The sequence below is a fragment of the Blastococcus sp. TF02-09 genome, assembly GCF_003319105.1.
Classification (GTDB): Bacteria; Actinomycetota; Actinomycetes; order Mycobacteriales; family Geodermatophilaceae; genus Blastococcus.
The window spans coordinates 283,982-340,316 of record NZ_QOHH01000002.1; the positions used below are offsets into that span (position 1 = coordinate 283,982).

At 73.3% G+C, this 56,335-nt stretch carries 54 protein-coding genes, 4 tRNA genes and 1 pseudogene (2 of these 59 cut by a window edge); 11 read left to right on the plus strand and 48 right to left on the minus strand.

Annotated elements, in window-relative coordinates:
- From DQ239_RS03835 to DQ239_RS03885, 11 genes are all read right to left on the minus strand, one after another.
- Window positions 1–38: the 5' portion of an MCE family protein gene (locus DQ239_RS03835; RefSeq protein WP_113832927.1), read on the minus strand. The gene continues 1,336 nt to the left of window position 1, outside the view; only the first 38 of its 1,374 coding nucleotides appear in the window; the start codon lies at window positions 36–38; its stop codon lies beyond the left edge, outside the window.
- A gap of 7 nt (window positions 39–45) precedes the next feature.
- Window positions 46–912 (minus strand): ABC transporter permease, encoded by an 867-nt coding sequence (locus DQ239_RS03840; RefSeq protein WP_233488707.1) that lies wholly within the window; start codon window positions 910–912, stop codon window positions 46–48.
- Window positions 912–1,694 (minus strand): ABC transporter permease, encoded by a 783-nt coding sequence (locus DQ239_RS03845; protein ID WP_348519322.1) that lies wholly within the window; start codon window positions 1,692–1,694, stop codon window positions 912–914. Before DQ239_RS03845 ends, DQ239_RS03840 begins: the two co-directional genes overlap by 1 nt.
- Before the next feature lie 29 nt (window positions 1,695–1,723).
- Entirely contained in the window at window positions 1,724–2,845 is a 1,122-nt protein-coding gene (locus tag DQ239_RS03850; protein WP_113832929.1) for an ATP-binding cassette domain-containing protein, read from the minus strand.
- A gap of 361 nt (window positions 2,846–3,206) precedes the next feature.
- The gene (rplL, locus tag DQ239_RS03855) at window positions 3,207–3,599 is read right to left on the minus strand and encodes a 50S ribosomal protein L7/L12 (protein ID WP_113832932.1); all 393 of its coding nucleotides are present in this window, start codon (window positions 3,597–3,599) and stop codon (window positions 3,207–3,209) included.
- A 17-nt stretch (window positions 3,600–3,616) separates the two neighbouring features.
- Window positions 3,617–4,234: a 50S ribosomal protein L10 gene (gene rplJ, locus DQ239_RS03860; protein ID WP_113832934.1), complete on the minus strand. Its 618-nt coding sequence runs from the start codon at window positions 4,232–4,234 to the stop codon at window positions 3,617–3,619.
- Window positions 4,235–4,534: 300 nt separating this feature from the next.
- Window positions 4,535–5,254: a 50S ribosomal protein L1 gene (gene rplA / locus DQ239_RS03865; protein WP_113832936.1), complete on the minus strand. Its 720-nt coding sequence runs from the start codon at window positions 5,252–5,254 to the stop codon at window positions 4,535–4,537.
- Window positions 5,255–5,340: 86 nt separating this feature from the next.
- Complete coding sequence (gene rplK / locus DQ239_RS03870) at window positions 5,341–5,769, minus strand: 50S ribosomal protein L11 (protein ID WP_113832938.1); 429 nt, start codon at window positions 5,767–5,769, stop codon at window positions 5,341–5,343.
- Window positions 5,770–5,813: 44 nt separating this feature from the next.
- Entirely contained in the window at window positions 5,814–6,722 is a 909-nt protein-coding gene (gene nusG, locus DQ239_RS03875; RefSeq protein WP_233488711.1) for a transcription termination/antitermination protein NusG, read from the minus strand.
- Window positions 6,723–6,766: 44 nt separating this feature from the next.
- On the minus strand, window positions 6,767–7,285 hold the full coding sequence (gene secE / locus DQ239_RS03880; protein ID WP_113832940.1) for a preprotein translocase subunit SecE: 519 nt from the start codon (window positions 7,283–7,285) through the stop codon (window positions 6,767–6,769).
- 72 nt (window positions 7,286–7,357) lie between these two features.
- Window positions 7,358–7,433 (minus strand) — tRNA-Trp (locus DQ239_RS03885).
- A gap of 197 nt (window positions 7,434–7,630) precedes the next feature.
- Here DQ239_RS03885 and DQ239_RS03890 point away from each other — a divergent pair.
- Entirely contained in the window at window positions 7,631–8,884 is a 1,254-nt protein-coding gene (locus DQ239_RS03890; protein WP_113832942.1) for a pyridoxal phosphate-dependent aminotransferase, read from the plus strand.
- Here DQ239_RS03890 and DQ239_RS03895 read toward each other — a convergent pair.
- The 9 genes from DQ239_RS03895 to DQ239_RS03935 all read right to left on the minus strand — a co-directional run bounded on the left by DQ239_RS03895 (window position 8,881) and on the right by DQ239_RS03935 (window position 17,167).
- Window positions 8,881–10,299: a M1 family aminopeptidase gene (locus DQ239_RS03895; RefSeq protein WP_113832944.1), complete on the minus strand. Its 1,419-nt coding sequence runs from the start codon at window positions 10,297–10,299 to the stop codon at window positions 8,881–8,883. The two genes, DQ239_RS03890 and DQ239_RS03895, sit on opposite strands and share 4 nt — an antisense overlap.
- Window positions 10,296–10,724, minus strand: coding sequence for a MaoC family dehydratase (locus DQ239_RS03900; protein ID WP_113832946.1), 429 nt, complete (start codon window positions 10,722–10,724; stop codon window positions 10,296–10,298). Before DQ239_RS03900 ends, DQ239_RS03895 begins: the two co-directional genes overlap by 4 nt.
- On the minus strand, window positions 10,721–11,161 hold the full coding sequence (locus tag DQ239_RS03905; RefSeq protein WP_113832948.1) for a MaoC family dehydratase N-terminal domain-containing protein: 441 nt from the start codon (window positions 11,159–11,161) through the stop codon (window positions 10,721–10,723). Before DQ239_RS03905 ends, DQ239_RS03900 begins: the two co-directional genes overlap by 4 nt.
- Window positions 11,162–11,194: 33 nt before the next feature.
- Window positions 11,195–11,359 (minus strand): 50S ribosomal protein L33, encoded by a 165-nt coding sequence (gene rpmG / locus DQ239_RS03910; protein WP_092194908.1) that lies wholly within the window; start codon window positions 11,357–11,359, stop codon window positions 11,195–11,197.
- A gap of 105 nt (window positions 11,360–11,464) precedes the next feature.
- A tRNA-Met gene (locus DQ239_RS03915) sits at window positions 11,465–11,538 on the minus strand.
- 58 nt (window positions 11,539–11,596) lie between these two features.
- A tRNA-Thr gene (locus DQ239_RS03920) sits at window positions 11,597–11,669 on the minus strand.
- A gap of 94 nt (window positions 11,670–11,763) precedes the next feature.
- Complete coding sequence (locus DQ239_RS03925) at window positions 11,764–14,295, minus strand: bifunctional diguanylate cyclase/phosphodiesterase (RefSeq protein WP_233488713.1); 2,532 nt, start codon at window positions 14,293–14,295, stop codon at window positions 11,764–11,766.
- A 488-nt stretch (window positions 14,296–14,783) separates the two neighbouring features.
- Window positions 14,784–16,886 carry a hypothetical protein gene (locus DQ239_RS03930; protein WP_113832952.1) on the minus strand — a complete coding sequence of 701 codons (2,103 nt, stop codon included), beginning with the start codon at window positions 16,884–16,886 and terminating at the stop codon, window positions 14,784–14,786.
- Complete coding sequence (locus DQ239_RS03935; protein WP_113832954.1) at window positions 16,883–17,167, minus strand: hypothetical protein; 285 nt, start codon at window positions 17,165–17,167, stop codon at window positions 16,883–16,885. Before DQ239_RS03935 ends, DQ239_RS03930 begins: the two co-directional genes overlap by 4 nt.
- A 150-nt stretch (window positions 17,168–17,317) precedes the next feature.
- On the opposite strand from DQ239_RS03935, the gene DQ239_RS03940 reads away from it, so the two are divergent.
- Window positions 17,318–17,749: a pilus assembly protein TadG-related protein gene (locus DQ239_RS03940; protein ID WP_233488714.1), complete on the plus strand. Its 432-nt coding sequence runs from the start codon at window positions 17,318–17,320 to the stop codon at window positions 17,747–17,749.
- A gap of 63 nt (window positions 17,750–17,812) precedes the next feature.
- On the opposite strand, the gene DQ239_RS03945 is transcribed toward DQ239_RS03940, so the two are convergent.
- Window positions 17,813–17,894: transfer RNA gene (locus DQ239_RS03945), tRNA-Tyr, on the minus strand.
- Window positions 17,895–17,979: 85 nt separating this feature from the next.
- On the opposite strand from DQ239_RS03945, the gene DQ239_RS03950 reads away from it, so the two are divergent.
- Complete coding sequence (locus DQ239_RS03950) at window positions 17,980–18,471, plus strand: YajQ family cyclic di-GMP-binding protein (protein WP_113832958.1); 492 nt, start codon at window positions 17,980–17,982, stop codon at window positions 18,469–18,471.
- 61 nt (window positions 18,472–18,532) lie between these two features.
- On the opposite strand, the gene DQ239_RS03955 is transcribed toward DQ239_RS03950, so the two are convergent.
- Both DQ239_RS03955 and DQ239_RS03960 read right to left on the minus strand, forming a co-directional pair.
- Window positions 18,533–19,426, minus strand: coding sequence for an SDR family oxidoreductase (locus tag DQ239_RS03955; RefSeq protein ID WP_113832960.1), 894 nt, complete (start codon window positions 19,424–19,426; stop codon window positions 18,533–18,535).
- A gap of 47 nt (window positions 19,427–19,473) precedes the next feature.
- A complete protein-coding gene (locus DQ239_RS03960) occupies window positions 19,474–20,223 on the minus strand; it encodes an SDR family oxidoreductase (protein ID WP_113832962.1) in 750 nt (249 codons plus the stop codon).
- Between the two features lie 128 nt (window positions 20,224–20,351).
- Between DQ239_RS03960 and DQ239_RS03965 the strand changes: the two genes are divergently transcribed.
- Window positions 20,352–20,996: a TetR/AcrR family transcriptional regulator gene (locus DQ239_RS03965; RefSeq protein ID WP_113832964.1), complete on the plus strand. Its 645-nt coding sequence runs from the start codon at window positions 20,352–20,354 to the stop codon at window positions 20,994–20,996.
- A 19-nt stretch (window positions 20,997–21,015) separates the two neighbouring features.
- On the opposite strand, the gene htpX is transcribed toward DQ239_RS03965, so the two are convergent.
- Window positions 21,016–21,894 carry a zinc metalloprotease HtpX gene (htpX, locus tag DQ239_RS03970; protein WP_113832966.1) on the minus strand — a complete coding sequence of 293 codons (879 nt, stop codon included), beginning with the start codon at window positions 21,892–21,894 and terminating at the stop codon, window positions 21,016–21,018.
- A gap of 164 nt (window positions 21,895–22,058) precedes the next feature.
- Between htpX and DQ239_RS03975 the strand changes: the two genes are divergently transcribed.
- Both DQ239_RS03975 and DQ239_RS03980 read left to right on the plus strand, forming a co-directional pair.
- Complete coding sequence (locus tag DQ239_RS03975) at window positions 22,059–24,071, plus strand: 2-oxoacid:acceptor oxidoreductase subunit alpha (protein WP_233488716.1); 2,013 nt, start codon at window positions 22,059–22,061, stop codon at window positions 24,069–24,071.
- Window positions 24,068–25,168, plus strand: a complete 1,101-nt coding sequence (locus tag DQ239_RS03980) for a 2-oxoacid:ferredoxin oxidoreductase subunit beta (RefSeq protein WP_233488719.1) — start codon at window positions 24,068–24,070, stop codon at window positions 25,166–25,168. Before DQ239_RS03975 ends, DQ239_RS03980 begins: the two co-directional genes overlap by 4 nt.
- Window positions 25,169–25,223: 55 nt before the next feature.
- Here the strand turns inward: DQ239_RS03980 and DQ239_RS03985 are convergent, their stop codons facing one another.
- Window positions 25,224–26,591: a PLP-dependent aminotransferase family protein gene (locus DQ239_RS03985; RefSeq protein ID WP_113832968.1), complete on the minus strand. Its 1,368-nt coding sequence runs from the start codon at window positions 26,589–26,591 to the stop codon at window positions 25,224–25,226.
- A gap of 82 nt (window positions 26,592–26,673) precedes the next feature.
- Between DQ239_RS03985 and DQ239_RS03990 the strand changes: the two genes are divergently transcribed.
- Window positions 26,674–27,333 carry a pyridoxamine 5'-phosphate oxidase family protein gene (locus tag DQ239_RS03990; protein WP_113832970.1) on the plus strand — a complete coding sequence of 220 codons (660 nt, stop codon included), beginning with the start codon at window positions 26,674–26,676 and terminating at the stop codon, window positions 27,331–27,333.
- Window positions 27,334–27,340: 7 nt separating this feature from the next.
- Here the strand turns inward: DQ239_RS03990 and DQ239_RS03995 are convergent, their stop codons facing one another.
- Complete coding sequence (locus DQ239_RS03995; RefSeq protein WP_147251990.1) at window positions 27,341–28,255, minus strand: serine hydrolase; 915 nt, start codon at window positions 28,253–28,255, stop codon at window positions 27,341–27,343.
- A 315-nt stretch (window positions 28,256–28,570) separates the two neighbouring features.
- Here DQ239_RS03995 and DQ239_RS04000 point away from each other — a divergent pair, with 315 nt between their 5' ends.
- Complete coding sequence (locus DQ239_RS04000) at window positions 28,571–29,233, plus strand: response regulator transcription factor (RefSeq protein ID WP_113832974.1); 663 nt, start codon at window positions 28,571–28,573, stop codon at window positions 29,231–29,233.
- A 32-nt stretch (window positions 29,234–29,265) separates the two neighbouring features.
- Window positions 29,266–30,312, plus strand: a complete 1,047-nt coding sequence (locus DQ239_RS20270) for a HAMP domain-containing sensor histidine kinase (RefSeq protein WP_199582601.1) — start codon at window positions 29,266–29,268, stop codon at window positions 30,310–30,312.
- A gap of 27 nt (window positions 30,313–30,339) precedes the next feature.
- On the opposite strand, the gene DQ239_RS04010 is transcribed toward DQ239_RS20270, so the two are convergent.
- The 19 genes and pseudogenes from DQ239_RS04010 to DQ239_RS20540 form a co-directional block, all read right to left on the minus strand.
- Window positions 30,340–31,458 carry a PQQ-dependent sugar dehydrogenase gene (locus DQ239_RS04010; RefSeq protein ID WP_113832976.1) on the minus strand — a complete coding sequence of 373 codons (1,119 nt, stop codon included), beginning with the start codon at window positions 31,456–31,458 and terminating at the stop codon, window positions 30,340–30,342.
- 15 nt (window positions 31,459–31,473) lie between these two features.
- The gene (locus tag DQ239_RS04015; RefSeq protein ID WP_113832978.1) at window positions 31,474–32,529 is read right to left on the minus strand and encodes a polyprenyl synthetase family protein; all 1,056 of its coding nucleotides are present in this window, start codon (window positions 32,527–32,529) and stop codon (window positions 31,474–31,476) included.
- Entirely contained in the window at window positions 32,529–34,088 is a 1,560-nt protein-coding gene (gene nuoN, locus DQ239_RS04020) for an NADH-quinone oxidoreductase subunit NuoN (protein ID WP_113832983.1), read from the minus strand. Before nuoN ends, DQ239_RS04015 begins: the two co-directional genes overlap by 1 nt.
- Complete coding sequence (locus tag DQ239_RS04025; RefSeq protein ID WP_113832985.1) at window positions 34,085–35,680, minus strand: NADH-quinone oxidoreductase subunit M; 1,596 nt, start codon at window positions 35,678–35,680, stop codon at window positions 34,085–34,087. The genes nuoN and DQ239_RS04025 overlap by 4 nt, the downstream gene beginning before the upstream one ends.
- Window positions 35,681–35,713: 33 nt before the next feature.
- Window positions 35,714–37,621: an NADH-quinone oxidoreductase subunit L gene (gene nuoL / locus DQ239_RS04030; protein ID WP_113832987.1), complete on the minus strand. Its 1,908-nt coding sequence runs from the start codon at window positions 37,619–37,621 to the stop codon at window positions 35,714–35,716.
- A gap of 13 nt (window positions 37,622–37,634) precedes the next feature.
- Window positions 37,635–37,934, minus strand: a complete 300-nt coding sequence (gene nuoK, locus DQ239_RS04035; protein WP_089336423.1) for an NADH-quinone oxidoreductase subunit NuoK — start codon at window positions 37,932–37,934, stop codon at window positions 37,635–37,637.
- The gene (locus DQ239_RS04040) at window positions 37,931–38,743 is read right to left on the minus strand and encodes an NADH-quinone oxidoreductase subunit J (RefSeq protein WP_113832989.1); all 813 of its coding nucleotides are present in this window, start codon (window positions 38,741–38,743) and stop codon (window positions 37,931–37,933) included. Before DQ239_RS04040 ends, nuoK begins: the two co-directional genes overlap by 4 nt.
- Complete coding sequence (gene nuoI / locus DQ239_RS04045; RefSeq protein WP_233488720.1) at window positions 38,740–39,384, minus strand: NADH-quinone oxidoreductase subunit NuoI; 645 nt, start codon at window positions 39,382–39,384, stop codon at window positions 38,740–38,742. The genes DQ239_RS04040 and nuoI overlap by 4 nt, the downstream gene beginning before the upstream one ends.
- Complete coding sequence (gene nuoH / locus DQ239_RS04050; RefSeq protein WP_233488721.1) at window positions 39,377–40,846, minus strand: NADH-quinone oxidoreductase subunit NuoH; 1,470 nt, start codon at window positions 40,844–40,846, stop codon at window positions 39,377–39,379. Before nuoH ends, nuoI begins: the two co-directional genes overlap by 8 nt.
- Window positions 40,846–43,329 carry an NADH-quinone oxidoreductase subunit G gene (locus tag DQ239_RS04055; protein WP_113832993.1) on the minus strand — a complete coding sequence of 828 codons (2,484 nt, stop codon included), beginning with the start codon at window positions 43,327–43,329 and terminating at the stop codon, window positions 40,846–40,848. The genes nuoH and DQ239_RS04055 overlap by 1 nt, the downstream gene beginning before the upstream one ends.
- Window positions 43,326–44,654: an NADH-quinone oxidoreductase subunit NuoF gene (gene nuoF / locus DQ239_RS04060; protein WP_113832995.1), complete on the minus strand. Its 1,329-nt coding sequence runs from the start codon at window positions 44,652–44,654 to the stop codon at window positions 43,326–43,328. The genes DQ239_RS04055 and nuoF overlap by 4 nt, the downstream gene beginning before the upstream one ends.
- Window position 44,655: 1 nt before the next feature.
- Window positions 44,656–45,705, minus strand: a complete 1,050-nt coding sequence (gene nuoE, locus DQ239_RS04065) for an NADH-quinone oxidoreductase subunit NuoE (RefSeq protein WP_113832997.1) — start codon at window positions 45,703–45,705, stop codon at window positions 44,656–44,658.
- Complete coding sequence (locus tag DQ239_RS04070) at window positions 45,705–47,024, minus strand: NADH-quinone oxidoreductase subunit D (RefSeq protein WP_113832999.1); 1,320 nt, start codon at window positions 47,022–47,024, stop codon at window positions 45,705–45,707. Before DQ239_RS04070 ends, nuoE begins: the two co-directional genes overlap by 1 nt.
- Before the next feature lie 13 nt (window positions 47,025–47,037).
- On the minus strand, window positions 47,038–47,778 hold the full coding sequence (locus DQ239_RS04075) for an NADH-quinone oxidoreductase subunit C (RefSeq protein ID WP_113833001.1): 741 nt from the start codon (window positions 47,776–47,778) through the stop codon (window positions 47,038–47,040).
- A 239-nt stretch (window positions 47,779–48,017) separates the two neighbouring features.
- Window positions 48,018–48,467 (minus strand): annotated as a pseudogene (locus DQ239_RS20820) (NADH-quinone oxidoreductase subunit B family protein); the annotation flags it as partial.
- A 13-nt stretch (window positions 48,468–48,480) separates the two neighbouring features.
- Window positions 48,481–48,840, minus strand: a complete 360-nt coding sequence (locus tag DQ239_RS04085; protein WP_199582664.1) for an NADH-quinone oxidoreductase subunit A — start codon at window positions 48,838–48,840, stop codon at window positions 48,481–48,483.
- A 99-nt stretch (window positions 48,841–48,939) separates the two neighbouring features.
- Window positions 48,940–50,211, minus strand: a complete 1,272-nt coding sequence (locus DQ239_RS04090) for a geranylgeranyl reductase family protein (RefSeq protein WP_199582604.1) — start codon at window positions 50,209–50,211, stop codon at window positions 48,940–48,942.
- 110 nt (window positions 50,212–50,321) lie between these two features.
- The gene (locus DQ239_RS04095; RefSeq protein WP_113833007.1) at window positions 50,322–50,981 is read right to left on the minus strand and encodes a phosphoribosyltransferase family protein; all 660 of its coding nucleotides are present in this window, start codon (window positions 50,979–50,981) and stop codon (window positions 50,322–50,324) included.
- A 2-nt stretch (window positions 50,982–50,983) separates the two neighbouring features.
- Complete coding sequence (locus DQ239_RS20540) at window positions 50,984–51,127, minus strand: hypothetical protein (protein WP_199582607.1); 144 nt, start codon at window positions 51,125–51,127, stop codon at window positions 50,984–50,986.
- A 62-nt stretch (window positions 51,128–51,189) separates the two neighbouring features.
- Between DQ239_RS20540 and DQ239_RS04100 the strand changes: the two genes are divergently transcribed.
- On the plus strand, window positions 51,190–51,906 hold the full coding sequence (locus DQ239_RS04100) for a VOC family protein (RefSeq protein WP_113833009.1): 717 nt from the start codon (window positions 51,190–51,192) through the stop codon (window positions 51,904–51,906).
- 1 nt (window position 51,907) lies between these two features.
- Here DQ239_RS04100 and DQ239_RS04105 read toward each other — a convergent pair whose 3' ends face one another.
- Window positions 51,908–52,630, minus strand: coding sequence for a demethylmenaquinone methyltransferase (locus tag DQ239_RS04105; protein ID WP_113833011.1), 723 nt, complete (start codon window positions 52,628–52,630; stop codon window positions 51,908–51,910).
- Window positions 52,631–52,665: 35 nt separating this feature from the next.
- Between DQ239_RS04105 and DQ239_RS04110 the strand changes: the two genes are divergently transcribed.
- The gene (locus DQ239_RS04110) at window positions 52,666–53,916 is read left to right on the plus strand and encodes an isochorismate synthase (RefSeq protein WP_113833013.1); all 1,251 of its coding nucleotides are present in this window, start codon (window positions 52,666–52,668) and stop codon (window positions 53,914–53,916) included.
- A gap of 7 nt (window positions 53,917–53,923) precedes the next feature.
- On the opposite strand, the gene DQ239_RS04115 is transcribed toward DQ239_RS04110, so the two are convergent.
- Complete coding sequence (locus DQ239_RS04115; protein ID WP_147251994.1) at window positions 53,924–54,856, minus strand: discoidin domain-containing protein; 933 nt, start codon at window positions 54,854–54,856, stop codon at window positions 53,924–53,926.
- Between the two features lie 39 nt (window positions 54,857–54,895).
- Window positions 54,896–56,335: the 3' portion of a streptophobe family protein gene (locus tag DQ239_RS04120; RefSeq protein ID WP_113833018.1), read on the minus strand. 327 nt of this gene lie beyond the right edge of the window; only the last 1,440 of its 1,767 coding nucleotides appear in the window; the start codon falls outside the window, past its right edge; it ends in the stop codon at window positions 54,896–54,898.

The following is a 56,335-nucleotide window of genomic DNA, read 5'->3' on the forward strand; positions in this document are numbered from 1 at the left end:
CCCTGGAGACGGGTGCGGATCACCTTGCTCCTGCTCATCGGTCGGTCACCCCGCGATCCGGACGGTCGTGGTCGAGCCCCAGATGGCCAGCGACAGGAAGAGGTCGATGACGTTGATCGCCACGATGGAGAAGCGCACGGCCCGGCCGACGGCCATGCCGACGCCCGACGGTCCCCCGCTGGCCCGGTAGCCGTAGTAGCAGTGGGTGAGGATGACCACCACGGCGAAGACGAGCACCTTGAGGAACGACCACAGCACGTCCTCCGGCGGGAGGAACAGGTTGAAGTAGTGGTCGTAGGTGCCGGCCGACTGCCCGTACGCCTGCGTGACGATGGTCCGGGTGGCGAAGTAGCTGGTCAGGAGCCCCAGCACGTAGAGCGGGACGACCGCGATGAAGCCGGCGATGATCCGGGTGGTCACGAGGAACGGCAGCGAGGGCACGCCCATGACCTCGAGGGCGTCGATCTCCTCGTTGATCCGCATGGCGCCGATCTGGGCGGTGAACCCGCAGCCGACCGTCGCCGACAGCGCCACCCCGGCGACCAGCGGGGCGATCTCGCGGGTGTTGAAGTAGGCCGACAGGAAGCCGGTGAAGGCCGAGGTGCCCAGCTGGTCGAGGGCGGCGTACCCCTGCAGGCCGACCGCCGAGCCGGTGAAGAACGACAGCGCCGCGATGACGCCGACCGTGCCGCCGATGACCGCGAGCGCACCGGTCCCGAAGGTCACCTCGGCCAGCAGCCGCATGACCTCCTTCTTGTAGCGCCGCAGCGTGCGCGGGGTCCACGCGAGGGCGCGGCCGTAGAAGCCGAGCTGGTCGCCGAGGTTCTCGAGCGAGTCCAGCGGCTGCCTGCCTGCGCGCCGGAGCCGCCGCAGGCCGACCCGGACCCGGTCCACCGGGGAGAAGAGCGCCATCACGACCCCTTCGGTGGGACGAGCTGGAAGTAGATCGCCGTCATCACCAGGTTCACCGCGAACAGCAGGATGAAGGTGATGACGACGGACTGGTTCACCGCGTCACCGACGCCCTTGGGGCCGCCTCCTGCGTTGAGCCCCTTGTAGGACGCGACGATGCCGGCGATGAGCCCGAACACCAGCGCCTTGGTCTCCGACGCCCAGAAGTCCTCGATCTGGGCCAGGGCGCTGAACGACGACAGGTAGGCGCCCGGTGTGCCGCCCTGCAGCACCACGTTGAAGAAGTAGCCGCCGGCGACGCCGACAACGCTGACCAGGCCGTTGAGCAGGACCGCCACCAGCATGGCGGCGAGCACCCGGGGGACGACGAGGCGCTGGATGGGGCTGATGCCCAGCACCTCCATCGCGTCGATCTCGTCGCGGATCTTGCGGGCGCCCAGGTCGGCGCAGATGGCCGAGCCACCCGCGCCGGCGATCAGCAGGGCGGTGACGATGGGGCTGGCCTCGCGCAGCACGGCGAGGACCGACGCCGACCCGGTGAACGACTGGGCGCCGAGCTGCCGGGTGAGCGATCCCAGCTGCAGGGCGATCACTGCGCCGAACGGGATCGCCACCAGCGCCGTGGGGATGATCGTCACGCTCGCGACGAACCAGGCCTGCTGGATGAACTCGCGCAGCTGGAACGGCCGCTTGGGCAGGGCCTTGAGGACGTCGAGCGCGAAGGCGAAGAGATCGCCGCTGGCGGCCAGCGGGCGGGTGGGCGAGAACCGCCCGTCGAGCAGGCCGGGGGCCTTCGGCTCCTCGGTGGTGCTCACGAGCCGCCGCCCGACCGGGGCAGCACGGCGGTGGCGGAGGCGCCGGCCTCGGGCGCCCAGTGCCGTCCGCCCTGGCCCGCCGTGGGCTCGAAGACGCCGGCGTCGGCCTGCGCGAGCAGCTCCTCGGGCAGCGACTGGCGGATCGCGGCCTGCGTCGTCTCGTCGAACTCGTGCAGCATTCGCGCGACGCGCTCCTGCCGGCGGCGCTCGGCCTTGCGCTCGGGCAGCCCCTCGGACGGGATCAGCTGCGGCGGGACGGCGTCGCCACCGCTGGCCCCCTTCGGGCCGACGCCGTTGTGCGAGTCGCCGCCGCGGGCTTCCAGGGCGGCCATCTCGGCCTCGACCTGGGCGACGTCCTTCTCCTCGCTCATCCCGATCGGCCCCTCGCGGCGGCCGTTGAGGAACTGCCGGACCACGGGCTCCTGCGAGGTGAGCAGCTGCTCGCGCGGGCCGAACATGACCAGGTTCTTGCGGAACAGCAGCCCGAGGTTGTCCGGCACCGTCCGGGCCGTGCCGATGTCGTGGGTGACGATGAGGAAGGTGGCGTCGATCTGCGCGTTCAGGTCGACGATCAGCTGGTTGAGGTAGGCCACGCGGACGGGGTCGAGACCGGAGTCCGGCTCGTCGAACAGGATGATCTCGGGGTCGAGCACCAGGGCCCGGGCCAGGCCGGCGCGTTTGCGCATACCGCCGGAGATCTCACCGGGGAGCTTCCCCTCGGCACCCTGCAGGCCGACCATGTCCATCTTCTCGAGGACGATGGACCTGACCTCGGACTCGCTCTTCCGCGTGTGCTCCCGCAGCGGGAAGGCGATGTTGTCGAAGAGGTTCATGGACCCGAACAGGGCGCCGTCCTGGAACAGCACGCCGAAGAGCTTCCGGATCTCGTAGAGCTTGTGCTCGCTGGTCCGGACGATGTCGGTGTCCTTGATGACGATCGAGCCCCGCTCGGGCTTCAGCAGGCCGACCAGCGACTTCAGGAACACCGACTTGCCGGTGCCGGAGGGTCCGAGCAGGACCGAGATCTCCCCCGGCGGCAGGGTCAGGGTGACGTCGCTCCAGATGTTCTGGCTGCCGAACGACTTCGACAGACCTTCGACCTCGACTGCGACGCCCACGATCCCCGCCTCCCCGTTCCGGTACTAGTACCGGGTCCCCGCCCCGCCGCATCGACGAGCCCCGGCAGTGTGCTGCACCACAGCCGGACACGCATCCGGAACGTCGTGCGCACTCTGGCAACTCGTCGATAACGACCACGCCGGCGACAGGTTACGTGTGTCACGCCTTTTACGTGACCCGGGTCTCCATCTAGTTCCTCCGGCGGTGCTCGGCGTTCCCTCGCTCAGGGGACGCGACAGGGGCCGCCCTCCCGAAGGAGGACGGCCCCTGTGCGGCGAAGCCGCGAGGCGACGCCATGGAACGGCCGCGGCGCAGGGACCCGGGCCTAGCGGAGCGAGGGCTGGGGGGCGCCGGGGTCCTTTACTTGACGGTGACGGTGGCGCCGGCGCCCTCGAGGGCGGCCTTGGCCTTGTCCGCAGCGTCCTTGGCGACCTTCTCCAGGACCGGCTTCGGCGCGTTGTCGACCAGGTCCTTGGCCTCCTTGAGGCCGAGCGAGGTCAGGCCGCGCACCTCCTTGATGACCTGTATCTTCTTGTCACCGGCGGACTCGAGGATGACGTCGAACTCGTCCTGCTCGGCAGCGGCCTCGGCACCGCCACCGCCGCCACCGGCGGCCGGGGCGGCCGCGACGGCCACGGGAGCAGCAGCGGTGACCTCGAAGGTCTCCTCGAACTGCTTCACGAAGTCGGACAGCTCGAGGAGGGTCATCTCCTTGAACGCGTCGAGCAGCTCTGCACTGGAAAGCTTGGCCATGTCGATCTCCTTCTGGGTCAGTCGTCGCTGGCCGCGTCGGCGGCGGCAGCGTCGGTCTCGGGGGTGGTGTCAGCAGCAGGTGCGTCGTCGGCGGCAGGAGCGGCCTCGGCAGCCGGGGCGTCGGCGGCCTTCTTCTCCTGCAGCGCAGCGGCGAGGCGGGCGACCTGCGACAGCGGGGCCTGGAAGAGCCCGGCAGCCTTGGTCAGGTTGCCCTTCATCGCGCCGGCCAGCTTGGCCAGCAGGACCTCACGGGGCTCGACGTCGGCGAGGCGGGTGACCTCGGAGGCGTCGACCGGTCGGCCGTCGACCACGCCGCCCTTGACGACGAGCAGCGGGTTGGCCCGCGCGAAGTCGCGAAGGGCCTTGGCGCCCTCGACCGGGTCGCCCTCGATGAAGGCGATCGCGGTGGGACCGGTGAGCAGCGGGGCCAGCTCCGTGAAGCCGACCGAGTCCGCCGCCCGCTTCGTCAGGGTGTTCTTGACGACCGCGTAGCTGCTGCCCGCACCGAGGGAACGACGCAGCTCGGTCAGCTGCGCCACGGTCAGCCCGCGGTACTCGGTGAGCACCGCCGCACTCGAGTTCTGGAACCGCTCGGTGATCTCGTCGATCACCGCGGCCTTCGCCTGCGTGGGCATGGGCCTCCTCTCGTCTGTCGGGCGACCACTGGCCATCGCACGAGCGCGGGCGATCGGGTGCCCCGGAGACGAGGAACGCCCCGGCGCAGGCGCACGGGGCGAGAGGCGGGCGCACGGGCCCGCCGATCGAACCGTCCTCCTGCGCGGGCCGCCCGGAACTCCGGGACCTTCGATCGCACGCGGACGTGCGACGACCAGCGGTCGTGGGGGGAACGACGACAAGGGTACGCGATACGACGACGGCCCCGCCGCGCAGGTGCGCAGCGGGGCCGTCGTGAGGTGCTGGGAAGGCGGTCCTCCTTACGCGGAAGGCTCGTCCGCCAGCATGTTGCGGGTGCGGTTCGGGTCGACCGGGATGCCGGGGCCCATCGTCGTCGAGATGGTGACCTTCTTGACGTAGCGGCCCTTGGCCGACGACGGCTTGGCGCGCAGCACCTCGTCGAGGGCGGCCGCGTAGTTCTCGACCAGCTTCTCCTGGTCGAAGGAGGCCTTGCCGATGACCAGGTGCAGGTTGGCCTGCTTGTCGACGCGGAAGTTGATCTTCCCGCCCTTGATGTCGTTGACCGCCTTGGTGACGTCGGGGGTCACGGTGCCGGTCTTCGGGTTCGGCATCAGGCCGCGGGGGCCGAGGATGCGGGCGATCCGACCGACCTTGGCCATCTGGTCCGGTGTCGCGATGGCGGCGTCGAAGTCGAGGAAGCCGCCCTGGATGCGCTCGATCAGGTCGTCGGACCCGACGACGTCGGCGCCGGCGGCCTCGGCCTCGGCGGCCTTGTCACCGGTCGCGAAGACGATGACGCGGGCGGTCTTGCCGGTGCCGTGGGGCAGGTTGACCGTGCCGCGGACCATCTGGTCGGCCTTGCGCGGGTCGACGCCGAGGCGCATCGCGACCTCGACGGTGGCGTCGTAGGACGTCGTCGACGTCTCCTTCGCCAGCGCGGCGGCCTGGAGCGGGCTGTACAGGGTGGCGCGGTCGACCTTGTCGGCCACCGCGCGGTACTTCTTGCCGTGCTTCGCCATGGTGGTTCCTCTCGCGGGGTCAGTGACCCCGATCGTGTGGTGAACGGGCCTGGCGGGGCCCTCCCACTGCTTCAGGTGGAGCTGGTTCAGACGACCGTGATGCCCATCGACCGGGCGGTGCCGGCGATGATCTTCTCGGCGTGGTCGAGGTCGTTGGCGTTGAGGTCGGCCATCTTGGTGGTGGCGATCTCGCGGACCTGGTCCCGGGTGACCGTGGCGACCTTGGTCTTGTGGGGCTCGCCCGAGCCCTTCTCGACACCGGCGGCCTTGAGCAGCATGCGCGCGGCCGGCGGGGTCTTGGTGACGAACGTGAACGACCGGTCCTCGAAGACCGAGATCTCGACCGGGATCACGTTGCCGCGCTGCGACTCGGTCGCGGCGTTGTAGGCCTTGCAGAACTCCATGATGTTGACGCCGTGCTGGCCGAGCGCCGGACCCACGGGCGGCGCGGGGGTGGCCGCACCGGCGTTGATCTGGAGCTTGATGACCGCGGTCAACCGCTTCCTGGGGGGCATGACTTCCTTCTATCGGTGGTGGATCAGCTGGCGCGCCGGGGCGCTCAGATCTTGGAGACCTGGTTGAACGACAGCTCGACGGGCGTCTCGCGGCCGAAGATGGAGACGAGCACCTGCAGCTTCTGCTGCTCGGCGTTGATCTCGTTGATGGTGGCGGGCAGCGTCGCGAAGGGCCCGTCCATGACGGTGACCGACTCGCCGACCTCGAAGTCCACGAGCGCGGCGGGTGCGGCCGCGGCCGGGGTGGCCTCGCCGCCGGAGGCGCGGGCGGCCTGCGGGGCGGTGGCCGGGACGAGGATCTTGACGACCTCGTCCAGGGTGAGCGGCGAGGGCTTGGAGGTGGCGCCGACGAACCCGGTGACCCCGGGGGTGTTGCGCACGGCGCCCCACGACTCGTCGTTGAGCTCCATGCGCACCAGCAGGTATCCGGGCAGCACCTTGCGGTTGACCTGGGCGCGCTTGCCGTTCTTGATCTCGGTGACCTCCTCGGTGGGCACCTCGATCTGGTAGATGTAGTCCTCCACGTCGAGGGACTGGATGCGCGCCTCGAGGTTGGTCTTCACCTTGTTCTCGTAGCCGGCGTAGCTGTGCACGACGTACCAGTCGCCAGGCGCGATCCGCAGCGCCTTCTTCATCGCCTCGGCCGGGTCCTCGTCCTCCTCGACGGCGGGCACGTCCGAGGACGTGTCCGGCTCGGTGAGCGGGTCGCTGGCCAGGGTGTCGGGGTCGCCGGACTCGATCTCGGGCGTCGCGTCGGCGATCTCGGTGGTCGGCACGATCTCGGCGTCGTCGTCGATCGCCAGGTCGGTGGTGTCGCTGGAGCCCTCGGCGGAGCCGGTCTCACCCACGCCGGTCTCGACGTCGGCGGTGCCGCGCTGCTCGAAGCGGGCGTCGTCCAGGTCGATGCCTTCGACCGCGCTGTCGGTCTCGAAGGGCTCACGGGGGTCGGTCACAGGTTTCTCTTCCTTGTCGGATGGCGTGCGGGCGCGGGCGGAGGTCAGCCGAAGACGGCGATCACGCCCCGGGAGAAGAGCAGGTCCATCCCGGCGACCAGCGCGACCATGAACGCCACGAAGACGATGACCACGGTCGTGTAGGTGATCAGCTCCCGCCGGCCCGGCCAGATGACCTTCCGCAGCTCGGCGATGACCTCGCGGAGGAACCGGCCGATGGAGCGCTTGCGCCGGATCTCGTCGGCGCGCGCACGCTCGGCCGCGGCCCGCGACCGGGTGCCCGCACCCTCACGACCCGCGGGCCGGGAGGCCGAGCGCGCCGCACGGCGGCTGCCCGACCCCTCCGGCTCGTCGTCGTCCTCGGCGGTGATCCGCCCACCCCGGCGACGAGCCGGGGTGGCGACGACCTTGTCCTCCTCGGTCGCGGCGTCGGCGGCCACCGCGTCCTCGGCCGCCTCGAGCTCCGCGGCGTCGTCGACACCAGGGGCCTCGCGGTCGAGCTGCTCGTCGGTGAGCTCGGGGTCGCGAGGGTCGTCCTCGCGTCCCGGCTTCTCGTCGCTCACTGCGCCTCGCTCGCCTCGTGGTGGCGGTCGCTCGGGTGAGCGACCGGTGGTCGGTCGGTTCCTGCCGTGCGGTGGCAGGGGTGACAGGACTTGAACCTGCAGCCTGCGGTTTTGGAGACCGCTGCTCTGCCAATTGAGCTACACCCCTCTGCCCCTGGACGGGGCCCGGGGCCGCCTGCCTCACCACGGCAGCGCGGGGCCTCGCAGAGGTTCCGAGGCACGCCGGTGGCGGGGTCAGCTGCCCCAGGACGGCCAGTGTACGGGACCGCGGCGGGGTGCAGCCAACGTCCCACCCGAGGCGCACGAGGACGGGTGCGAGCCCGCCGACTTTGACACGATGGGGCCATGACCGCCGTGTCGCCGGACTCCGCCCTGTCCTCCTCCGAGCTGCCGCCCGCCCAGCGGCGCATCTCCCGCCGCATCGCTGGCATCGCCGAGTCGGCGACGCTCGCGGTCGACGCCAAGGCCAAGGCGCTGCAGGCCGCAGGCAAGCCCGTCATCGGCTTCGGCGCCGGGGAGCCGGACTTCCCGACGCCGGACTACATCGTCGAGGCGGCCGTCGCGGCCGCCCGGAAGCCGGCGATGCACCGCTACACCCCGGCCGGCGGCCTGCCGGCCCTCAAGGAGGCGATCGTCGCCAAGACCGCCCGCGACTCCGGCCTCCAGGTCACCCCCGCGCAGGTGCTCGTGACCAACGGCGGCAAGCAGGCCGTCTACGAGGCCCTGGCCACGATGCTGGACCCGGGCGACGAGGTGCTGCTGCCCGCTCCCTTCTGGACCACCTACCCCGAGGCGATCCGGCTGGCCGGCGGCGTCCCGGTGCCGGTCGTGGCCGACGAGCAGAGCGGCTACCTGGTGTCTGCCGCGCAGCTCGAGGCGGCCCGCACGCCGCGCACCAAGGTGCTGCTCTTCTGCTCCCCGTCGAACCCGACCGGTGCGGTCTACCCGCCCGAGCAGGTCGAGGAGATCGGCCGCTGGGCGCTGGAGGCCGGCCTCTGGGTGCTCACCGACGAGATCTACGAGCACCTGACCTACGGCGGGGCCACGGCTCCCTCGATGCCGGTCGTCGTCCCCGAGCTGGCCGACCGCTGCGTCGTCGTCAACGGGGTGGCCAAGACCTACGCGATGACCGGCTGGCGGGTCGGCTGGGTCGTCGGGCCGGCCGACGTCGTCAAGGCCGCGACCAACCTGCAGTCGCACGCCACCTCCAACGTGGCCAACGTGTCGCAGGCCGCGGCGATCGCGGCGCTCACCGGCGACCTCTCGGCGGTGGCGTCCATGCGGGAGGCCTTCGACCGGCGCCGCCGGACGATCGTCTCGATGCTCCGGGAGATCCCGGGGGTCGCCTGCCCCGAGCCGCAGGGCGCGTTCTACGTCTACCCCTCGGTCAAGGGACTGCTCGGCCGGTCGATCGGCGGGCGGACGGCGGAGACCAGCGTGGAGCTGGCCGAGCTGATCCTGGAGCAGGCCGAGGTGGCCGTCGTGCCAGGTGAGGCGTTCGGAACCCCGGGCTACGTGCGGATGTCCTACGCCCTCGGCGACGACGACCTGGTCGAGGGCGTCGGCCGGATCCAGCGCCTGCTGGCCGGCGCCGACTAATCCAAGGCGCCGGCCTCCTCGAGCACCACGCGTGCCTCGGGGAGATCGGCGAGGGCGTCGGCGACGTCGTCGGGGGTGGCGATGCTCCACGCGGAGCTCTCGACGTAGCAGCGGATGGCCGCGTCGAACGCCTCGGCCCCGGCCGCCTCGCGGGCCTCCATCAGCGCCGCGCCGCCCTTGCCGTAGACGGAGGCGGCGTACTGCCGTTGGCTGCGGAACTCGTCCATGGCCCCGCCGACATCGCCCTGCACGCCGCGGGCCCCCTCGAGGGCCTCGGCCGACCCGGGGTCGACGACGGCCTCGGCCCACGTCGCGAACGCCTCGTCCAGCCACGGGTCGCGGAACTGGGAGTTGCCGACCATCCCGTAGAACCACATGTGCGCCACCTCGTGCACCAGCACCTCGCGGCTGGGTGAGGCCTGCAAGATCGAGCCGGGGTACTCGATGCCCCCGCCGTAGTCGGGCAGCAGCGGCACGGTGAGCGTCCCGAACGGGAACGGCCCCAGAAACTCCTCGAGGTCGGCGATCGCCTCCCGGGTGGCCCCGAGCAGCTCCTCCGGCGTCGCCTCGGCCTCCGGCAGGACCCCCACGGTGACCCGGACGCCGTCGGGCGTCGTCGCCTCGGCGGTGGTGAACCGCCCGGCGGCGACGCTCACGTCGCGGGCCACCGGCTCCGCCGAGGTCCAGGTGCGCCGTCCCTCGCCGTCGGCCGGGGTCGGCTCGTCCTGGTCGCCGGTCATCAGCACGGTGAGGTCGGCGGGCGCCGACACCCGCACCGTGGTGTCGGCGGCGGGGCTGGTGGTCGTCTCGCCGGGGACCTCGACGAACGGGTCGCGCGCCCAGCCGGCGCCCGGCTCCCAGGCGAGCAGCGGGAAGCCGCTGGCCCACCACGAGACGCCGTCGTCGGCGCCGACCCGGTCGAAACCGGCGGACCCGAGGGTGAGCGTGAAGTCCAGCTCCACCTCGGTGCTCTCCCCCGCCGCGAGCGGCTCGTCCAACGTCACCACGTACGCGCCCCCGGGGTCGGCGGCCGCCAGCGGCTCGTAGCCCGACCCGGCGACGTCCTCGCCCCGGACGGCGTCCACGACCAGCCGAGCGCCGGTGGCGGCGAGCTCGGGAGCGTTGGGCACCAGCCGGAAGACCAGCTCCTCGACGTCCAGGTCGGGCGTGAAGACGACGGTCTCCGTCCCGGTCACCGTGCGCAGGTCGTCGGCCAGGCGGAAGTCCAGCGCGATCCGCGGGCGGTCGGGATCGGGCTCGGCGCGCTCGTCGCAGCCGGCCGGCCCGGCCTCGCGGGACGACGGGGACGCCGCCGGGGCATCGGCGTCGCGCACGCCTTCGGCGAAGGAGGTGCACCCGCCGAGCAGCAGCGCCGCGGCGCCGAGGAGAGCGGCGGTGCGGCGCGGCGTGCTCATGGCAGCCGGAGGACCACGCGGGCCAGGGACAGCACCTTCTCGCCGCCGCTGGTGACGGCGAGGTCCACGCGGACCCGCCCGTCGTCCAGGAGGGCGGCGACGCTGCCGCGGACCGTGATCTCGGCTCCGTCGTCGTCGTCCGGGACGGGCACCGGCCGGCCGAACCGGACCTGGAACTCCACCAGCGCGGCCGGGTCCTCGGTCCAGTCGGTGACCGCCCGTCCGGCGAGCGCCATCGTGAACATGCCGTGCGCGATGACCCCGGGGAGCCCCACCTGGGTGGCCACCCGCTCGTTCCAGTGGATCGGGTTGAAGTCGCCCGAGGCCCCGGCGTAGCGGACCAGGTCGGCGCGGGAGACGCGGTACTGCTGCTCGGGCAGCGCGGTGCCGACGGCGACGTCGGCCAGGCGCACGGGGCCGCTCACGCGCGGGCCACCAGCATCGAGGTCGCGGTGCAGACCGCCTCGCCGTCCTCGGTGGTGAGGTCCACGCGGGCGGTGAGCAGGTCGTTGCCGGCGACGGTGCGGGCGGCGTCGATCGTCGTCGTCGCGACGAGCCGGTCCCCGGCCCGGATCGGGCGGTGGTGGGCGAAGCGCTGCTCGCCGTGGACCACCCGGGAGTAGTCGATCGCGACCTCGGGGTCCTGGAGCACGACCATGGCCGCCTCGAGGGTGACCGCGATGGCGAACGTCGGCGGCGCGATCACGTCGCGGTGGCCGGCTGCGCGGGCGGCGTCGGCGTCCCGGTACAGCGGGGAGGGGTCACCGATCGCGGAGGCGAACTCGGCGATCTTGGCGCGGCCGACCTCGTAGACGGCGGAGGGCGGGTAGCTGCGCCCGACCAGTTCCCGGTCCAGCGCCATGCTCCCGCCCTCTCGCGTCGTCGACCGGCTGGGTCAGCGGGTCTCGCGGTGCAGCGTGTGCTTCCGCTCGCGCGGGCAGTACTTCATCAGCTCGAGCCGGTCGGGGTCGTTCCGCCGGTTCTTGCGGGTGATGTAGTTGCGGTTCTTGCACTCCTGGCAGGCCAGGGTGATCTTCGGACGGATGTCGGTGGCTGCCATGGAGCGCTCCTAGCCTTGTGGGACAGGACCCGGGTCCGGGTCCTGCTGTCGTGCCCGCCGGAGCCGACACGACGACGGACCCCGGGGTGCGGGGTCCGTCGGGAGTAGCGGTGACCGGACTTGAACCGGTGACACAGCGATTATGAGCCGCTTGCTCTACCAGGCTGAGCTACACCGCCGGGACGACCTGCGGCCCGGTCTCGCGACTGGACCGGAAGGTCAGCTTGCTTGTTCCAGAGCCCCTTTACGGAATCGAACCGTAGACCTTCTCCTTACCATGGAGACGCTCTGCCGACTGAGCTAAAGGGGCCTGCTCGAAGAGCCGTGCAGAACTGTACCTGACCGTCGTCGGCCCCCTGCAGGGACCCGCCGCGAGCCCTCCGACGTGCCGGGGCACCGCGCCGTCAGCCGCGGACGAACAGGCGCCGGTGGGCCGCCCCCGGGGCCGCTGTGCGCACGCCGGTGCGGGCCAGCAGCCAGTTCTCCAGCCGGTCGTCGGGCAGCGGCCGGCTGACCAGGAAGCCCTGCAGCTTGTCGCAGCCCATCTCCGTCAGCAGGTTCCGGGTCATCTCGTCCTCGACACCCTCGGCCACCACCCGCAGGCCCAGGTTGTGGGCCAGCTCGATGATCGAGCGAGCGATGAAGGACTCGCCCTGGCTGGTCGACATGCTCAGGACGAACGACTTGTCGATCTTGACCTCGTCGATGGGCAGCTGGCGCAGCTGCGACAGCGACGAGTAGCCGGTGCCGAAGTCGTCCATGGACAACCGCAGACCCAGGTCGTGCAGGTCGGCGAGCACGGTGCTGTCGCGGACGGAGTCGTCGACCACGCTGCCCTCGGTCAGCTCCAGGGTGAGCAGCTCGCCGGGGACGCCGTGCCGCTGCAGCGCGCTGCGCACACGGGCGACCAGGTCGGGCTCGGTGAGGCAGTGCACGGAGAGGTTGACCGCGACCGAGAGCGCGATGTCCTGGTCCAGCCAGCGCCGGCACCGGGCCAGCGCGAGGTCCAGCACGTGGTCGGTGACCGCGCCGATGCGGCCGATCTGCTCGGCCAGGTGGATGAAGTCGTCCGGCGGGATCGACCCGTAGCGCGGGTGCGCCCATCGGACGAGCGTCTCGACGGAGACGATGTCGGAGGTCTGCGCGTCGATGATCGGCTGGAAGACCACGCTGATCTGCCCGTCGGCCATGGCCTGCTCGATCTCGGTGCCGAGCTGCAACCGGCGGAGGCTCTGCTGGTCCAGGACCGGGTGGTAGCTGGCCACCCCGCCGGAGTCGGCCGCGGCCAGCAGGGCGACGTCGGCGCGCTGCATGAGCGTGCCGGAGTCGGTGCCGTGCACGGGCGCGGAGGCGACGCCGATGGTCAGCGTGACCTCGAGGTCCAGGCCGGCGACGCGGACGCGAGTGGCAGCGGCCTCGCGGAGGCGGCGCGCGGCGCGCTCGGTGGCGCTGAGGGACAGCCCCGGGAGCAGGACGGCGAACCGCTCGCTCTCCATGCGGGCGAGCAGCGCCTGCGGCGGCGCATGCTCGCGCAGCAGCCCGGCGGTCACCAGGAGCAACTCGTCGCTGGCGGCATGGCCCAGGGTGTCGGTGACCTCGGTGTAGTTGCCCAGCGCCGCGAGGATGAGACCCGCCCGCCCAGCAGCGGGGTCGGCCGGATCGGCCGGGCCGCCCGCGAGCAGGGCGTCGATCTCCACGGCCAGCCGCTGGCGGTTGGGCAGCCCGGTGAGCCGGTCGTGGTCGGCGTCGTAGCGGATCTGGGTGAGCAGCTGCTGGTGCCGGATGGCGGCGTTGACGTGGGTCAGCATCGAGTCGAGCGCGGCCCGGTCGCCGTCGGCGAAGGAGACGACGTCGCTGCTGCGGTCGCAGATCTCCAAGTAGCCCGGCTCTCCGGCGGCCGTCGTCAGCGGCGCCGCCAGGAGCTCCGAGACACCGCGACGGGCCAGACCGGCGGCCTCCTGCTCGTCGGCGCGTCCGGCGGACACCAGGATCGGGCCGTTGGCGGCGAGGACCGCCCGGCGGAAGACGTCGTCGGGATCGCCCGGGCCGTCGTACCAGGCCGCGCCGCTCTCGGTGGCCACCACCAGCCGGGGCGGCTCGTCGAGGTACGGGGGCAGCCACATCGCCACCCGTTCCGCGTTGAGCAGCTCGCGCAGCGACTCGACGATCTGCATGGTGCCGGCCTCGTCGGCAGCGACCTGCTCCACCTGCCGGGCGAAGCCGTAGACGCGCTCGAGCGACTGCCCCTCCCGGGTCACCGACGCGAACCGCCGGTAGACCAGCACCAGGGCCGCGGTGAGCGGCACGATGAGCAGCCACGTCCAGGCGGTCGCGTCGACCAGCAGGAGGATCGACAGGCCGGCCAGGACCGCGACCGGGCCGATCAGGACGATCGGCGCGAACACGGCCGTCCAGACCGACCGGCCCGGGTTGCCGTGCGTGGCGGTGATGGCACCGACGACGAGCAGCGCGCCCGCGACGTTGGCAGCCGCGATCGCCACGAGGTAGGACAGCCAGGCGGCCGGCTCGTCGATGTCACCGACGGGCAGGACGCGCAGCACGGCGACGGCGACGCAGACCTCGATGGTGGCGACCGCGACGTTGTAGACGATCTTCGCCTGCGGCAGGCGCTGGACGACGAGCACCACCGCCACCGCGACGGCCCGGGCCACCGCCGTCCACACCCCTCCGATCTCGGCCAGGGCGATCACGAAGGCCACCTCGCTGGCCGAGCAGTCAAAGCTCTGCCGACGGATCTCGAAGTGGAGGGCGACGGACTCGGCGGCGACGAAGGCGAGGAAGACGACGAGGATCCCGAGCACCGACGCCGGAGCAGGGCCGTCGGGTAGCACGAGGACGCTCAGCGGCACAGCCACGACGAGCGCGACCCAGGCCAGGGCCCAGGTACTCCCGAGCACCGGCGACCGTTCCTGCACGCGGGCATCCTGCTCGGCCAACTGTCACCTGCGATTCCCTGGGGAGATGGGCGCGCGAAGGCTAACAGCGGAGACCGCGCAAAGCGCCCTTCTCTGACCCGGACGGGGCAGAGAACCGGGCGATGCAGGAAAAGCTGCGGGGCAGCCGGTCGATGACCGGCTGCCCCGTAGAGGTAGGCGAGAAGCCGGACTGACGCCCGGACCTCAGTGGTAGGTCAGCGACCCCACCGGAAACCGCGACCCCACCGGAAACCACGCTGCTCGTTGCTGGCCATTGACGTCTCCTTCAGCAATGAATGACTGACTGCGGTGTGCGGCAGGCACTCACGCGCGGGGACAGAGCGTCGTTCGGTACGGACCGCACAGGGGACATTGCTGCCCGTCACCCTTACGAGGCAAGCACCGACGATCACGGCGGAGTGACGATCTTGAGTGTCGTGACTCTGCGTGCAGACAGATGGACGCAACGTCAACCGATTGGGGGAACGTCACTCCGAATCGGGGTCATCGTCCTCGAAGATCTCCACCACCTCACCGAACCCGGTTTCGACGATGTCCGACCAGCGGTCGTCCCGGGCCGGGCCCACCCCGTCACCCGTGCGCCGGAGCAGGGCTCTCACGCGGTCGCCGCCTGGCAGGGAATCCAGCGCCAGTCCCTGCCAGTCGGTCGGCGGAGAAACGGGCGCCGTCGGGTCGCCCACGACGCCCATGACCCCGGCGTAGGCGCTCTGCGCCTCGGGCGAACCGCCGGCCGTGCGCACCGCGACCTCCATCGACACGTGCCGCCCCTCGTCCACCGACGGATCCCAGGTCCCGTCCAGGTCCGCGACGACCGCGAGCCCCGAGAGCACCGGCACGAGCGCCTCTCCGCGCTTCGTGAGTTCCAGCGCGTCCTGGACCAGGTCGACGAAGTGCGCCCGGTACTGGGCCCGCTCCTGTGCCTCGAACTCGGTCAGGGCGTACTCCAGACGCACCCCGTACTCCCGGACCGCCGCGTAACCGGCCGCGAGCACCGCCGCCGGGGCTGCGTCGGCCCGGGCCGCGGCGTCCGCGACTCCCCGGTCCAGCGCCGCCGCGGCGGCCGGGTCGGTCGTCAGGTAGCCCAGTCCACGCAGCACCACCTGGTCGGCGTGCCCGTCACAGGCGGCGGCCCGCACCATGGGCTCGGCGATCAGCTCCGGCCGGGCGGCGACGGCGTCGGCCAGAGCCGGGGCGATCGAAGCGGCCGTGGTCCGGTCGACGCTCCACCGCGCGGGATCGCCGTCGTCGGCCAGCCCGATGCCCAACGCCCGCAACCCCGAGCGCACGGCGATCTCGCCGTCGCTGCCCGGCTCCGCGGCGGCCCGGTCCACGACCGCGGCGAAGGCGGCTCCGTCGTCCTCCCACTGCCGGGAGAGCAGATGGCTCCAGGTCGGCTCGCCGCCGAGCAGCTCAGCGGCCTGCGCGCCGCCGTCGGGCCGGGCCAGGCGGTCGAGCACCTCGATCAGCGGATCGCCCGGCCGCCCGGGCGACGCCTGTGGTCGGGCGGCCGTGATCCACTCCCCGCCCAGCGCCCGTTCGCGCGCGATGATCTGCCGGCCCCACTCGCGGACGGTGGCCACCGGGGGGCCACCGAGCCCCTGACGTCGTGCCGCGGCGAGCACCACACCCATGCCCAGCGCCACGTGGTCGGCGTCCAGGGTGCGGACGTCGTCGGGGTCCACGTGCCGGACGTCGCGCACCTGGGCCACCGCGGCGGCCGAACCAGTCGGCACGGAGGCGCCCAGGACGGCGGCCACCACCCCCGCCAGCGCGCTGTCGGCCGAGAGCGTGCCGTCGCCCAGCAGCCGCAGCACCTCCTGCAGCCCCTCGGCACCGAGCCCGGTGAGCACCGCCGCCGCGACCGCGCCGTTGCCCGCCACCGGCAGCAGGTCGCGGGCTGCCTGCTCGAGCGCGAACGGGTCACCGCCGGCCCGGAGCACGGCCGCGAAGGCCGCACCGCGCTCCCCCAGCGCGTGCGCGTGCCATCCGGGCAGCAGGTCCTCCAGGTGCCGGACGACGATCGACCGGCCCTCGCCCGTCCCACCGCCGGCGACCACGCTGCACCGGGCCAGCACGCTCGCGGTGGCCCGGGCGTCGTCCTCGACCTCGGCGAGGAGCGTGGCGCGCAGCCGGCCGCGCTCCGCCTCCGCCGCGTACAGCTCGTCGATGGCCGCCGTGGCCCCGGGGCCTGGCAGGCCGGTCGGACCCGTCGCGGCGCCCACCCGCCCCACGGTGGCGAGGTAGTCGTCGGTCTGCGCCTCCCGCAGCTGGGCCAGGCGCCGTCGGGTGTCCGCCACCAGCTGGCCGTGCCGCACGATGCGCGCCGCCGCGTCGCGCACAGCCGCTGCCGCGTCACGGGCGAGCGAGGCGGTGCGACCCACCTGCGCGTCGGCGGCGGAGGCATCCGCGCCGGTCCATCCGCACGCGGTCGCCGGGGCGCCGGCCAGCTGCTCCCCGAGGTCGCCGAGGAAGGCGGCAGCTGCGTCCAGCCGGGTGCCCAGGACGGCGAAGGCGTGCGGATCCCCCGGCGGCGGGTCGAGCAGCACGGGATCGGGCAGCGGCAGGGTCACGGCGCCGGCTCCCGGCGGGAGGACGCCAGCAGGCCGCCGTCGAACCGCACCCACGCGTCGGCGATGCCGATGACGGTCGTGCCGAGCCAGCGGAGCTCGCCGGCCAGCGCGTCCGCGAGGGTGTGGTGGCAGTCGAGGAAGAGCGCGACCGGCACCCGCAGCGGCCCCTCCACCTCGCCCTCGTCGATCAGGCGGGCACGCACGTCGTCGGCCGTCGCGGCCCGCCCCACCAACGAACGGCCCAGCGCCCTGACCTGCTCGGCAGGCATCTCGATGCTCATCGGCGCAGTCTGTCCGTGCGGGCGGCCCCCGCGAGGCGTCGTCCACAGGCCGATCGGGGCACACGGCCACCACCCGATCGGGTGTCCACAGCATCCACAGGCAGTGTCCACAGGTCGTGGACAACGCCCATGGCCACCTACGCTCCCCGCGTGCGCACCGGCCGGGACGACTCCGAGCGGGGCTCGACCCTGCCGTTCGTGCTCGTCTGCTGGCTGGTCGCGGCCCTCATGGTGTTCGGCGCCATCGCCGCCTCGGACGCCTTCCTGGAGCAGCAGGAGGTGCAGGCGGTCTGCGACGGTGCGGCGCTGGCGGCCGCCAACCAGGCCGACGAGGCGGCGCTCTACGCCGACGGGGTGGGGACCGAGCTGCCGCTCACCCGCGCCAGCGCGCAGGCGGCGGTCGCCGACCAGCTGGACTCGGGCGCGTCGGCGCTGGACGCCTGGTCGACCGAGACCGACGGTGCCGAGGTGACGGTGCGCTGCACCCGCTTCGTCGACATCGCCTTCGGCTGGCTGTTCCTCGGGGGGCAGCAGCTCAAGCGCACCGCCACCGCCAGCGCGCGGGCGCCGACGCTGGGCTGACCGACCGCCGCCGAAACGGCGACGGCCCCCGACCTGGAGGGTCGGGGGCCGTCGTACCGGGCGTGGCGGGTGAAGGATTCGAACCTTCGTAGGCTAAGCCGACGGATTTACAGTCCGCTCCCATTGGCCACTCGGGCAACCCGCCGTGCAGTGGTACCAGAGCAGAATACAAGACGGCGGACGCCGACCTCGGGCCCCCGAGGGGCGCCCGCCCGACGAGGGGAGAACCCATGGCCGACGCGTCCTTCGACGTGGTCAGCAAGGTGGACCGGCAGGAGGTCGACAACGCCCTGAACCAGGCGGGCAAGGAGCTGTCGCAGCGCTTCGACTTCCGCGGCACCAACGCCACCATCGCCTGGGCGGGCGAGGAGGGCGTCACCCTCCAGGCCGACACCGAGGAGCGCGTCTCGGCCGCCCTGGAGGTGTTCAAGGAGAAGCTGATCAAGCGGAACATCTCGCTGAAGGTCCTCGACGCCGGCGAGCCGCAGTCCTCGGGCAAGAGCTACAAGATCTCCGCCCGCATCAAGCAGGGCATCGAGTCCGACGTGGCCAAGAAGATCTCCAAGCTCATCCGCGACGAGGGCCCCAAGGGCGTCCAGGCGCAGATCCAGGGTGACCAGCTCCGGGTCAGCGGCAAGAAGCGGGACGACCTGCAGGCCGTGCAGCAGCTGCTCCGCGGCGCCGACCTCGACGTCGCCCTGCAGTTCGACAACTACCGCTAGCAGCCGGCACGGACGGGGGCCGACCGCCCTCGGGCGCAGCAGCCCCCGTCCGTGGCGGGCATCAGGTGGCGGCCGGCCGCAGCAGGTCGTCCAGGCCGATGCGCCGGTAGAACTCGGCCCGGATGCGGTCGCCGACGACGTTCACGACCTCGGCCCCGTCGTCGGCGGGGTCGACGTGGACGCGGAACGGTCGCCGCCCCTTCGGGCTGTCGACCACCTCGACGATCCGGCGAGCGACCTCGGCCGGGTCGGCGTCCGCCGGCGCCAGCTCGGCCAGCCGCTCGCCGACCTGCTCCACCAGGCCGGCGTACCGGCTCTCGTAGGCCTCGGCCACGGCGGTGCCGTCCGGGTGCCCGGCGTTGGCGAAGTGGTTCGTGCCGGTGGGAAAGGACCCGGGGACGACGATCGTCGTCTCGATGCCGAAGCGGGCCAGCTCGGCGGCGTAGCTGACGGCGAGCGAGTCCTCGGCGGCCTTGGCGGCGAAGTAGGGCGCCAGGTAGGGCGGGGTGCCGCCGCGGGTGCTGCTCGAGCCGACCCACACCAGCAGCCCGTCCCCCTGGGCGCGCAGGTGCGGCAGCGCCGCGCGGTTGACCCGCTGGGTGGAGAGCACGTTGGTGTCGTAGACCTCCGCCAGCTGCTCGGGGGTGAACGCCTCGGCCGGGCCGAGGACCATGTGGCCGGCGTTGTGCACGACGACGTCGAGCCGCCCGGCGTCCTGCACGATCTGCGCGACCGCCGCGTCGACGGAGCCCTGGTCGGCGACGTCCAGCTCGACGACGCGCAGGTCGACACCGTGCTCGTCGGCGTACCGCGTGGCCTCGGCGGCGGCGGACGCATTGCGCCCGGTCGTGCCGCGCATGCCGGCGTAGACGGTGTGCCCGGCGTCGGCCAGGGCGCGGACGGTCATGGCACCGAAGCCGCTGGAGGCGCCGGTGACGACGATGGTCCTGTTCATGGTCTGCTCCTCTTCCTGCGGTGGGGTCGGGTGCGTGTCGCGGCGGCTCAGATGACGCCGCCGTTGGCGTAGAGGACCTGGCCGTTGACCCAGCGGGCCGGGCCGGCGAGGAAGGCGACGACCTCGGCCACGTCCTCGGGCGTGCCGAGGCGCTCCAGCGGAGCCATCGAGGCCAGCCGGTCGACGGCGTCCTGCGGCTTGCCGTCGAGGAACAGCGGGGTGGCCGTGGGGCCGGGAGCGACGGCGTTGACGGTGACGTCCCGGCCGCGCAGCTCCTTGGCGAGGATCAGCGTCATCGCGTCGACCGCGCCCTTGGTGGCCGCGTACGCGGCGTAGGTGGGCAGGGCGAGCTGGACGACGGAGCTGGAGAAGTTCACCAGCGCGCCGCCGGGGCGCAGCCGCCGGGCGGCCTGCTGGCTCACGACGACGGTGCCGCGCACGTTGGTGCGGTGCATCCGGTCGAAGTCGTCGAGCGACAGCTCGGTCACCGGCGAGAGCAGCATGATGCCGGCGGTGTTGACGACGACGTCGACCCCGCCGTAGGCCTGCTCGGCCGTGTCGAAGAGCGCAGCCACCTGCGCCTCGTCGGCGACGTCGGCCTGGACGGCGGTCGCCTTCGCGCCCGCCGCCGTGGCCGCGTCGACGACCTCCTGTGCCCGGGCGGCGTTGCCGGCGTAGTGGACGACGACGGTCATGCCCGCCTCGGCGAGGCGCTGGGCGACGGCGCGGCCGATGCCGCCCGAGGCGCCGGTGACGACGGCCACCCGGTCGCCGGTGGTGGGAAGCGTGCTGGTCATGTGGGCGTCCCCCTCAGGGATGGGATGGGTGCGCGTCCGCGTCGGATATGGGCGCAGCGTCCATGATAATCGACATGGACGAGTTGTCCATATACTTGGCTGGACGATCACGGACCGGGAGGACATCGATGAGCGACGTCGCGCGCGAGCAGGACGGCACCGCGTCAGCGGCGGCCCGCGACCCCCTGACCGCCCCACCCCGGCGCGGGCGCGGCCGGCGGCCGGCCGCCGAGGTGCGGGAGGAGATCCTGCTGGCCGCGGGACGCATCCTGCTGACCGAGGGGATGGGCGGCTTCACCATCGAGCGGGTCGCCGAGCTGGCCGGCGCCAGCAAGATGACGATCTACAAGTGGTGGCCGTCGAAGGGCGCGCTGGCGCTGGACGGCTACTTCGCCGGCATGGAACCGGCCCTGGCCTTCCCCGACACCGGCGACGTCGCCGCCGACCTGGCCACCCAGCTGCACACCTTCGTGCGCACGCTGCGGGACACCCCCGCCGGGCGGGTGATCGCGGAGCTCATCGGCGCGGCGCAGACCGACCCCGAGCTCGCCCGCGCCTACCGCGAGCGGTACTCCGGGCCGCGCCGCGCGCTCGCCGTGGACGCGCTGCGGCGCGGGCAGGAGCGCGGTCAGATCCGAGCCGACGTCGACCCCGAGGTGGTCATCGACCAGCTGTGGGGAGCCTGCTACCACCGGCTGCTGCTGCCCGACCAACCCCTGACCGACGGGTTCGCGGACGACCTCCTGCGCAACCTGCTGTCGGGGATCCGCTGAGCCGCGACTCGACCGCTCGTCAGCGCTGTCCGAGGTCGCGGGCCATCGCCTCGAGGCGGGCGATGCGCTCGGGCATCGGCGGGTGCGAGGCGAACATCGATGCCATGCCCTGCCCGCGGAACGGGTTGGCGATCATCAGGTGGCTCTGGGTGACCAGCCGGTCCTCCTGCGGCAGCGGGCGCGCACTGGCCCCCCGCTCGATCTTGCGCAGCGCGGAGGCCAGCGCCAGCGGGTCCTGCGACAGCTGGGCACCGGTGGCGTCGGCCTGGAACTCGCGGCTCCGGCTCACCGCCATCTGCACCAGCCCGGCGGCGAGCGGGCCGAGGAACACCAGCAGCAGCCCGCCGAGCGCGTTGCCTCCGCTCCGGTCGTCGCCGTCGCGACCGCCGAACAGCGAGGCGAACATCGCCATGTGCGCCAGGTAGGTGATGACCGTGGCCATGGCGCCGGCCACCGAGCTGATCAGGATGTCGCGGTTGTAGACGTGCGAGAGCTCGTGGGCGAGGACGCCGCGCAGCTCCCGGCGGTCCAGCAGCTCGAGGATGCCTTGGGTGACGCAGACGGCGGCGTTGCGCGGGTTCCGGCCGGTGGCGAAGGCGTTGGGCTGGTCGGTCGGGCTGACGTAGAGCCTCGGCATGGGCTGGCGGGCCTCCGTGGCCAGCTCGCGCACCATCGCGTAGAGCTGCGGCGCCTGGGTCTCGGTGACCGGGAAGGCGCGCATCGCCCGCAGGGCGAGCTTGTCGGAGTTGAAGTACGCGTAGCCGTTGACGCCCAACGCGATCACCAGGGCGATGAACAGCCCGCCCCGTCCGCCGATCAGCGCGCCGGCGAGGAGGATGAGCCCGCCCATGAGGCCGAGGAGGACGGCGGTCTTGAGTCCGTTGTTCCAGCGCTGCACGCCCCTCTCAACGGCGCCGCGCGAGTGACCGTTCCCGCACCACCACGGCCGGAATGCCTCGCCCCCTCGGGTGGTTGCCCTTCCAGAATGTGGAATCACCTTCGGGTCTCTGTACCCCGCGGTGTATCGCGCACGTAACCTCGGCCGGTGGAGGTACACCACTGATGACTGCCAGCACCCCGCCCCCCATCGGCGCGCCCGACGACGAGGTCTCCGCGACGGCCACGCACGCCGCGACCGGCGGGCTCGTCAAGAGCGTGGTCGCCCTCGACCGCGTCGTCATCCGCCTGGCCGGCGACTCCGGTGACGGCATGCAGCTGACCGGCAACCGCTTCACGAGCGAGACGGCGTCCTTCGGTAACGACCTGTCGACGCTGCCGAACTTCCCCGCCGAGATCCGGGCGCCGACGGGGACCCTGCCGGGTGTCTCGTCCTTCCAGCTGCACTTCGCCGACCACGACATCATGACCCCGGGTGACGCCCCCGACGTCCTGGTGGCGATGAACCCGGCGGCGCTGAAGTCGAATCTCGCCGACCTGCCCGGCGGCGGCCTGCTGATCGTGGACTCCGACGAGTTCACCTCCCGGAACCTGGCGAAGGTCGGTTACGCGACCAACCCGCTGGAGGACGGCTCCCTCGACGGCTGGCAGACCGTGCCGGTGCCGCTGACGTCGATGACGCTCGACGCGCTCGCCGACTCGGGCCTGGGCAAGAAGGAGGCCGAGCGCAGCAAGAACATGTTCACGCTCGGCCTGCTCAGCTGGATGTACCACCGGCCCACCGAGGGCACGGTGCGCTTCCTCGAGCGGCAGTTCCGCCGCAAGCCCGAGATCGCCGCCGCCAACATCGCCGCGTTCCGGGCGGGCTACAACTACGGCGAGACGACGGAGGCCTTCGCGGTCTCCTACGAGATCAAGCCGGCTCCGATGGACCCGGGCACCTACCGCAACATCTCGGGCAACCAGGCGCTCGCGCTCGGCGTGGTCGCGGCCGGCCAGCGCTCGGGCCTGCCGGTGTTCCTCGGCGCCTACCCGATCACCCCGGCGTCGGACATCCTCCACGAGCTGTCCAAGCACAAGGCCTTCGGCGTCCGCACCTTCCAGGCCGAGGACGAGATCGCCGGCATCGGTGCCGCGCTGGGCGCCTCCTTCGGCGGCGCCCTGGGCGTGACGACGACGTCGGGCCCGGGTATCGCGCTCAAGGCCGAGACGATCGGTCTCGCGGTCATGACCGAGCTGCCGCTGCTGATCATCGACGTGCAGCGCGGTGGGCCCTCCACCGGTCTGCCGACGAAGACCGAGCAGTCGGACCTCCTGCAGGCCATGTTCGGCCGCAACGGCGAGGCTCCGCTGCCGGTCATCGCGCCCCGGTCGCCCGGTGACTGCTTCGACGCCGCCATCGAGGCCACGCGGATCGCGCTGACCTACCGCACGCCGGTCATGCTGCTCTCAGACGGCTACCTGGCCAACGGTGCCGAGCCGTGGGCGGTCCCGGACGTCGACTCGCTGCCCGACCTGAGCGAGGCGGTCGGCTTCGCCACCGGGCCGAACGCCGAGGCCACCGACGGGAGCCCGGAGTTCCACCCCTACAAGCGCGACCCGGAGACCCTGGCGCGCGCGTGGGCGGTGCCCGGCACCTCCGGGCTGCAGCACCGCATCGGCGGGCTGGAGAAGGCCGACGGCAGCGGCAACATCTCCTACGACCCCGCGAACCACGACTTCATGGTCCGCACCCGGCAGGCCAAGATCGACGGCATCGCCGCCTCGATCGGCCCGACCGACGTGGAGGACCCGGACGGCGACGCCCGCGTGGCCGTCATCGGCTGGGGCTCGACCTACGGGCCCATCGGGGCCGCCTGCCGGCGGATCCGGGCCTCGGGCCGCAAGGTGGCGCAGATCCACCTGCGGCACATCAACCCCTTCCCGGCCGATCTCGGCGAGGTCCTCGCCCGGTACGACCGGGTGGTCTGCCCCGAGATGAACCTCGGGCAGCTCGCCCTGCTGCTGCGCGCGAAGTTCCTGGTGGACGTGCAGAGCCACACGCAGGTGAGCGGGATGCCCTTCCGGTCCGCCGAGCTGGCCGCGGTCATCCAGGACGCCATCGACACCAGCACGACCGACACCACGAGCACCGACGCGGTCCCCGCCGGGGCCGCCGTGAACGGAGCCATGCAGTGACCACGCTCGATACGCACGTGCACGACCTGGGCATGCCCGGGAACCCGATCTCCGCCGCGGTCGCCGCCTCGGTCGAGCTGTCGGGCGAGAAGAAGTCCGAGCTCAAGGCCAAGGACCTCAAGACCGACCAGGAAGTTCGCTGGTGCCCCGGGTGCGGTGACTACGTCATCCTCAACGCGGTCCAGAGCTTCCTGCCCAGCCTCGGCATCGCCCGCGAGGACATAGTGATCGTCTCGGGGATCGGCTGCTCGTCGCGCTTCCCGTACTACATGAACACGTACGGGATGCACTCGATCCACGGGCGCGCCCCGGCGATCGCCACCGGCCTGGCCGCCTCGCGGCCGGACCTGTCGGTGTGGGTCGTCACCGGTGACGGGGACTCGCTGTCCATCGGCGGTAACCACCTGATCCACGCGCTGCGCCGCAACGTGAACATGACGATCCTGCTGTTCAACAACCGGATCTACGGGCTCACCAAGGGCCAGTACTCCCCCACCTCCGAGGTCGGGAAGGTCACCAAGTCCACGCCGATGGGCTCCATCGACGCGCCGTTCAACCCCGTCTCGCTGGCGCTCGGCGCCGACGCCACCTTCGTGGGCCGGGCGATGGACTCCGACCGCAAGGGGCTCACCGACGTGCTGCGCCAGGCGGCGGAGCACAAGGGGACGTCGCTGGTGGAGATCTACCAGAACTGCAACATCTTCAACGACGGCGCCTTCGAGCTGCTCAAGGACCCGATGACGGGCACCCAGTGGTCGATCCCGCTCGAGCACGGCAAGCCGCTGGTCTTCGGGCCCGACGGTGCCTCCTGCGTCGTGCGCGACGACTTCGGCGGTCTGCGCATCGCCGAGACCAACCAGGTCGCCGCCGAGGACATCGTCGTCCACGACGCCACCCGCGAGAACCCGGCGTACGCGTTCGCGCTGTCCCGCCTCTCGTCGCAGGACCTGCGCTACACGCCCATGGGCGTCTTCCGCTCCGTCCAGAAGCCGACCTACGACGGCATGATGGCCGAGCAGCTCGACGTCGCCCGGGTCAGCGGCAGCGCCGACCTGCAGGGTCTGCTCGGCGGCGGCGAGACCTGGTCCGTGGCCTAGGACCTCGACGCCCCGACGGGCCCGTCTCCCCCCCGGGAGGCGGGCCCGTCGTCGTCTACCGGCGCAGCAGCGCGGTGAGCACCGGGAGCGCCCGGTCCAGCTCGGCGCGGCTGGGCGCGGCGAAGCCGAGCACCAGCCCGGCGCCGCGGCCGGGGACGTCGGCGAGGTGGTGCCGTCCGAGCCCGTCCAGCGCGAGCCCCTGCCGCGCCGCACCGGCGATCAGCGCCTCCTCCGCGGCGACGTCCTCCAGCGGCACGAGGACGTGCGCGCCGGCGGGGTCGCCCTCGACGGGGCGCCCGGCGGCGGTGACCGCCGCCCGCACCAGCTCCCGGCGGGCGGCCATCTCCCGCCGCAGCCGGCGCAGGTGCCGGGACAGGTCGCCGGACCCGGCGAGCGCCGCGAGGACGCGCTGGCCGGCGCGCGCCGGCCGCATGGCGGTGGCGGCGCGGCGGGCCAGCAGGCCCGCGCGGACGGTGGGTGGAGCGACCAGCCACCCCACCCCGAGGGTCGGGCTGAGGATCTTGCTCGAGGTGCCGAGGTGCACGACGACGTCGGGCCCCAGGGCGCCGAGCAGCGGCAGCGGGGCGACGTCGAAACGCAGTTCGCCGTCGTAGTCGTCCTCCAGGACCCACCAGCCCTCCGCCCGAGCGCGGGCGACCAGGGCGAGCCGGCGCGCCGCGGTCATCCGCCGGCCGGTCGGGAACTGGTGGGCCGGGGTGCAGTACACCGCCGCGAGACCCGCCGGGAGGGCGTCCACGACCAGCCCGTCGTCGTCGACCGGCACGGGGACCACCTCGACGCCCGCGTCGCGCAGCGCCGCCACCGCCCGGGAGTAGCCGGGGTCCTCGACGGCCACCCGGCTGCCCGGCGGCAGGAGGCGGGCCACCTCGCCCACGGCGGCCGAGGTCCCGGCGGTGGCGAGCACGTCGTCCGGGCCGGCCACCAGCCCGCGGTGGCGGAGCAGGTGCTCGGCGACCGCCGCCCGGAAACCCGGGTCGCCGGCGTCCTCAGGCCGGGGGTCCGGGAGCTGGTCACCCGCCGCACGCCAGGCCCGCCGCCACGCGGCCCGGTCCAGCACCTCCAGGCAGGGCGAGCCGGCCCGGAGGTCCACCAGCGCGGGCGCGGGCCCGCCGCTCGCCCGCCGGGGTGCCGGCGCTGCCGGCGTCGCGGGCGCCGCACCCAGCACGAAGGTCCCCACGCCCCGGCGGCCGCCCGCCCAGCCCTCGGCCAGCAGCTGGTCGTAGGCGGCGCTGGTGACCGTGCGGCTGACGCGGAGCGCGACCGCGAGCTCGCGCGTCGAGGGCAGCCGGTCCCCCGGCCGCAGCGCCCCGGCGGCGGCTGCCGCCCGCAGCGCGTCGGCGAGCTGCGCCGATAGTGGCGCGGCCGCGGTCCGGTCGAGCACCACCGGCGGGATCCCGTTCACCGCACCTCCTGATCGAGTGGCCTGGCGGAACGCTAGCGGATTGGCTGTTCCGGAGGGCCACCTGCGGGGTCAGCATGGAGACATGGACGCCGCACCACCCCTGTCACCGACCGCCCGCAGCACCGTCCGCCGGGGCGCGAAGCGGGCCCGCACCGACCGCGCCGACCTACACGCCGTCCTCGACGCCGGGCTGGTGGGCCACCTGGCGGTCGTGCTCGACGGCGCCCCCGTCGTCCTGCCCACGGGGTACGGCCGGCACGGGGACACGCTCTACCTGCACGGCTCCACCGGCGCCGCGACCCTGCGCGCGGCCCGGGCCGGCGCCCCGGTCTGCTTCACCGTCACCCACCTGGACGGCGTCGTGTACGCGCGGTCGGCCTTCCACCACTCCGTGAACTACCGGTGCGCGGTAGTCCACGGTGCGATGCGCCCGGTGACCGACCCGGAGGAGCAGGTGCTCGGCCTCCGCGTACTCACCGAGCAGCTGGCGCCCGGCTCGTGGGACGCCACCCGCCGGCCCGACCGCAAGGAGCTGGCCGCGACGGCGGTGCTCGCCCTCGACCTCACCGAGGCCAGCGTCAAGATCCGCACCGGACCGCCCGGCGACGACGAGCGCGACCTTTCCCTCCCGGTGTGGGCCGGCGTCCTGCCGATCACGTCGGTGCTGGGCCGCCCGGAGCCGTGCCCGCTGCTGCCGCCCGGCATCGCCGTCCCGGCCCGCGTCTCCGGACGGCGATGGTGACGACTGCTCATCCCGCCCGGACGTCGGGGCTCGCTGCGACCTGAGCGGTCAGCGCCTCAGCGGCTCGCAGGGCGGCCTCGATGTAGGGACCGCCGCGCTGCCCCAGCACGGCGCCGGTGATCACGACCTCCCGGCCAGCCACCGTGCGCACCACCCGGAAGACGTAGCACCCCCCGGCCGCGTCGTGCGAGCCCGTCTTGCCGGCCACGAAGCCGTCCTGGCCGAGCAGCCGGCTGGTCGTCACCACGGTGCCCGCCACCGGGAGCTCGGCTGCCGTGGCTCCGGCCACCGCGGCGAACACCGGATCGCGCAGCGCCGCGTCGAACAGCCGCACCTGGTCGGCCGCTGTGGAGACGGTGTCGTCGGCCATACCGCTCGGGTCGGTGTAGACCGTGTCGTCCATGCCCAGGTCGTCGGCCGCACGGTTCATCAGCTCGACGAAGGCGTCCACGGAGCCGGCGGTCGACCGGGCCAGGAGCACGGCGACGTTGTTGGCCGAGGGCAGCATGAGCGCGTACAGAGCCTGCAGCTGGGTGAGGTCCTCGCCCGCCGCCACCGCGACGACGGACTCACCGTTCGCCTGCCGGCGCTGCATGTCGGCGACGTCCGCGCCGGTGACCGGGATCGTCGCCCCCGCCTCCCCCTGCTCCAGGGGGCGCTCCTGGAGGACGACGTAGGCGGTCATCACTTTCGTGACGCTCGCGATGGGGACCGGGCCTTCCACTCCGTCGGCACGGATGGCGTCGAGCACGGAGGTCGTGTAGGCGGCCTGGCCCTGAACCGGCCACGCGATGGCCGGCCCCGCCGTGACCGGCACCGGCCCCTCCTGGACCCGGCCGAGGCCGACGTACCCGAGGAGCACGGCGAGGAGGACGCCAAGAACGACCGGTGTGCTGCGCCGGCGCACCGGGCGACGCCGCACCACCCGGCCGTGCCGGTACGTCGTGCGGGCGCCCTGACTGCGGGGGCGTGGGTGCCCGTCCGCGGGATGCGGAGGGCGGGTCGGCCGCGACGCGGGGCGCGCAGACGTCGCGCGGCGCGGCGGCGGGACCGGAGGGAGCGGTCGCTGCACCGGGGAGCCCGCGCTCGGGCGTGAGGGAGGCGGCACGCCGGAAGAGTGCGCGCCGGCGGCGCTGACCGACGTCAGCCGTTCCCTTATGCCTTCCTTATGCCCGCGCCAGGCATCCTGGTGGGAGGACCGATCGTCCGAGGACCGGAGGGCCGGGAGGAGGCAGGGATGCGCGTGCTGGTGGCCGACGACGAGAGATTGCTCGCCGACACGGTGGCCGAGGGACTGCGCCGGTTGTCGATGGCCGTCGACGTCTGCTACGACGGCGCGGCTGCGGTCGAGCTGGTCTCGGTCCACCGCTACGACGTGGCCGTTCTCGACCGGGACATGCCCGGCCGTACCGGCGACGAGGTGTGCCGGCACCTCACGGCCCGACGGGACGGCGTCAGGGTGCTGATGCTGACCGCCGCCGCGGGGGTCCGCGACCGGGTCGACGGTCTCTCGCTGGGCGCGGACGATTACCTCACCAAGCCCTTCGCCTTCGCCGAACTGGCCGCGCGCGTGCAGGCCCTGGGCCGCCGCTCGCGCGAGGCGACCCCGCCGGTGCTCGACCAGCACGGCATCGTGCTCGACATCCCCCGGCACACGGTGTCCCGGGAAGGCGCCGTCCTGTCGCTCACCCCCAAGGAGTTCGCGGTCCTCACCGTCCTGATGCGCGCCGAAGGACGGGTGGTGACCGCCGAGCAGTTGCTGGAGCAGGCCTGGGACGAGCACGCCGACCCGTTCACCAACGCCGTGCGGGTCGCGGTGATGACGCTGCGACGCAAGCTGGGCGACCCGCCCGTGCTGCACACCGTGCCCCGGGTCGGCTACCGGCTCGGCAACGCCTGATCGTGCGGACCGCCCTGCGACCCCGGTTGGTCGTGACGGTGCTGACCGTCCTCGTCGTCGGTTCGCTGTGGCTCACCTGGGCCGATCAGCTGGTCCGGAGCATCCACCATCACGTCGTGGACGACTACGTCCTGTGCAGCGGCGACTGGCGCAACTGGGGGTACAGCTGCGACAACGCGCAGTTCACCGGCCCGTACGCCCTGACACTGCTGCTGGTCGTCAGCGCCGCCGTCGTCCTCGGTCTCGTGCTGCTCGGACGGTGGACCCTGGCTCCCCTGCGGCAGATGACCCGGGCGGTCGGCAGGTTCGGCCCGCAGAACCTCGTCGAGCGCACCGGGTCCCGGGGCCGCCGTGACGAGCTGTCCCGGCTGGCGGGCGAGATCGACTCGATGCTGGACCGGGTCGCCGCGGGCTACGAAGGCCAGCGCCGGTTCGCCGGCAACGCCTCGCACGAGCTGCGCACGCCGCTCGCCGTCCAGCGGACGCTCGTCGAGGTGGGGCTGGCAGGGGACCCGACGCCGCAGCAGCTGGAACTGCTCGCCCGCCAGCTGCTGGCGGCCAACCAGCGCAACGAGAGCCTGATCGAGGGCCTGCTGGTGCTCGCCGAGAGCGACCAGGGCCTCCGCTCGCGGACCCCTCAGCGACTGGACGAGATCGCCGCGGACGCCGTCGCGCTGCACGCCGACGCGGCCCGGCAGGTCGGCGTCGTCCTGTCCAGCGACCTGGCGCCGGTGACGGTGGCGGGTGAGGCGGCTCTGCTGGAGCGGCTGCTGGCCAACCTGGTGTCCAACGGCATCAAGTACAACCAGGCGGGCGGCGAGGTGTGCGTGCAGGTGCATCCGGGACAGCCGGTGCTGACGGTCACCAACAGCGGCCCTGTGGTGGCTGCTGAGTCGGTACCCGGACTGTTCGAGCCGTTCCGCCGGGCTCGTGGCGATCGCCTTGACCACACCGGCGGTGCCGGGCTCGGACTGACCATCGCGCGATCCATCACGACTGCTCATGGAGGTCTCATCGACGCCCGGGCCCGTCCCGACGGCGGACTGGTCGTCACCGTGGAGCTGCCGACCGGCACGTGACCGCGGTCCGGGTGGCCGGACGGGCGCTCAGTCCCGCACCGTGACGCGGAGCAGCCGGTCGTCGGTGCCGTTGTCGGTGGTGGCGTACAGCGCGCCGTCGACGCCCTGGTGCAGCGACCGGATGCGGCCCTGGGTTCCGTCGAGCTCGGGGAGGAGGAACTGCTCGGTCAGCTCGCCGGCGTCGTCGAGCCGCAGTGCCAGCACGCCCTGCGCCTTGAGCAGCCCGATCACCAGCAGCCCGTCGTACTCACCCCACTGCGGGCCGTCGAGGAAGGTCGCGCCGCTGGTGGCCAGCGTGGGCACGCCCGAGGACCAGACGGCTGGGACGGCGCCCGGGATGTCGGGGTCGGTCATGGGCACGCTCTCGTCGTAGTCGCCGTCGCCGTCGGGGTCCCAGCCGTAGTTGCTCCCCTGCCGGAGCAGGTTCACCTCGTCGTCGCGGTCGGGCCCGTGCTCCACCGAGAACACCTGGTCGGTGCCCGGGCGCACGGCCAGCCCCTGCACGTTGCGGTGCCCGAGCGTCCACACCTCCACCGCCCCGGTCGCCGCGTCGACCCGGAGGACCTTGCCGCCGAGCGAGTCCGGGTCCTGGGGCAGTGAGCCGTTCGCGGTGTCGCCGGTGCCGACGAGCAGGGCGCCGTCGGGGGCGAACTGGAGCCGGCAGCCTCCGTGCCGCCCGATGTCCTCGTTGAGCGGCAGCCCGTCGACCAGCGGATCAGCCGTCCGGGTGGCCGAGGACCAGTCGGGGGCGACCGTCCACGCCACCACCTGGATCGCCCCGTCCTCGTCGCCCTGGCAGCTGTACAGCCGCCGGTCGTCGTCGTCGAAGGCGGGGTCCAGGGCGAGCCCCATGAGGCCGGTCTCCCCGACCGCAAAGAGGTCGCCGAAGTCGGCCCGCACCTCGCGCACCGTGCCGTCGGGGAGGACGGCGGTCAGCCCACCGGCGCGCTCGTCGAGCAGCAGCGTGCCTTCGGGCGCCTGGACGACGTCCCAGGGGTTCTGCAGACCGTCGGTGACCACCTCGACCTGCAGCTTTGGCGCCCCGGCCGGCGCGCTCGCGGACGGCGCCGGGGAGCCGTCGTCGTCGGCACCCCCGCATCCGGGGAGCACGAGGAGGGCGGCCAGGACGAGCGGGGCGCGGCGCACCCCTCCAGCATGCCGCTAGGAGGTGCGGGTCACCACGTAGTCGCACAGGGCGGACAGGGCGTCGCGGACGTCGCCGGCCGGGACGACGGCCAGCTGCGCCCGCGCGCGGTCGGCGTACTCGCGCAGCACGCCGGTGGCCCGCTCCAGCGACCGGGACGAGCGCAGCAGGGCCAGCGCCTCGGCGTGCTCGGCGTCGTCGGTGACGGGGGCCGCGACGAGCTCGCGCAGCCGCGCCTCGGCGGGGTCGTCCCCGCCGAGCGCGAACAGCGCCGGGAGGGTGGCGATGCCCTCGCGGAGGTCGGTGCCCGGCGACTTCCCGGAGGCACCGGCGACGCTGACGATGTCGATGAGGTCGTCGGAGAGCTGGAAGGCCACCCCGACCTCCTCGCCAAAGGCGGTGAGCGCCTCGACCAGGTCGGCGTCGACCCCGGCGAACCGGGCGCCGAAGCGGGCGGAGGTGGCGACCAGCGAGCCGGTCTTGTCCGCCAGCACCTCGAGGTAGTGGCCCACCGGGTCGTCACCGGGCTGGGCTCCCACCGTCTCGCGGATCTGGCCGGTGACCAGCCGCTCGAACGTGCGCGCCTGGATGCGGACCGCCTCGGGGCCCAGGTCGGCCAGCAGGTCCGACGCGCGGGCGAAGAGCAGGTCGCCGGTGAGGATAGCGACGCTGTTGGTCCAGCGGCTGTTGGCGCTCGGGGCCCCACGGCGCACGGAGGCCTCGTCCATGACGTCGTCGTGGTAGAGCGTCGCCAGGTGGGTGAGCTCGCAGACCACGGCCGCCGAGGTGACCTCGGGGCGTTCCGGGTCGCCCAGCTGGGCGGCCAGCAGCGCCAGCATGGGGCGGAACCGCTTGCCCCCGGCGGCCATGAGGTGACCGGCCGCCTCGCGCACGAAGGGGTGCTCGCTGCCGACGGCGGTGGAGAGCGCCGACTCGACGCGCGCCAGCCCCTCGGCGAGAGCGGTGCCCAGGGGACCGTCGGGCAGCCAGGGCCCCATGGTGGAGGCCGGCGTCGAGATCCGGTGCCAGACCTCGGTGGTGGTGCCGTCGGCTGCGGCACGGGCTCCGGTCATCAGCCGACGAATCTAGCCGCCTGCTCGGCCAGGTCCAGCACCGCCCCGGGAAGGATGCCCAGCGCGAGCGTGGCGGTCGCGGTCACGGCCAGCACGACCGTCGTCGGGACCCCCGGCACGCCCACCGTCGGGCCGTCGGCCGCGGGCGGCGAGAAGTACATGAGCACGATGACGCGCAGGTAGAAGAAGGCGGCCACCGCACTGGCCAGCACCGCGACCAGGACCAGCGGCCAGGCACCCTGCTCGATGGCCGCGCGGAACACGGCGAACTTCCCGGTGAAGCCCGCGGTCAGCGGAATGCCGGCCAGAGCGAGCAGGAACAGGCCCATCACCGCGGCCGTCAGCGGGGACCTGCTGGCCAGCCCCGCCCACTGCGACAGGTGCCCGGCCTCGCCGTCGCCGTCGCGCACCAGGGTGAGGACCGCGAAGGCGCCGATCGTGGTCAGACCGTAGGTGAGCAGGTAGAACATCGTGGCCGCGAGCCCCGACCCCTCGCCGTCGGCACCCAGGCCGAGGACGCCGGTGAGCAGGAAGCCGGCGTGGGCGATCGAGGAGTAGGCGAGCATGCGCTTGAGGTCGGTCTGGGTGAGCCCGAGGACCGCGCCGACGACCATCGAGACGATGGCCACGCCGTAGACCAGCGGCCGCCAGGTCCACTCCTCGGTCCCGAAGCCGACGTACAGCAGCCGGAGGATCGCGCCGAACGCCGCGACCTTGGTGCAGGCCGCCATGAACGCGGTGACCGGCGTCGGGGCACCCTGGTAGACGTCCGGCGTCCAGCTGTGGAAGGGCGCGACGCTGGCCTTGAACAGCAGCCCGACGACCAGCAGCGCCAGGCCCAGCACGACCAGCACGTCGCCGTCGTTGGCGGCGAGGGACTGGCGGATCTCCCCCAGCCGGACGCTGCCGGTGGCGCCGTAGACCAGGGCCAGGCCGTAGAGGAAGAACGCCGAGGCGAAGGCACCCAGCAGGAAGTACTTGACCGCCGCCTCCTGGGACAGCAGCCGCCGGCGCCGGGCCAGCCCGCTGATCAGGTAGAGCGGGAGGCTGAGCACCTCGAGCGCGACGAACATGATGAGCAGGTCGTTCGCGGTGACGAAGAGCATCATGCCGCCGACGGCGAACAGCGCCAGCGGGTAGACCTCGGTCTGCACCCGGGTGGCCGTCAGCTGATCGCGGTCGCGCGGGCTGCCCGCGGGCACGGCCGCCGAGGCGACGAAGGCCGACCGGGCCGGGTCCAGGCTGCGCTCGGCGAACAGCAGCACCGCCAGCACGGCGAGCCCGGCGACGGTGGCCTGCAGGAACAGCCCGGCCCGGTCGACGGCGAGCGCGCCGGCCGCGGTGACCGAGCCGGCGCCGCCCCCCCACTCGTGGGTGGCCGCGTACACGATCGTGGCGGCCAGGCCGCCGCCCGTGCCGACGAGGGCGACGGCGACCTGCACGGGGTGCCGCACCTCCCGCGGCGCGAACGCCTCGACGAGCACGCCGATGCAGGCCGCACCGAACACGAACAGCAGCGGTGCCAGGGCCGCCAGCGAGAGGTCGGGGGCGTCGATCATCGGGTCGCTCCGAGGTCGTCCAGGGTCGCGACGACCGCCGGCTCGATGATGTCCAGCAGCAGCTGGGGTTGGACGCCGAGCACGATGATCAGCACCACCAGGGGCGCCACCACCGCGATCTCCCGGACGCTGAGGTCGTGGAAGCGCACGGCGGTGCGGGCCGGCGCCGTGAGCACCGCGGTGGCACCCGCCCCGTCCGCAGTCCCGCCCGGTGGGGACCCGGCGCCCTCGGCGGGCGCGACCACGCCCCGGGCGGGGCCGTGCATCGTCCGCTGGTACATCAGCAGGATGTAGAGGGCGGCCAGGATGATGCCGACGGTGGCCAGGATCGCGTACACCAGGCGCTCCGGGAACGAGCCGAGCAGCACGAGGAACTCGCTGACGAAGCTGTTGGTGCCCGGCAGCGCCAGCGAGGCCAGCCCGGCCACGAGGAACACCGCGGCGAGCTTCGGCGCCTGCGCGGCCACGCCGCCGTAGTCGCCGATCTGTCGGGAGCCGCCGCGGGCGATGAGCATGCCCACGACGAGGAACAGCAGGCCGGTCGCGATGCCGTGGTTGACCATGTAGAGCACCGCACCGGAGGCCGCCTCGGTGGTGAAGGCGAAGATGCCCAGCGCGATGAAGCCGAAGTGCGAGATCGAGGTGTAGGCGACGAGCCGCTTCATGTCGCTCTGCCCCATCGCCAGCAGCGCCGCGTAGAGGACGCCGACCACGGCCAGGACGAGCACCAGCGGGGCGAAGGCGCGCGACGCGTCGGGGAACAGCGGCAGGCAGTAGCGCAGGAACCCGAAGGTGCCCACCTTGTCGAGCACGCCGACGAGGAGCACTGCGCCGCCGATCGGCACCTCCGCAGCGGAGTCGGGCAGCCAGGTGTGCAGCGGGACCAGCGGCGCCTTGATGGCGAAGGCGACGAAGAAGCCCAGGAACAAGAGCTTCTGCACGCCCGGGTCGATTTCCAGCTGGCGCAGCGCGTCGAACGCGAAGGTGCCCTCCCCCAGCTCGCTGGCGCTCACCACGTACAGGCCGATGACCGCGGCGAGCATGACCAGCCCGCCGACCAGGCTGTAGAGGAAGAACTTGACCGCGGCGTACTGCCGGCGCGGCCCCCCGAAGCGGCCGATCAGGAAGTACATCGGGACGAGCATCGCCTCGAAGAAGACGTAGAACAGGAACACGTCGGTGGCGGCGAAGACGCCGACCATCATCGCCTCGAGCAGCAGCAGCCAGGCGAAGAAGAACCGTACGGGGCGCTCCTCCGGCGTGCCCCCGGGGCCGTCCTCCCAGGACGCGCCGATGACCAGCGGCACCAGCAGGCCGACGAGCAGCAGCATCACCAGCGCGATGCCGTCGACGCCGAGGGCGAACTCCACGCCGAAGTCGGGGATCCACGCCACCGACGTCGTCAGCTGGAACCGCTCCCCGCCGGTGTCGAACGCGACCGCGGCCAGGACGGCGAGCACCAGCACGACCAGGCTGACACCGAGCGACAGCTGCCGCGCGAGCAGCTCGCGGCCCTTCGGCAGCGCCGCGACCACCGCAGCGCCCACCGCGGGCACGGCGATCATCGTCACGAGGAACGGGAAGTCACTCATGCTCGGGCTCTCCGTTCATCGACAGGCTTGCGCTCATCCCGACGTCACCGCCAGCAGCGCCCCGGCCACCAGCACGGCGCCGCCGAGCATGCCGAGGGCGTAGGTGCGCACGAACCCGGTCTGCGTGCGGCCCAGCCGCGACGACGAGCCGCCGAGCCCGGCGGCCAGGCCGTTGACCGCGCCGTCCACCCCGCGGTTGTCCACCCAGACCAGGGCGCGGGTCAGCCACTGGCCCGGGCGCATGAACAGCGACTCGTTGATCGTGTCGGCGTAGAGCGCGTTGCGGGCGGCGCGGGTCACCGGCGAGACCCGCACGGGTGCGGTGACCGGCACCTCGCGGCGCCCGACGAACAGCCACGCGGCCAGGACACCCAGGGCCATGATCACCGTGAGCGCGATGCCGATGATGAACGGCTCGATCACGTGCTCGGCCTCCTCGGGCTCGCCGAACACCGGCTCCAGCCAGTCCGACAGCGGGAAGACCGCCACCAGCAGCGCTCCGGAGAACACCGAGCCGACGGCGAGCGCGACCATCGGCACCGTCATGACCGGTGGCGCCTCGTGCGGGTGCACGCCGTCCTCCCACCGGGGCCGGCCGAAGAAGGTCATGAGCATGAGCCGGGTCATGTAGAAGGCGGTCAGCCCGGCGGCGAGGACGGCGACGCCCCCGGTGGTCCATCCCAGCCAGTCGTCCCGGTCGAGCGTCGCCTCGATGATCGCGTCCTTGGTGAAGAACCCCGACAGGAACGGGAACCCGATCAGGGCGAGGTAGCCCAGGCCGAAGGTGCCGAAGGTGATCGGCAGCTTGTTCCAGAGGCCGCCGAACCGGCGCATGTCCACCTGGTCGTGCATCGCGTGCATGACCGAGCCGGCGCCCAGGAACAGCCCGGCCTTGAAGAAGCCGTGCGCCAGCAGGTGGGCGAGCGCGGCGACGTAGCCGGCCGGTCCGAGCCCGACGGCCAGGAACATGTAGCCGATCTGGCTGACCGTGGAGTAGGCCAGCACCTTCTTGATGTCGTCGAAGGCGCAGCCCGCGATGGCCCCGATCAGCAGCGTGAGCGCACCGACGGCCATGACCACGGTCCGGGCCGTCTCGCTGAGGTCGTAGATGGGCGCGGAGCGGGCGATGAGGTAGACGCCCGCGGTGACCATCGTGGCGGCGTGAATCAGCGCCGAGACCGGGGTGGGGCCCTCCATGGCGTCGGGCAACCAGGCCTGCAGTGGGAACTGGCCCGACTTTCCGCACGCCCCGAGCAGCAGCAGGAGACCCAGCGCGGTGACCGTGCCGCCGGCCAGGGTGCCGACGGCGCCGAAGACGCCCTCGTAAGACGTCGTCCCCAGCTGGGCGAACATCACGAAGATCGCCAGGGCCAGGCCGACGTCGCCGACCCGGTTCATGATGAAGGCCTTCTTGGCCGCCGTCGCGGCGCCCGGGCGGGTGTACCAGAAGGCGATGAGCAGGTAGGACGCCAGACCGACGCCCTCCCAGCCCACGTAGAGCGCGACGTAGCTGTTGCCGAGGACCAGCAGCAGCATCGCGGCGACGAAGAGGTTGAGGTAGGCGAAGAAGCGACGGCGGGCGGGGTCGTGCGCCATGTAGCCGATCGAGTAGACGTGGATCAGCGCGCCGACACCGGTGATCAGCAGCACGAAGACCGCCGACAGCGGGTCGTAGAGCAGGCCGGCCCGCACGTCGAGCTCACCGGTCGAGATGAAGGTGAACAGGTCGACGTCCACCGACCGGCCCTCGACGTCGGCCAGGCGGACGGTGCACAGCACCGCCAGCAGGAACGCCGCCACGACGGTCCCGGTCCCGAGCAGGTGACCCCACCGGTCGGTGCGCCGGCCGCCCAGCAGCAGCACCGCCGCACCCGCCAGGGGCAGCGCGATCAGCAGCCAGGACGTCGCCAGCAGGCCCTCGGCGGGCAGTACCTCAGCCATTCCCCGGTCCCCGTCAGTACTTCAGCAGGTTGGCGTCGTCGACCGAGGCGGACCGACGGGTCCGGTAGATCGACATGATGATGGCGAGGCCGACGACCACCTCGGCCGCCGCGACCACCATGACGAAGAAGGCCATGATCTGGCCGTCGACCGTGCCGGTGGCGCGCGCGAAGGTGACCAGCGTGAGGTTCACCGAGTTGAGCATCAGCTCGATGCACATGAACACGACGATCGCGTTGCGGCGGACCAGCACGCCGACGGCGCCGATGGTGAACAGGATCGCGGCCAGCACCAGGTAGTACGTGAGCGTCACCGAGCACCGTCCGGGCCGTCGAGGGGGGCGGGGTCGAGGGTGCCGAGCGCGTCGTCCGGCGAGCCCAGCTGCTCGCGCCCGGTGGGCCGCGGCATCTGCTCGGCCACCTGTGGCTCGATCCCCGTCGCCTGGCTGTCCGGCGCGGTGCGGCCGTCCGGGAGCAGCGCCGGCGCGGCGACCGAGTTGGCCCGCGCGTAGACGCCGGGGCCGGGCAGCGTCTGCGGCCGCTCGGTGAGGAACCGGGCGCGGGACAGCTCCTTCTGCGTCCGCCGGCTGCCGGGCTCGCGCTCGATGTGCGCGAGCACCATCGCGCCGAGCGCGGCGGTGATCAGCAGCGCGCTGGTGACCTCGAACGCGAGCAGGTAGTCGGTGAACAGCGACTCGGCGATCGCCGGGATGTTGCCCTCGGGCTGGGCGTCGGCCAGGCCCACCCCGAGGAGTCCCTCGGTCGCCCGGGCGATGCCCGCGCCGACGAGACCGGCGAAGCCGAGCCCCAGCACGCCGGCGGCGACCCGCTGCCCGCGCAGCGTCTCGACGACGGAGTCCGAGGAGTCCCGGCCGACCATCATCAGCACGAACAGGAAGAGGATCATGATCGCGCCGGTGTAGACGATGATCTGCACCGCGCCGAGGAACGGCGCCTCCTGGATCACGTAGAAGACGCCCAGCGAGAGCATGGTCGTGACCAGCCACATCGCCGAGTGGACGGCGTTGCGGCTGAACACCATGCCCAGGGCGCCGGCCAGCGCGACCGGTCCGAGGACCCAGAAGGCGACCGTCTCGCCCCCGCCGATGACGATCTCGTTCACGCGCCCGCTCCCGAGGCCGTGGCTCCGGCGGACGGCGCCGTCCCGTCGACCACCCCGCCGGGCGCCCGCAGGTAGTAGTCCTTCTCGTCGTCGCCCAGGCGCATGGGGTGCGGCGGCTGCTCCATGCCGGGCAGCAGCGGCGCCATGAGCTGCTCCTTGGTGTAGATCAGGTCCTGGCGGTTGTCGTCGGCGAGCTCGAAGTCGTTGCTCATCGTCAGCGAGCGGGTGGGGCAGGCCTCGATGCACAGCCCGCAGAAGATGCAGCGCAGGTAGTTGATCTGGTACACCGCGCCGTACCGCTCACCCGGCGAGTACCGGGCCTCCTCGGTGTTGTCGCCGCCCTCGACGTAGATCGCGTCGGCGGGGCAGGCCCAGGCGCACAGCTCGCAGCCGACGCACTTCTCCAGGCCGTCCGGGTGCCGGTTGAGCACGTGCCGGCCGTGGTAGCGCGGCTTGGTCACCTTGGGCTCGAACGGGTACTGCTCGGTGGTCACCTTGCGGAAGATCTGCGCGAAGGTGACCCCGAAGCCCTGGAGCGGAGCCGGCACCAGGCTGTCGCGGACGGTCGGCCGGGCGACGTGGTCGGTGGAGGGACGGGCCACCTCGCTCCCGTTCCGGTTCGCGGGGGTGCGGTCAGGCATCGCTGCTGTCCTCCTCGACGGTCGTGGTGCCGCGCCGGCCGCTGGCGACGACCGCGCCGCCCTCCCCACCGGCGGGCTCGCGGCGCAGCCGCGGCGACGGCGGCACGACCAGGTCCATCGGCGGGATGGGGAACCCGCCCTCGGCGCGGGTGGGGCCGCCGGTGGGACGGCGCGAGGGGCCGACGGGGGGCAGGACCTCGGCCCCGGGGTCGACGGCGTGCACCTCACCGGCCGCGGCGTCGGCCGCCATCAGCCGGGTGTCGCGGTGCGTGGCCCGGCTGGCCACCAGCAGCCCGGCGAGCACCAGCAGCGCGACCGGGACGCCGACGTACAGCGCCACGGCTCCGGTGGAGAGGTCGGTCTCGCGGGAGACCGTGCGCATCGTCGCGACCACGAGGATCCAGAGCAGCGCGGTCGGGACGAGCACCTTCCAGCCGAAGCTCATGAACTGGTCGTAGCGCAGCCGGGGCAGCGTGCCGCGCAGCCAGATGAAGACGAACAGGGCGGCGACGACCTTCAGGAAGAACCAGAGCATCGGCCACCAGCCGGAGTTGGCGCCGTCCCAGATCGACAGCGGCCACGGCGCCCGCCACCCGCCGAGGAACAGCGTCGCGGCCAGGGCCGAGACGGTGACCATGTTGATGTACTCGGCCAGGAAGAACAGCGCGAACTTCAGCGACGAGTACTCGGTGTGGAAGCCGCCGACGAGCTCGCTCTCGGCCTCGGGGAGGTCGAAGGGCGCGCGGTTGGTCTCGCCCACCACCGCGATCGCGTAGATGACGAAGGAGACCGGCAGCAGCACGGCGAACCAGCTGGGGCCGGTGAACTCCCAGCCGAAGAAGGAGACCTCGTTGCCGTCGGCCTGCGCGGCGACGATCTCCGACGTCGACATCGAGCCGGCGTAGAGGAACACCGCGACGATCGACAGCCCCATCGCGATCTCGTAGCTGACCATCTGGGCGGCGCTGCGCAGCGAGCCGAGCAGCGGGTAGGCCGAGCCGGAGGCCCAGCCGCCCAGGACGATGCCGTAGATGCCCATCGCCGAGCAGGCGAGGACGACCAGCACGCCGATGGGGGCGTCGGTCAGCTGCAGCGGGGTGCGCTCGCCGAAGATGCTGACGGTCGGCCCCATCGGGATGACCGAGAAGGCGAGGAACGCCGGGACCGTCGCCAGCACCGGGGCGAGGAAGTAGACCGGCTTGTCGGCCAGCGCCGGCATGATGTCTTCCTTGAACGCCAGCTTGAGCCCGTCGGCGAGGCTCTGCAGGTAGCCGCGCGGGCCGACCCGGTTCGGGCCGATCCGCTGCTGCATGCGGGCGACGACCTTGCGCTCGAAGACGATCGCGAACAGCGTCATGAGCACGAGGACCACGAAGACGCCGAGCACCTTGATCAGCACGATCCACCAGACGTCGTTGCCGAAGTCCTCGAGGGTGGGCTGCTCGGGGCTGGCCAGCGGCATCATGCGGCACCTCCGGCCGGGCCGAGGGCGGGCGCCGACGCCGTGAGCCGCACGACGGCGCCCGGCCCGGCGCCGAGGTCGGTGCGCACCTGGCTGCCCGCGGAGCGCATCGGCAGCCAGACCACGTGGTCGGGCATGGGGGTGACGAGCAGCGGCAGGGTCACCGAGCCGGCGGGCCCGGTCACGGTCACCGGATCGCCGTCGACGGCGCCCAGCCGGGCGGCGGCCTCCGCGGCCAGCCGGACGACGGCGCGGCGGGCGGTGCCGGAGAGCTCGGGCTCGTCGCGCTGGAGCGTGCCGGCGTCGAGCAGCTGCCGCCAGGAGGCCAGCAGCGCCTCGTCCGCGCGCATCGACGGCGCCCCGACGGCGTGGACGTCCGGGCCGGCGACCCCGGCCGACCGGGCGGTGCCCAGCGCGGCGAGCTCCGCGCGGGCGGCCTCGGGGGTGGGGAGCCGCAGGTCGACGTCCATGGAGTCGGCCAGGCCGTGCAGCACGCGGGCGTCGCTCAGCCGGCCGGTGTCGTGCAGCGTGGCGTCGAAGGACCGGACCCGGCCCTCCCAGTCGAGGTAGCTACCCGGCTTCTCCGAGGCGGCGGCCACCGGGAGGACGACGTCGGCCCACTCCGTGACCGCCGTCGGGAACATCTCCAGGCTGACGACGAAGCGCGCCTCCGCCAGGGCGTTCCCGGCGAGCACGGGGTCGGGCAGGTCGGCCGGGTCGACGCCGCCGACGAGCAGCCCGGCCAGCCGGCGGTCCCGCACGGCGGTGAGGATGCCGGTGGTGTCGCGACCGGGCGCGGCCGGCACCTCGGCACCCCACAGGGCGCCGACGTCGGCGCGCGCCGCGGCGTCGTCCACGCTGCGGCCGCCGGGTAGCAGGGCGGGCAGCGCGCCGGCCTCGACGGCGCCGCGCTCCCCGGCGCGACGGGGCACCCAGGCGATGCGGGCGCCGGTGGCCTGCGCCAGCTGCACGAGGGCGGTGAACGCGCCGGGCACCTCGGCCAGCCGCTCCCCCGCGAGGACGACGGCGCCGGGCTGCCGCAGCGCGGCGACGGCGGGGCCGCCCCAGGTGCCCAGCGCCAGGGCCTCCAGCGACCGGGCCTCCGCGCCGGGCAGCGTGGTGAGCACGGTGGCCTGCAGCTTCTGCGCGGCCCGCGTCGGGAACGGGGCGAGGTCGAAGACCTGGGCCTGCTTCCTGCGCACCGCCGTGCGCAGCCGCAGGAAGACGATCGGCGACTCCTCCTCGGGCTCGAGGCCCGCCAGGAGGACGACCGGCGCGGCGCCCAGCTCGGCGTAGGTGACCCCGCCGCGGCCGGGACCGGTGCCCGCGACCGCGGTGGAGAGGAACGCCAGCTCCTCGGCGGAGTGCGCGCGGGCGCGGGCGTCGACGTCGTTCGTGCCCAGCGCAAGGCGGGCGAACTTCGCGTAGGCGTAGGCGTCCTCGACGGTCAACCGGCCGCCGGGCAGCACCCCGACCCCGCCCGCCTCGCGCGCCGCGGCCAGGCCGGCGGCCGCCGCGGCCCACGCCTCGGGCCAGGACGCCGGCTGCAGCATGCCGTCCGCGTCCCGGACCAGCGGCGTGGTCAGCCGCTCGTTGGAGGTGACGTAGCGGAACGCGTAGCGGCCCTTGTCGCAGGTCCACTCCTCGTTGACCGCGGGGTCCTCGCCGGCCTGGCGGCGGGTGACCTTGCCGCGCCGGAAGTCGGTGCGCATCGCGCAGCCCGAGGCGCAGTGCTCGCAGACGCTGGCCTCGCTGCGCAGGTCGAAGGGCCGGGCGCGGAACCGGTACTGGGTGCTGGTGAGCGCCCCGACCGGGCAGATCTGGGTGGTGTTGCCGGAGAAGTAGGACTCGAACGGCTCGTCCTCGTTGATCGCCACCTGCTCCAGCGCCCCGCGCTCGAACAGCTCGATGAACGGGTCGCCGGCCACCTGCTGGGAGAAGCGGGTGCAGCGGGCGCAGAGCACGCAGCGCTCGCGGTCGAGCAGGATCTCGGTGCTGATCGCCAGCGGCTTGGGGTAGGTGCGCTTCTCGTCGACGAACCGGCTCTCGGTGCGGCCGTGGCCCATCGCCTGGTTCTGCAGCGGGCACTCGCCGCCCTTGTCGCAGGTCGGGCAGTCCAGCGGGTGGTTGATCAGCAGCAGCTCCATCGTGCCCTGCTGCGCCTTGTCGGCCACCGGGCTGGACAGCTGGGTGCGCACCGCCATGCCCTCGGTGACCGGCATGGTGCAGGAGGCCACGGGCTTGCGCTGGCCTTCCACCTCGACCAGGCACTGCCGGCAGGCGCCGACGGGCTCCAGCAGCGGGTGGTCGCAGAACCGCGGGATGAAGACGCCGACCTGCTCGGCGGCCCGGATGATCAGGGTGTCCTTGGGCACCGCGACCTCGAAGCCGTCGATGGTGCAGTGGACGGCGTCCGGTGGGGTGTGCGGCCCGGGCGTGCCCGGCGGGACCGCGGGCGCCGGGCCGGGGGTCGTCAGCGTCATGAAGCCACTCCGACGGGCTCGATGCGGAGCGACCGGCCCAGCCGGGCCTGCTCCTCCGGGGGCAGCAGGGCGACGTAGTCGTCCTTGAAGTACTTCAGCGAGCTGGAGATGCAGCTGGTGGCGCCGTCGCCGAGCGCGCAGAACGAGCGGCCCAGGATGTTGTCGCAGGTGTCCACCAGCAGGTCGAGGTCCTGGGCGGTGCCGCGGCCGTGCGCGATCCGGTCGAGGATCTGCACCAGCCAGTAGGTGCCCTCGCGGCAGGGCGTGCACTTGCCGCAGCTCTCGTGCGCGTAGAACTCGGTGAACCGCAGGGTGGCCTCGACGATCGAGTCGGTCTCGTCGAAGACCATGAGCGCCGTCGTGCCGAGCATCGAGCCCGCCGCGGCGACCGAGTCGAAGTCCAGCGGGACGTCGAGGTGCTCCGCGGTGAAGTACGGCGTCGAGGAGCCACCCGGCGTCCAGAACTTGAGCTCGTGGCCGGGTCGCACGCCACCGGCCATCTCCAGCAGCTCGCGCATCGTCGTCCCCATGGGGGCCTCGTACTGCCCGGGGCGGACGACGCGGCCCGACAGCGAGTAGATCTTCGGGCCGGGTGACTTCTCCGGGCCGAAGGCCTTGAACCACTCCGCGCCGCCGCGGACGACGAACGGCACGCTGGCCAGCGTCTCGACGTTGTTGATCACCGTCGGGGCGCCGTAGAGGCCGGCGACCGCGGGGAACGGCGGCTTGAGCCGGGGCTGGCCCCGGTAGCCCTCGAGCGAGTCGAGCAGCGCGGTCTCCTCGCCGCAGATGTAGGCACCCGCGCCGGCGTGCACGACCAGCTCGAGGTCGTAGCCCGAGCCCAGGATGTCGGTGCCGAGGTAGCCGGCCGCGTAGGCCTCCTCGACCGCGGCGACGAGCCGTCGGTGGGCGTGCACGGCCTCGCCGCGGACGTAGATGACGGCGAACTGCGACCGGATCGCGTACGCGGAGATGATCACGCCCTCCACCAGTGAGTGCGGGTCGGCCATCATCAGCGGCAGGTCCTTGCAGGTACCCGGCTCGCCCTCGTCGGCGTTGACCACCAGGTACTTGGGCATGGCCGCCGGCCCGGTCGGGGTCTCCCCCGGCGTGGGCTGCGGGATGAAGCTCCACTTCATGCCGGTCGGGAAGCCGGCGCCGCCGCGACCGCGCAGCCCGGAGTCCTTGACCAGGGAGACCAGCTCGTCGGGCTGCATGGACAGCGCGGTGCGCAGGGCGGCGTAGCCCTCCATCGACTCGTAGGTCGAGAGCCGCCAGGACCGGTCGGCGCCCCAGCGCGTGGTGAGGACGGGGGTCAGCGGCATGTCAGGCCTTCCCGGGACCCGGGCTGGCCGGGGGTGGGGTGGCGGGACCTTGTGAGCCAGCACCCAGCTCGGTGCCCGCAGGTGTGTCGGTGCCGGTGCCGGGTCGCTCGCGGGACCGGTCGCGGCCGTACTCGCTGCCGGCGTCCGGGTGGGTCTGCGCCGCACCGGCGCGCTCGGCGGGGTTGTCCGCGGCCGCGACGCGGGCGTCGCCGGCCTCCTTCTCCGGGGTCTCGCCGGTTCTGCCCGAGGGGCGCACCGTCTCCCGTGGCTCCCCGTCGTCCTCCGACGCCGACGGCGTGCCGGCGGGCATCGGCGGGGCGGACTCGCCGCGCTCGACGGACAGCCGGAGGCCGGCCAGCGTCGGCTCCAGGGCGCCCGGCGCGTCGACGGCGTCGCGGGCTGCCGCGGCGTCGCCGTACTGCGAGAAACCGGCCAGCTGGCGGGAGATCCCCCGGAAGTCGGTGAGCGGTGCGCCGCGGGTGGGCAGCGGCTTCTCCCCGCGGCGCAGCGCCGCGACCAGGGCCCGCGCGCTGTCGACGTCCTGCTGGTCGTAGAACTCGTAGTCGACGGTGACCACCGGCGCGTAGTCGCAGGCGGCGAGGCACTCGGCGTGCTCGAGGGTGATCGAGCCGTCGGCGGCGGTCTCGTCGTGGTGCACCCCGAGGTCGGCCGAGAGCGCGTCCATGATCCGCTGGCCGCCCAGCACGCTGCACAGCGTGTTGGTGCAGACGCTCACGATGTGCCGGCCGGTGGGGCGGCGCTTGTACATCGTGTAGAACGTCGCGACCGCGCCGACCTCGGCCTTGGTCAGGCCCAGCTCCTCGGCGCAGAGCGCGACGCCCTCGGGCGACACGTAGCCCTGGTAGCTCTGCACCAGGTGCAGCATCGGCAGCAGCGCCGACCGGGCTCTCGGGTAGCGGGCGATGATCTCCCGCGCCTCGAGCCGGGTCTGCTCGGTCAGCGGCGGCAGGTCGGCCGGGGCCGGCTGCACGGGCGAGGAGTCCAGACCGGTGACGGCGGTCCCCTCGGCGGATCCGGGAAGTGCACTCATCAGCGGTCCACGCCTCCCATCACGGGGTCGAGCGAGGCGATCGCGGCGATGACGTCGGCGATCATGCCGCCCTCGCTCATCGCCGCCGTGGCCTGCAGGTTCACGAAGCTGGGGTCGCGCACGTGGACCCGCCACGGGCGGGTGCTGCCGTCGCTCACCACGTGGTAGCCCAGCTCGCCGCGGGGCGACTCGATCGGCACGTACACCTGGCCCGCCGGCACCCGGAAGCCCTCGGTGACCAGCTTGAAGTGGTGGATCAGGGCCTCCATCGACTGCCCCATGATGTGGGCGACGTGCTGGGCGGAGTTGCCCATGCCGTCGGGCCCGAGGCTCAGCTGCGCGGGCCAGGCGATCTTCCTGTCCTCGACCATGACCGGCCCCGGCTCCAGCCGGTCCAGCGCCTGCGCGACGATCTTGAGCGACTCGTTGACCTCGGCCATCCGGACCAGGTAGCGGCCCCACGCGTCGCTGGTGTCGGCGGTCGGCACCTCGAAGTCGTAGGTCTCGTAGCCCAGGTAGGGCTCCACCTTGCGCAGGTCCCAGGGCAGGCCCGCGGCGCGCAGCACCGGCCCGGTGACGCCGAGCGCGACGCAGCCGGTGACGTCGAGGTAGCCGGCGTCCTTGAGCCGGTTCTGCCAGATGGGCTGGCCGGTGAGCAGCCGGTGGAAGTCGGCCACCCGCTTCGGGAAGATCCGCAGGAACTCGCGGATGCTGTCGACCGCCCCCTCGGGCAGGTCCTGCGCCAGGCCGCCGGGACGGACGTAGGCGTGGTTCATCCGCAGGCCGGTGATCTCCTCGAGCAAGTCGAGGACCATCTCCCGCTCGCGGAAGCCGTTGGTCATGCCCGTGAGGGCGCCCATCTCCATGCCGAAGGTCGCCAGGGCCACCAGGTGCGAGGCGATCCGGTTGAGCTCCATGACCAGCACGCGGATGGTCTGCGCCCGCTGCGGCGCCTCGATGCCCAGTAGCTTCTCGACGGCCAGGCAGTAGCCGGTCTCGTTGAACAGCGGCGACAGGTAGTCCATCCGCGTCACGAACGTCGTGCCCTGCACCCAGTTGCGGTACTCGGTGTTCTTCTCGATGCCGGTGTGCAGGTAGCCGATGACTACGCGGGCCTTGGTGACCGTCTCCCCCTCGAGGTCGAGGACCAGGCGCAGGACGCCATGGGTCGAGGGGTGCTGCGGCCCCATGTTGACCACGAGGCGGTCCTGGTCCTGGGCGTCGGCGAAGGTGAGGTCCCAGTCGCCGCCGGTCACGGTGTAGACGCGGCCCTCGGTGGTCTCCCGCGAGCCGGCGTACGGGTCGTAGGTGGTGCTCATCGGTGGGCGCCCCTCACCTGTAGGCCCGGCGGGTGTCCGGGGGCGGGATGGTCGCGCCGTGGTACTCGACCGGGACGCCGCCGAGCGGGTAGTCCTTGCGCTGCGGGTGCCCGTCCCAGTCGTCGGGCATGAGGATCCGGGTGAGCGCCGGGTGGCCGTCGAAGACGATGCCGAACATGTCGAAGGTCTCCCGCTCGTGCCAGTCCGCCGTCGGGTAGATGCCGGTGACCGACGGGACGTGCGGGTCCTCGGCGGTGACGGCCACCTCGAGCCGGATCCGCCGCCGGTAGGTCATCGACGTCAGGTGCAGCACGACGTGCAGCCGGGGCCGGTGCGGCGCCACGGCCGGGCCGCCGCTGTCGAGGTAGTCGACGCCGGAGACGCTGCTGCACAGCTCGAAGCGCAGCGCCTCGTCGTCACGCAGCGCGTGCGCCAGCGTGAGCAGGTGCTTGCGGGCCACGAAGTAGGTGATCTCGCCCCGGTCGACCAGCACGCGCTGCACGGCGGCGTCGTAGGTGGACTGCCCGACGGCGTCGATCAGCGCGTCGGTGACCTCGTCGAACCAGCCGCCGTAGGGGCGCTCGGTGGAGTGCAGCGCCACCGCGCCACCCGGCTCCACCCGCACCAGCCCGCCGAAGCCGGAGGTGTCGCCGCTGCCGCTGACCCCGAACGCGCCCTTCCGGAAGCCGCCCGACGGCGCCGTGGCCTCGTCGTGGCCCGCCTCGTCGCGCTCCAGGTCTCCCGGCCCCGTCATCGCCAGGCCTTCCCCATGCCGCTGGGCCGCTCCTCGGGCAGCAGCACCGCGTTGCCGTTGCGCCGCTCGATGGCGAACTGCCCGGCGCGCCCCTCGGCGGCGGCCGCCTCGTAGGCCCGCCGCGCCTCCTTGTCCACGCGCACGGTCGAGGGCATCTCGACGAGCAGGTCCGGCGCGGTGCCCTCGGCCCGCTCGCGCTCCAGCTCACGGGCCCGCTTGGCCCCCAGCGGCTCGTTCATGATCTTGTGGTGCAGCTTGAGGATCGCGTCGGTGAGCATCTCCGGCCGCGGCGGGCAGCCGGGCAGGTACATGTCCACCGGGACGATGTGGTCCACGCCCTGGACGACGGCGTAGTTGTTGAACATCCCGCCCGAGCTCGCGCAGACGCCCATCGCGAGCACCCACCGCGGCTCGGGCATCTGGTCGTAGATCTGCCGCAGGACCGGCGCCATCTTCTGGCTCACCCGGCCGGCGACGATCATCAGGTCGGCCTGGCGGGGCGAGGCCCGGAAGACCTCCATGCCGAACCGGGCCAGGTCGTAGCGGCCCGCACCGGTCGCCATCATCTCGATCGCGCAGCACGCCAGCCCGAACGTGGCCGGCCACAGCGAGGACTTGCGCGTCCAGTTGACCAGCTTCTCCACGCTGGTCAGCAGCACGCCGCTGGGCAGCTTCTCCTCGAGACCCACCGTCAGCCCTCCCTCAGTCCCACTCGAGCCCGCCGCGGCGCCACACGTAGGCGTAGGCGATGAAGACCGTGGCGATGAAGACGACCATCTCGACCAGGCCGAAGACGCCCAGCGCCTCGTTGTGCACGGCCCATGGGTAGAGGAAGACGATCTCGATGTCGAAGATGATGAACAACATCGCGGTCAGGTAGTACTTCACCGGGAACCGGCCGCCGGTCAGCGGCTGGTCGACCGGCTCGATCCCGCACTCGTAGGCGTCGAGCTTGGCGCGGTTGAACCGGCGCGGCCCCACGTAGGGCGCCGCGGCGACCGAGAACAGCGCGAACGCGGCGGCCAGCGCGAACAGCCCCAGGATCGGCACGTAGGTCGACAGCATCAGCGCCACCCTAGAGTGAGGACGGTCACGTTCCGTGCCCATCCGGAACGGGTCGTCGCCGTGTCGACCGCGGCGCGCAGCACGTCGTCGCCCACGTCAGACCGCCGGGGCCAGGCGGGTGAGGACGGCGACGGCGCGGTCGACGGCGTCGCCGTCCCGACCGTCGGTCAGGTTGCCCATGAGGCGCAGCGCGGCGGCGACCAGTGCGGGCCGGGTGAGCCCGTGGGCGGTCGTGAACCGGACCACCTCGGGACGGGCGAGCAGGGCCAGGAACCCCATGCCCAGCCGGTGGTGGCGGCCGTAGGCGGCCCGCAGCCGCTCCGGGTAGCGACGGAGCACCGACTCCCGGACCGGTCCCTCCGGCCGGGACAGCGCGTCGGCGGCGGTCTCCCCCGCCATCAGCCCGGTCTCCAGCGCGTAGCTGATGCCCTCGCCGTTGACCGGGTTCACCGTGCCGGCGGCGTCACCGGCCAGCAGCAGGCCGCGGGTGTAGGCCGGCCCCCGGTGGAGCGCCATGGGCAGACCCGCCCCACGCAGCGGCGTGACGGCGTCCTCCTCGCCCAGACCCTCCTCGGCCGGGAAGGTGTCCAGCCAGGTGCGCAGCACGGCCCGGTGGTCGGCGCCGGTGCCGCGTCGCGTGTCGAGCAGCCCGTAGCCCACGTTCGCGGTGCCGTCGCCCATCCCGAAGATCCAGCCGTAGCCGGGCATCGAGTCGCGCGAGGGGCCGGTCGCGGTCAGGTCGAAGGAGATGTCGAGGTAGTCGTCGGCGGCCCGGCGCGAGCGGACGTAGCGGCGGACGGCGACACCGAGCGGCCGGTCCTCGCGGCGGACCAGGCCCACCGCCTTGGCGAGCCGGCCGGAGAGCCCCTCGGCGGAGACGACGAGGGGCGCCCGCCACACCTGCGGCTCCCGGTCGGGCCCGGCCTGGGCGTGGACGCCGGCCACCCGTCCGGCGTCGTCGAGCAGCGGCTCGGTGACGGTGACCCCGGTGTGCACCCGGGCGCCGGCGGTCTGCGCGTGGGCGGCCAGGCGGGCGTCGAGCTCGCTGCGCCGCAGGACCAGGGAGTGATCGGGCCACGTCTCCAGGCGGGGCCAGTCCACCTCGGTGACCACGCCGCCGCCGTGCACCCGGAGGCCCTTGTGCCGCACCCAGCCGGCCCGCGGGGAGGTGTCGATGCCGAGGTCCTGCAGCGCCTTCACGCCGCGGGGGGTGAGCCCGTCACCGCAGACCTTCTCGCGCGGGAAGTCCGCCTTCTCCAGCACGACGACCTCTCGGCCGGCCTGCCGCAAGCGCCATGCCGCGGCGGACCCGGCCGGGCCGGCGCCGACGACGATGACGTCGGCGCTCCGGTCGGTCGTCCCTGGCACTGCGTCCACTCCCTCGTCCCGACTTTGTGAATTGATTCACAAAGTGGCTCGGTCCCCACTCTAGGCCGAGGTGTGACCAACACGACAGCGTCCCCTGCAATCGGGATGCATCAGTGATCCGCGGCGGCGTCCCGGAGGGCGCGGCGGACCTCGTCGTCGGAGGTCTGGGCGAAGTCCCGGTAGGCGCCGCCGACCGCACGCAACGACGACGGCGTCAGCAGGCAGACCACCTGGTCGGCGAGGGCCTCGAGCTCGCGGACCACGGTGAGTGAGCCGACCGGAACCGCCACGACGGTCCGCGCGGGACGTCGTCCGGCCAGCACCCGCAGCGCGGCACGCACGGTGGCCCCCGTCGCCAGGCCGTCGTCGACGAGGACGACGGTGCGGCCGGCTACGTCGACGGCCGGCCGGGCACCCCGGTAGGCGGCCTGGCGGCGGCGCAGCTCGGCCAGCTCGCGGTCGCGCACCCCCGCGAACGTGGCCTCGTCGATCCCGGCGGCCGCCAGGACCTCCGCGGAGCGCACGGTCTCGACCGCGTCGCCGATCGCGGCCACCGCGCCCATCGCGAGCTCCGGCTGCCGGGGCAGGCCCAGCTTGCGCACCAGCAGCACGTCCAGCCGGGCGCCGAGCGCGGCGGCCACCTCCGCGGCGACCACCGCACCGCCACGGGGCAGGCCGAGGACGATGACGTCGCCGGTCAGCGTCCCGGCCAGCCGGGCACCCAGCGCCCGCCCCGCGTCGCGGCGGTCGGCGAAGGCTGCCCGGCGCACGGTCAGACCGGCTGCGGCCCCGTGGGCGGCGGCGCGACCGGGTCGCCCGGATCGGGCACCGGGTAGGGGGCCGGCTCGGGCGGGGCGATCGGGTCGGTCGGCGACGGGGACGGCGACGGAGGCTGCGGGGACGGCGGGCTCGTCATGGACCGACGCTAGGCCGGAAAGTGCCTTGCGCGGGCCTCTCCGGCCACGGAATCTGACGCCCATGTCGTGCTCCCTCGTCGCGCTCACGGTCGACGCGCAGGACCCCGCCCGCCTCGCCCGCTTCTGGGGCGGGCTGCTGGGCTGGGAGATCACCGACGACCCCCGCGGCGGTATCGCGCTGCTGCCGGACGACGACACCGGGTTCGTGTTCCGCTTCGCCCCGACCGACGAGCCGAAGTCCGTGCCGAACCAGATGCACCCTGATCTGACGAGCTCCTCGCCGGAGGACCAGCGGCGCATGGTGGCGCGGGCGCTGGAGCTGGGTGGCCGGCACATCGACGTCGGCCAGCGGCCCGAGGAGGGCCACGTGGTGCTCGCGGATCCGGAGGGCAACGAGTTCTGCGTGATCGAGGCGGGCAACTCCTTCCTCGCCGACTGCGGCTTCGTGGGCGCGCTGGCCTCCGACGGCACCCAGGAGGTCGGGTACTTCTGGAGCCGGGCCCTGGACTGGCCGCTGGTGTGGGACCAGGACCAGGAGACCGCCATCCGCTCGCCGCACGGCGGACCGAAGATCACCTGGGGCGGCCCGCCGGTGCGGCAGAAGGCACCGAAGAACCGGCTGCACCTCGACCTCGCAGCCGACGGCGACCAGCAGGCGGAGGTGGACCGGCTGCTGGCCCTGGGCGCGACGCGGGTCGACGTCGGCCAGGGCGACGTCCCGTGGGTGGTGCTGGCCGATCCGGACGGGAACGAGTTCTGCGTGCTGGAGCGCGCCTGACTCAGGCGGGACGGCGGGCCCGGTGCAGGGCGACGATGCCGCCGGTGAGGTTCTGCCACGCCACGTCGGCCCAGCCGGCCTGCTGCAGCCGCCCGGCGAGGTCCGGCTGACCGGGCCAGGCCCGGATGGACTCGGCCAGGTAGACGTAGGCCTCGGGGTTGCTGCTGACCGCCCGGGCGATGCGCGGCAGCGCCCGCATCAGGTACTCGAGGTACACGGTGCGGAACGGCGCCCACGTCGGCCGCGAGAACTCGCAGACCACGAGCGTGCCGCCGGGCTTGGTCACCCGGGAGAACTCGCGGAGGGCGGCGTCGGGGTCGGCCACGTTGCGCAGGCCGAAGGAGATGACGACGCCGTCGACGCTCGCGTCGGCCAGCGGCAGCGCCATGGCGTCGCCGGCCACCTTGGGCACCGCGCGGGCGGCACCGGCGCGCAGCATGCCCTGCGAGAAGTCGCAGGCGATGGCGCGCACCCCGCCCGAGGCCAGCTCCACGGTGGAGACGGCCGTGCCGGCGGCGACGTCGAGCACCGTCTGCCCCGGCCGGGCGCCGAGCGCCTGCCTCGTCGCCCTCCGCCAGGAGGCGTCCAGACCGCCCGAGAGCACCGTGTTGGTGACGTCGTAGCGCTGCGCGACCCGGTCGAACATGGCCGCGACCTCGGCCGGTCGCTTGTCCAGATCGGCCCGCAGTCCGGCGGTGTGCTGGGTGTCTCGCCGGTCGGCCACGGCGACGACGCTACAAGGCCTCCTAGGCTGGGGGCGTGGCCGCGCCCGCTCTGACCTCTCCGGCAGCGGCTGCGCGCACCGTCACGACCGTCCGCACCGACGACGCCGGCGAGCTGCTCGACCTCCTGCCGGGGGGTCCCGGGCTGTCCTGGGTCCGCCGCGGGGAGGGGCTGGTCGGCTGGGGCGAGGCCGCCCGCCTGGAGGTCACCGGCCCCACCGCGCTGGCCGACGCCGCCGCCTGGTGGGAGCGGTACACCGCCGGGCTCGACGTCGCCGACGACCTCGGCATCCCCGGCTCCGGCCCGGTGCTGTTCGGCAGCATCGCCTTCGACCCGGTGGCCGGGACGTCGGTGTTCGTCGTCCCCGAGGTGGTGGTCGGCCGGCGGGACGGCGTCGGCTGGATCACCACGGTCGGCGACGGCGTCCCTCCCGAGGCGGGCGGCTCCCCCGCTCCGGCCGACGGCCCCGCGCCCCGGCTGCGCTACGCCGACGGCGCCCTCGACCCGGCCACCTGGTGCGCCGCCGTCGCCACCGCCGTCGCCCGGATCGACGCCGGTGAGCTGGACAAGGTGGTGCTCGCCCGCGACCTGCTGGTCTCCGCCGAGCCGGCGCTCGACCCGCGGCAGCTGCTGCGCCGGCTGGCCGCGCGGTTCCCGGACTGCTGGACCTTCGCCGTCGACGGGCTGCTGGGCGCCACCCCGGAACTGCTGCTGCGGCGCACCGGGCGGCAGCTGTCCTCCCGCGTCCTGGCCGGGACGGCGGCGCGCGGCGCCGGAGCCGAGGACGACCGTTTGGCCGCCGCGCTGCTCGACTCGGCCAAGGACCGCGCGGAGCACGCCTGGGCCGTCGACTCCCTGGTCGACGCGCTCGCGCCCTACTGCAGCCAGCTCACCGCGCCCGAGGAGCCCGCGCTGCTCACGCTGGCCAACGTGCGGCACCTGGCCTCCGACGTGACCGGCACCCAGCGCGGCTCGGCCGGACTGCTGGAGCTGGTCGGCGCGGTGCATCCGACCGCGGCGGTGTGCGGGGCGCCCACGCCCGCTGCCGCCGCGCTGATCGGGGAGCTGGAGGGCATGGACCGCGGCCGCTACGCGGGACCGGTCGGCTGGCTCGACGCCCGGGGCGACGGCGAGTTCGGCCTCGCGCTGCGGTGCGCCGAGCTCACTGCCGACGGCGGGGCGCGGCTGTTCGCCGGCTGCGGCATCGTGGCCGGCTCCGAGCCCGCCGCGGAGCTGGCCGAGACCCAGGCGAAGTTCGCCGCCTTCCAGGACGCGCTCGAGGGCTGAGGAGCCGTCAGCCGGACCCGGCGAACGCGACGTCGCTGATCGTCGTGAAGTCCCGGATCGCGCCGTCGTTGCCGGTGCCGGCGATCTCCAGCACGACCCGCGTCGTCGTCACCGGCTGGTCTAGCGGCGCCTCCGCCAGGTCCCGGCTCGGCGCGGCGACGTCCTGCCGGTGGACCGCACCGGTGTCGAAGCCCCACGCGACCGCGGTGACCGTGCGGTTCTCGCCGAAGCGGTCGGTGCCGTCGACCGGGTCGGTCTTGGCGTAGCCCGGGACGAGCGCGACCGAGGAGACGACGACCGGCCGGCCGAAGTCGAAGACCAGGCGCTGACCGACGGCGGAGCCCGCGCAGCGCCAGGCTGTGCCGCCGACCCCGTCCAGGGTGTTCGCCGGGTCGAAGGTGACCGGCGCACCGGCGGCGTCCACGGCCGGCGGGGCCGAGCAGGAGGCGGTGACCGACACGGGCAGGAGCGGTCCGGCGACGGGCGGGGCGGCCGTGGCGGTCGCCGTGGAGGAGCCCGCGGTCGACGAGGGGTCGACTGCCGCGGCGGCGTCGACGGTGCCCGGGACGGCCTGCGCCGCCGCCGGGTCGTCGTCGGCCAGCAGCAGACGGTCGCCGACCAGGTAGCCGCCACCGACGACGAGCAGGCCGGCGCAGGCGAGCGTCGCCACCCGCAGCGGTCGGCCGGGGTCGCGGGCGGGGCGCGCGTGCCGCGGCCCGGCCTCCTGGACCGCGGGCGCGACCTCGGCCAGCGGCGTGACCGGGGCGGACGGCGTGGCCTGGGCGGACGGCCACGCCACCGACGGGACGGGGTAGGAGAAGGCCGGCTCCGCGGCCGTGCCCCGCCCGGACGACGAGGTCGGCTGCAGGTTCGCCCCGCACGTGATGCAGAAGCGCTGCGCGCCGCCGGCCTGCACCCCGCAGGCACCGCAGTACCTCACGCCGCGCCGCCGTCCTCGTCGCGACTCATCGGGGAACTCCTACTGGCCGGGCGGCGGAACGGGCGGGAGCGGCTGCTGCTGCGGGTAGGGCGGCTGCTCGTGCGGCGGCTGCGCGTAGGGCTGCGGCTCGTAGGGCTGGGGCTGGTAGGCCTGCTGCTCGTAGGGCGGCGGAGGCGGAGGCGGCTGCCCGTACGCGTACGGGTGCGGCTGGGGCGGCTGCGCGAACTGCTGCGTGGGCTGCTGACCGCCCGGCTGCTGCCAGCCCTGGGCGGCGCCCGTGGCCGGAGCGACGGGACGGGGCGCCGCGACGCCGAAGCGGCCGCGGAGCCGGGTGACCAGCGAACTGGAGATCCGCGTCGCGATCACCGGGCCGAGCAGGCCGGCGACGAGACCCCACAGCCCCAGGGCGACCGCGGCGATGACCGGGTTGAACGTCGCCGAGGCGCTTCCGGAGGCACCGAAGGACGCGACCCCGCCGGAGAACTCGGACGAGATGCGCAGCAGCAGCGCCGCGGCGAACGCCACGACCGCCAGCGCGCCGGCGAAGCGGAACGCCTCGCGGCGGGCCTCGGCGACGGAGTTCTGGCGGACGGTGAGCACCGTCGCCACCACCAGCAGGACGAGCAGCAGGACGACCGGCGCCAGCCAGACCCACGCGCTTTCCTCGGTGAAGGTGAAGAGATCGACGCTGTCCGCGGTGGCACCGAGGTCGATGCCGAGGCCGCCGAGCCCGGTGTCGGTACCCAGCGGGACACCCGCCGACCACAGGACGCTGGCCAGCGCGCCGTTGCCGGCGCCGAGCACCAGGACGCCGAGCTGCGCGACGCGCTCGTCGTTCTGGACGAGGCTGCAGACGAGGAAGGCCACCACGCCGAGCAGCCCGGCGGCGAGGACCGCCAGCGCGCCGAGCAGCGGGGCCACCGCCTGGGCGCGGACGGCGGCGAGGCGCGCCGGCAGCCCGCCGCGGGTCTGCCGGGAGAACAGCCACACCAGGCCGGTCGTGGCGACGGCGAACAGCACCGCGCCGATCAGCGTCGACCAGACCGACACCCCGACCCTGTCGATGGGGGCGAACTCCGCGTCGACCTCGTCGATGCGGTAGCGGGTCAGCAGGGCCAGCGGGAGGAACAGCACCGCGAACACCAGCGTCGTGCGCGCGCCCTGGAGCAGCAGGTCGCGGCCGCCGTGCACCCCGCGGGCGCGCAGCGAGCGGAGGAAGAGCCACGCCAGCAGGCCCAGGCCGGTGAAGGTCAGCGTGAGGGGCAGCAGACCGACGCTGCCGGAGCCGCTGACGACGCCGTCGAAGAACGGCTCGCCACCGCTGTCGAAGAACTCGTCGTCGCCGAGGATGTCGGCGGAGCTCTCGACGAAGACGTCGCCACCCACGGCGGTGCACACCGCACCCGCGGTGAGGGCGACGACCTCGCGGACGCCGAGCTCGCCCGCGGCCAACAGCAGGACACCCACCAGCGCGAGCGC

Coding starts and splice junctions, on each gene's coding strand:
- nuoL (WP_113832987.1), bottom strand. CDS start 37,621: ATGGCTGAGGTACTGCCCGCCGAGGGCCTGCTGGCGACGTCCTGGCTG.
- DQ239_RS04075 (WP_113833001.1), bottom strand. CDS start 47,778: ATGACGGGGCCGGGAGACCTGGAGCGCGACGAGGCGGGCCACGACGAG.
- DQ239_RS03935 (WP_113832954.1), bottom strand. CDS start 17,167: ATGAGCATCGAGATGCCTGCCGAGCAGGTCAGGGCGCTGGGCCGTTCG.
- DQ239_RS04070 (WP_113832999.1), bottom strand. CDS start 47,024: ATGAGCACCACCTACGACCCGTACGCCGGCTCGCGGGAGACCACCGAG.
- DQ239_RS03955 (WP_113832960.1), bottom strand. CDS start 19,426: ATGAACAGGACCATCGTCGTCACCGGCGCCTCCAGCGGCTTCGGTGCC.
- DQ239_RS03975 (WP_233488716.1), top strand. CDS start 22,059: ATGACTGCCAGCACCCCGCCCCCCATCGGCGCGCCCGACGACGAGGTC.
- rpmG (WP_092194908.1), bottom strand. CDS start 11,359: ATGGCAGCCACCGACATCCGTCCGAAGATCACCCTGGCCTGCCAGGAG.
- DQ239_RS03950 (WP_113832958.1), top strand. CDS start 17,980: ATGGCCGACGCGTCCTTCGACGTGGTCAGCAAGGTGGACCGGCAGGAG.
- DQ239_RS03840 (WP_233488707.1), bottom strand. CDS start 912: ATGGCGCTCTTCTCCCCGGTGGACCGGGTCCGGGTCGGCCTGCGGCGG.
- DQ239_RS20540 (WP_199582607.1), bottom strand. CDS start 51,127: ATGACGAGCCCGCCGTCCCCGCAGCCTCCGTCGCCGTCCCCGTCGCCG.
- rplJ (WP_113832934.1), bottom strand. CDS start 4,234: ATGCCCACGCAGGCGAAGGCCGCGGTGATCGACGAGATCACCGAGCGG.
- DQ239_RS03965 (WP_113832964.1), top strand. CDS start 20,352: ATGAGCGACGTCGCGCGCGAGCAGGACGGCACCGCGTCAGCGGCGGCC.
- DQ239_RS03890 (WP_113832942.1), top strand. CDS start 7,631: ATGACCGCCGTGTCGCCGGACTCCGCCCTGTCCTCCTCCGAGCTGCCG.
- nuoF (WP_113832995.1), bottom strand. CDS start 44,654: ATGCCGCTGACCCCCGTCCTCACCACGCGCTGGGGCGCCGACCGGTCC.
- nuoH (WP_233488721.1), bottom strand. CDS start 40,846: ATGCCGCTGGCCAGCCCCGAGCAGCCCACCCTCGAGGACTTCGGCAAC.
- nuoE (WP_113832997.1), bottom strand. CDS start 45,705: ATGAGTGCACTTCCCGGATCCGCCGAGGGGACCGCCGTCACCGGTCTG.
- rplK (WP_113832938.1), bottom strand. CDS start 5,769: ATGCCCCCCAGGAAGCGGTTGACCGCGGTCATCAAGCTCCAGATCAAC.
- DQ239_RS04100 (WP_113833009.1), top strand. CDS start 51,190: ATGTCGTGCTCCCTCGTCGCGCTCACGGTCGACGCGCAGGACCCCGCC.
- DQ239_RS03990 (WP_113832970.1), top strand. CDS start 26,674: ATGGACGCCGCACCACCCCTGTCACCGACCGCCCGCAGCACCGTCCGC.
- DQ239_RS04015 (WP_113832978.1), bottom strand. CDS start 32,529: ATGACCGGAGCCCGTGCCGCAGCCGACGGCACCACCACCGAGGTCTGG.
- DQ239_RS04025 (WP_113832985.1), bottom strand. CDS start 35,680: ATGAGTGACTTCCCGTTCCTCGTGACGATGATCGCCGTGCCCGCGGTG.
- DQ239_RS03895 (WP_113832944.1), bottom strand. CDS start 10,299: ATGAGCACGCCGCGCCGCACCGCCGCTCTCCTCGGCGCCGCGGCGCTG.
- rplL (WP_113832932.1), bottom strand. CDS start 3,599: ATGGCCAAGCTTTCCAGTGCAGAGCTGCTCGACGCGTTCAAGGAGATG.
- nuoN (WP_113832983.1), bottom strand. CDS start 34,088: ATGATCGACGCCCCCGACCTCTCGCTGGCGGCCCTGGCACCGCTGCTG.
- DQ239_RS03960 (WP_113832962.1), bottom strand. CDS start 20,223: ATGACCAGCACGCTTCCCACCACCGGCGACCGGGTGGCCGTCGTCACC.
- DQ239_RS03905 (WP_113832948.1), bottom strand. CDS start 11,161: ATGGCGCTGGACCGGGAACTGGTCGGGCGCAGCTACCCGCCCTCCGCC.
- DQ239_RS04000 (WP_113832974.1), top strand. CDS start 28,571: ATGCGCGTGCTGGTGGCCGACGACGAGAGATTGCTCGCCGACACGGTG.
- rplA (WP_113832936.1), bottom strand. CDS start 5,254: ATGGCGAAGCACGGCAAGAAGTACCGCGCGGTGGCCGACAAGGTCGAC.
- nuoI (WP_233488720.1), bottom strand. CDS start 39,384: ATGCCTGACCGCACCCCCGCGAACCGGAACGGGAGCGAGGTGGCCCGT.
- DQ239_RS04055 (WP_113832993.1), bottom strand. CDS start 43,329: ATGACGCTGACGACCCCCGGCCCGGCGCCCGCGGTCCCGCCGGGCACG.